This window comes from Methylobacterium sp. WL64, assembly GCF_008039945.1.
Lineage (GTDB): Bacteria > Pseudomonadota > Alphaproteobacteria > Rhizobiales > Beijerinckiaceae > Methylobacterium.
This window is the reverse complement of sequence record NZ_VRVA01000002.1, coordinates 112,197-169,361: the sequence shown is the minus strand read 5'-3', so window position 1 is coordinate 169,361 and position 57,165 is coordinate 112,197. Positions and strand designations below refer to the sequence as shown.

Annotated in this window: 47 protein-coding genes, 1 tRNA gene and 1 pseudogene (1 of these 49 cut by a window edge); 28 read left to right on the top strand and 21 right to left on the bottom strand. The window is 69.0% G+C overall.

The features are described from left to right. Positions 1-168: 168 nt before the first annotated feature. Entirely contained in the window at positions 169-1,161 is a 993-nt protein-coding gene (locus FV242_RS02055) for a DUF808 domain-containing protein (protein WP_147937748.1), read from the bottom strand. A 241-nt stretch (positions 1,162-1,402) separates the two neighbouring features. Continuing rightward, the gene (locus FV242_RS02050; RefSeq protein ID WP_147937747.1) at positions 1,403-4,555 is read right to left on the bottom strand and encodes an efflux RND transporter permease subunit; all 3,153 of its coding nucleotides are present in this window, start codon (positions 4,553-4,555) and stop codon (positions 1,403-1,405) included. A 135-nt stretch (positions 4,556-4,690) separates the two neighbouring features. On the opposite strand from FV242_RS02050, the gene FV242_RS02045 reads away from it, so the two are divergent. Both FV242_RS02045 and FV242_RS02040 read left to right on the top strand, forming a co-directional pair. After that, complete coding sequence (locus FV242_RS02045) at positions 4,691-5,902, top strand: efflux RND transporter periplasmic adaptor subunit (protein ID WP_147937746.1); 1,212 nt, start codon at positions 4,691-4,693, stop codon at positions 5,900-5,902. A 67-nt stretch (positions 5,903-5,969) separates the two neighbouring features. Beyond that, the gene (locus FV242_RS02040) at positions 5,970-6,272 is read left to right on the top strand and encodes a DUF3862 domain-containing protein (protein ID WP_147906150.1); all 303 of its coding nucleotides are present in this window, start codon (positions 5,970-5,972) and stop codon (positions 6,270-6,272) included. Positions 6,273-6,753: 481 nt separating this feature from the next. Here the strand turns inward: FV242_RS02040 and FV242_RS02035 are convergent, their stop codons facing one another. Then, on the bottom strand, positions 6,754-10,485 hold the full coding sequence (locus tag FV242_RS02035; RefSeq protein ID WP_147937745.1) for a vitamin B12-dependent ribonucleotide reductase: 3,732 nt from the start codon (positions 10,483-10,485) through the stop codon (positions 6,754-6,756). A 514-nt stretch (positions 10,486-10,999) separates the two neighbouring features. Here FV242_RS02035 and FV242_RS02030 point away from each other — a divergent pair. Beyond that, a complete protein-coding gene (locus FV242_RS02030; RefSeq protein WP_147937744.1) occupies positions 11,000-11,416 on the top strand; it encodes an NADH:ubiquinone oxidoreductase subunit NDUFA12 in 417 nt (138 codons plus the stop codon). Between the two features lie 231 nt (positions 11,417-11,647). Beyond that, positions 11,648-12,304: a DUF2155 domain-containing protein gene (locus tag FV242_RS02025; RefSeq protein WP_147906147.1), complete on the top strand. Its 657-nt coding sequence runs from the start codon at positions 11,648-11,650 to the stop codon at positions 12,302-12,304. A gap of 3 nt (positions 12,305-12,307) precedes the next feature. On the opposite strand, the gene aat is transcribed toward FV242_RS02025, so the two are convergent. The 4 genes from aat to FV242_RS02005 form a co-directional block, all read right to left on the bottom strand. After that, positions 12,308-12,991 (bottom strand): leucyl/phenylalanyl-tRNA--protein transferase, encoded by a 684-nt coding sequence (gene aat / locus FV242_RS02020; RefSeq protein ID WP_147906146.1) that lies wholly within the window; start codon positions 12,989-12,991, stop codon positions 12,308-12,310. Between the two features lie 88 nt (positions 12,992-13,079). Continuing rightward, entirely contained in the window at positions 13,080-14,432 is a 1,353-nt protein-coding gene (gene accC, locus FV242_RS02015) for an acetyl-CoA carboxylase biotin carboxylase subunit (protein ID WP_147906145.1), read from the bottom strand. A 195-nt stretch (positions 14,433-14,627) separates the two neighbouring features. After that, a complete protein-coding gene (accB, locus tag FV242_RS02010) occupies positions 14,628-15,095 on the bottom strand; it encodes an acetyl-CoA carboxylase biotin carboxyl carrier protein (protein ID WP_147906144.1) in 468 nt (155 codons plus the stop codon). A 261-nt stretch (positions 15,096-15,356) separates the two neighbouring features. After that, on the bottom strand, positions 15,357-16,163 hold the full coding sequence (locus FV242_RS02005) for a DsbA family protein (RefSeq protein ID WP_147937743.1): 807 nt from the start codon (positions 16,161-16,163) through the stop codon (positions 15,357-15,359). A gap of 135 nt (positions 16,164-16,298) precedes the next feature. Here FV242_RS02005 and FV242_RS02000 point away from each other — a divergent pair, with 135 nt between their 5' ends. Next, positions 16,299-16,958: a DUF1345 domain-containing protein gene (locus FV242_RS02000; protein ID WP_147937742.1), complete on the top strand. Its 660-nt coding sequence runs from the start codon at positions 16,299-16,301 to the stop codon at positions 16,956-16,958. 78 nt (positions 16,959-17,036) lie between these two features. Continuing rightward, positions 17,037-18,191 carry a pyridoxal phosphate-dependent aminotransferase gene (locus FV242_RS01995; protein ID WP_147906141.1) on the top strand — a complete coding sequence of 385 codons (1,155 nt, stop codon included), beginning with the start codon at positions 17,037-17,039 and terminating at the stop codon, positions 18,189-18,191. 4 nt (positions 18,192-18,195) lie between these two features. Here FV242_RS01995 and gph read toward each other — a convergent pair whose 3' ends face one another. Further along, positions 18,196-18,894 (bottom strand): phosphoglycolate phosphatase, encoded by a 699-nt coding sequence (gene gph / locus FV242_RS01990; RefSeq protein ID WP_147937741.1) that lies wholly within the window; start codon positions 18,892-18,894, stop codon positions 18,196-18,198. Positions 18,895-19,022: 128 nt separating this feature from the next. On the opposite strand from gph, the gene FV242_RS01985 reads away from it, so the two are divergent. From FV242_RS01985 to FV242_RS01955, 7 genes are all read left to right on the top strand, one after another. Beyond that, positions 19,023-19,487, top strand: coding sequence for a hypothetical protein (locus tag FV242_RS01985; RefSeq protein ID WP_147906139.1), 465 nt, complete (start codon positions 19,023-19,025; stop codon positions 19,485-19,487). A 130-nt stretch (positions 19,488-19,617) separates the two neighbouring features. Next, positions 19,618-20,331, top strand: a complete 714-nt coding sequence (gene rpiA, locus FV242_RS01980; protein WP_147937740.1) for a ribose-5-phosphate isomerase RpiA — start codon at positions 19,618-19,620, stop codon at positions 20,329-20,331. Between the two features lie 31 nt (positions 20,332-20,362). Continuing rightward, positions 20,363-20,926 carry a DUF2059 domain-containing protein gene (locus tag FV242_RS01975; protein ID WP_147937739.1) on the top strand — a complete coding sequence of 188 codons (564 nt, stop codon included), beginning with the start codon at positions 20,363-20,365 and terminating at the stop codon, positions 20,924-20,926. A 200-nt stretch (positions 20,927-21,126) separates the two neighbouring features. Then, positions 21,127-22,398, top strand: coding sequence for an O-antigen ligase (locus tag FV242_RS01970; RefSeq protein ID WP_147937738.1), 1,272 nt, complete (start codon positions 21,127-21,129; stop codon positions 22,396-22,398). After that, a complete protein-coding gene (gene gor, locus FV242_RS01965) occupies positions 22,395-23,777 on the top strand; it encodes a glutathione-disulfide reductase (protein ID WP_147937737.1) in 1,383 nt (460 codons plus the stop codon). The genes FV242_RS01970 and gor overlap by 4 nt, the downstream gene beginning before the upstream one ends. Before the next feature lie 54 nt (positions 23,778-23,831). After that, positions 23,832-24,152, top strand: coding sequence for an RNA polymerase sigma factor region1.1 domain-containing protein (locus tag FV242_RS01960; RefSeq protein WP_147906134.1), 321 nt, complete (start codon positions 23,832-23,834; stop codon positions 24,150-24,152). Positions 24,153-24,570: 418 nt separating this feature from the next. Further along, the gene (locus FV242_RS01955; protein WP_147937736.1) at positions 24,571-25,953 is read left to right on the top strand and encodes a class II 3-deoxy-7-phosphoheptulonate synthase; all 1,383 of its coding nucleotides are present in this window, start codon (positions 24,571-24,573) and stop codon (positions 25,951-25,953) included. 38 nt (positions 25,954-25,991) lie between these two features. Here the strand turns inward: FV242_RS01955 and FV242_RS01950 are convergent, their stop codons facing one another. Next, positions 25,992-28,814 carry an EAL domain-containing protein gene (locus tag FV242_RS01950; RefSeq protein WP_246692226.1) on the bottom strand — a complete coding sequence of 941 codons (2,823 nt, stop codon included), beginning with the start codon at positions 28,812-28,814 and terminating at the stop codon, positions 25,992-25,994. A 319-nt stretch (positions 28,815-29,133) separates the two neighbouring features. Here FV242_RS01950 and FV242_RS01945 point away from each other — a divergent pair, with 319 nt between their 5' ends. Next, positions 29,134-29,460 carry a plastocyanin/azurin family copper-binding protein gene (locus tag FV242_RS01945; RefSeq protein WP_246692567.1) on the top strand — a complete coding sequence of 109 codons (327 nt, stop codon included), beginning with the start codon at positions 29,134-29,136 and terminating at the stop codon, positions 29,458-29,460. Positions 29,461-29,749: 289 nt separating this feature from the next. On the opposite strand, the gene FV242_RS01940 is transcribed toward FV242_RS01945, so the two are convergent. Both FV242_RS01940 and FV242_RS01935 read right to left on the bottom strand, forming a co-directional pair. Next, positions 29,750-31,048 carry an efflux RND transporter periplasmic adaptor subunit gene (locus tag FV242_RS01940; protein WP_147937734.1) on the bottom strand — a complete coding sequence of 433 codons (1,299 nt, stop codon included), beginning with the start codon at positions 31,046-31,048 and terminating at the stop codon, positions 29,750-29,752. Positions 31,049-31,139: 91 nt separating this feature from the next. Beyond that, the gene (locus tag FV242_RS01935; protein WP_147937733.1) at positions 31,140-31,844 is read right to left on the bottom strand and encodes a sulfate transporter family protein; all 705 of its coding nucleotides are present in this window, start codon (positions 31,842-31,844) and stop codon (positions 31,140-31,142) included. 291 nt (positions 31,845-32,135) lie between these two features. Between FV242_RS01935 and FV242_RS01930 the strand changes: the two genes are divergently transcribed. Then, positions 32,136-33,371, top strand: coding sequence for an NAD(P)/FAD-dependent oxidoreductase (locus FV242_RS01930; RefSeq protein WP_246692572.1), 1,236 nt, complete (start codon positions 32,136-32,138; stop codon positions 33,369-33,371). Positions 33,372-33,461: 90 nt separating this feature from the next. Next, positions 33,462-34,088 carry a cyclic nucleotide-binding domain-containing protein gene (locus FV242_RS01925; RefSeq protein WP_147937732.1) on the top strand — a complete coding sequence of 209 codons (627 nt, stop codon included), beginning with the start codon at positions 33,462-33,464 and terminating at the stop codon, positions 34,086-34,088. A gap of 15 nt (positions 34,089-34,103) precedes the next feature. Here FV242_RS01925 and FV242_RS01920 read toward each other — a convergent pair whose 3' ends face one another. Beyond that, a complete protein-coding gene (locus FV242_RS01920) occupies positions 34,104-35,102 on the bottom strand; it encodes a D-glycerate dehydrogenase (protein ID WP_147906128.1) in 999 nt (332 codons plus the stop codon). 358 nt (positions 35,103-35,460) lie between these two features. Between FV242_RS01920 and FV242_RS01915 the strand changes: the two genes are divergently transcribed. Beyond that, positions 35,461-36,024 (top strand): SH3 domain-containing protein, encoded by a 564-nt coding sequence (locus tag FV242_RS01915; RefSeq protein WP_147937731.1) that lies wholly within the window; start codon positions 35,461-35,463, stop codon positions 36,022-36,024. Positions 36,025-36,539: 515 nt separating this feature from the next. Here the strand turns inward: FV242_RS01915 and irr are convergent. Then, positions 36,540-37,055 carry a Fur family transcriptional regulator Irr gene (gene irr / locus FV242_RS01905; RefSeq protein ID WP_147854769.1) on the bottom strand — a complete coding sequence of 172 codons (516 nt, stop codon included), beginning with the start codon at positions 37,053-37,055 and terminating at the stop codon, positions 36,540-36,542. A gap of 223 nt (positions 37,056-37,278) precedes the next feature. Between irr and fabA the strand changes: the two genes are divergently transcribed. From fabA to FV242_RS01875, 5 genes are all read left to right on the top strand, one after another. Next, positions 37,279-37,815 carry a 3-hydroxyacyl-[acyl-carrier-protein] dehydratase FabA gene (gene fabA, locus FV242_RS01900; RefSeq protein WP_147937730.1) on the top strand — a complete coding sequence of 179 codons (537 nt, stop codon included), beginning with the start codon at positions 37,279-37,281 and terminating at the stop codon, positions 37,813-37,815. Between the two features lie 142 nt (positions 37,816-37,957). Beyond that, the gene (gene fabB / locus FV242_RS01895) at positions 37,958-39,184 is read left to right on the top strand and encodes a beta-ketoacyl-ACP synthase I (RefSeq protein ID WP_147937729.1); all 1,227 of its coding nucleotides are present in this window, start codon (positions 37,958-37,960) and stop codon (positions 39,182-39,184) included. 371 nt (positions 39,185-39,555) lie between these two features. Beyond that, entirely contained in the window at positions 39,556-40,386 is an 831-nt protein-coding gene (gene fabI, locus FV242_RS01890; RefSeq protein WP_147906123.1) for an enoyl-ACP reductase FabI, read from the top strand. Between the two features lie 375 nt (positions 40,387-40,761). Continuing rightward, complete coding sequence (locus FV242_RS01880) at positions 40,762-41,001, top strand: DUF2188 domain-containing protein (RefSeq protein ID WP_007559814.1); 240 nt, start codon at positions 40,762-40,764, stop codon at positions 40,999-41,001. Positions 41,002-41,030: 29 nt separating this feature from the next. Beyond that, positions 41,031-42,560, top strand: a complete 1,530-nt coding sequence (locus FV242_RS01875; RefSeq protein ID WP_147937728.1) for a DUF6880 family protein — start codon at positions 41,031-41,033, stop codon at positions 42,558-42,560. A gap of 110 nt (positions 42,561-42,670) precedes the next feature. Here FV242_RS01875 and FV242_RS01870 read toward each other — a convergent pair whose 3' ends face one another. Beyond that, positions 42,671-43,039: a DUF427 domain-containing protein gene (locus FV242_RS01870; RefSeq protein ID WP_147937727.1), complete on the bottom strand. Its 369-nt coding sequence runs from the start codon at positions 43,037-43,039 to the stop codon at positions 42,671-42,673. Next, complete coding sequence (locus FV242_RS01865; RefSeq protein WP_147937726.1) at positions 43,036-43,929, bottom strand: methyltransferase domain-containing protein; 894 nt, start codon at positions 43,927-43,929, stop codon at positions 43,036-43,038. Before FV242_RS01865 ends, FV242_RS01870 begins: the two co-directional genes overlap by 4 nt. Positions 43,930-44,110: 181 nt before the next feature. On the opposite strand from FV242_RS01865, the pseudogene FV242_RS01860 reads away from it, so the two are divergent. After that, positions 44,111-44,355, top strand: a pseudogene (locus tag FV242_RS01860) (hypothetical protein). Between the two features lie 18 nt (positions 44,356-44,373). Then, on the top strand, positions 44,374-45,135 hold the full coding sequence (locus FV242_RS01855) for a ComF family protein (protein ID WP_147937725.1): 762 nt from the start codon (positions 44,374-44,376) through the stop codon (positions 45,133-45,135). A gap of 6 nt (positions 45,136-45,141) precedes the next feature. On the opposite strand, the gene FV242_RS01850 is transcribed toward FV242_RS01855, so the two are convergent. Then, positions 45,142-45,735 (bottom strand): GNAT family N-acetyltransferase, encoded by a 594-nt coding sequence (locus FV242_RS01850; protein ID WP_147937724.1) that lies wholly within the window; start codon positions 45,733-45,735, stop codon positions 45,142-45,144. 309 nt (positions 45,736-46,044) lie between these two features. Between FV242_RS01850 and zapE the strand changes: the two genes are divergently transcribed. Further along, on the top strand, positions 46,045-47,277 hold the full coding sequence (gene zapE / locus FV242_RS01845; RefSeq protein WP_187278307.1) for a cell division protein ZapE: 1,233 nt from the start codon (positions 46,045-46,047) through the stop codon (positions 47,275-47,277). Beyond that, the gene (locus FV242_RS01840) at positions 47,274-50,228 is read left to right on the top strand and encodes a response regulator (protein ID WP_147937723.1); all 2,955 of its coding nucleotides are present in this window, start codon (positions 47,274-47,276) and stop codon (positions 50,226-50,228) included. The genes zapE and FV242_RS01840 overlap by 4 nt, the downstream gene beginning before the upstream one ends. Positions 50,229-50,286: 58 nt before the next feature. Here FV242_RS01840 and ubiB read toward each other — a convergent pair whose 3' ends face one another. The 3 genes from ubiB to leuB all read right to left on the bottom strand — a co-directional run bounded on the left by ubiB (position 50,287) and on the right by leuB (position 53,895). Next, positions 50,287-51,849 carry a 2-polyprenylphenol 6-hydroxylase gene (gene ubiB, locus FV242_RS01835; RefSeq protein ID WP_147937722.1) on the bottom strand — a complete coding sequence of 521 codons (1,563 nt, stop codon included), beginning with the start codon at positions 51,847-51,849 and terminating at the stop codon, positions 50,287-50,289. Positions 51,850-51,916: 67 nt separating this feature from the next. Next, on the bottom strand, positions 51,917-52,699 hold the full coding sequence (gene ubiE / locus FV242_RS01830) for a bifunctional demethylmenaquinone methyltransferase/2-methoxy-6-polyprenyl-1,4-benzoquinol methylase UbiE (RefSeq protein ID WP_147937721.1): 783 nt from the start codon (positions 52,697-52,699) through the stop codon (positions 51,917-51,919). Positions 52,700-52,785: 86 nt separating this feature from the next. Continuing rightward, positions 52,786-53,895, bottom strand: coding sequence for a 3-isopropylmalate dehydrogenase (gene leuB / locus FV242_RS01825; protein ID WP_147937720.1), 1,110 nt, complete (start codon positions 53,893-53,895; stop codon positions 52,786-52,788). A gap of 411 nt (positions 53,896-54,306) precedes the next feature. On the opposite strand from leuB, the gene FV242_RS01820 reads away from it, so the two are divergent. Both FV242_RS01820 and FV242_RS01815 read left to right on the top strand, forming a co-directional pair. Then, the gene (locus FV242_RS01820) at positions 54,307-55,872 is read left to right on the top strand and encodes a 2-isopropylmalate synthase (RefSeq protein ID WP_147906112.1); all 1,566 of its coding nucleotides are present in this window, start codon (positions 54,307-54,309) and stop codon (positions 55,870-55,872) included. Between the two features lie 103 nt (positions 55,873-55,975). Then, positions 55,976-56,051, top strand: a tRNA-Lys gene (locus FV242_RS01815). A 113-nt stretch (positions 56,052-56,164) separates the two neighbouring features. On the opposite strand, the gene FV242_RS01810 is transcribed toward FV242_RS01815, so the two are convergent. Next, positions 56,165-56,941 carry a hypothetical protein gene (locus FV242_RS01810; protein ID WP_147937719.1) on the bottom strand — a complete coding sequence of 259 codons (777 nt, stop codon included), beginning with the start codon at positions 56,939-56,941 and terminating at the stop codon, positions 56,165-56,167. Then, a protein-coding gene (locus tag FV242_RS01805; RefSeq protein ID WP_147937718.1) for a DUF488 domain-containing protein crosses the window boundary here: on the bottom strand, positions 56,934-57,165 show its final stretch. The gene runs 272 nt beyond the window's last position; the window shows 232 of its 504 coding nt (coding positions 273-504); the start codon falls outside the window, past its right edge; its stop codon occupies positions 56,934-56,936. The genes FV242_RS01810 and FV242_RS01805 overlap by 8 nt, the downstream gene beginning before the upstream one ends.

The following is a 57,165-nucleotide window of genomic DNA, read 5'->3' as shown; positions in this document are numbered from 1 at the left end:
TCCGTCGACCGCTCAGCACACATTACAGCAAGCGAGGATGGATATAATAGAGTCGCAAATCCAGCCTCACGGAAGATCTTTGCGGCGCGCGGCGCCTCGCCGGTTCGAGGGCATGAGCTATAGTCGATTGTCCTCTGAGATCTTCGGCGACGGACTAAAACTTCAGCGTCAAACGCCCCGCCTCCACACGCCCGACAGTGTCCGCCACGCCGGTGCCAGCACGAAGCCCGTGAGCGGGATCAACAATCCGTCGACTGCCAACCCGATCAGGCCCGACGCCATCGCGGTGACGAGCCATTCGACGATGCCCGCGGCGAACGGGACGGATGAGGCTGCGCCGACCGCGGCCTGATGCGCGGTATGTGCCGGGGCCGACAGGCCGTAGGCCTCCATCCCGTGCATCAGGATCCCGCCACCGACCCAGATCATCGCCGCCGTGCCGACGACGGCCAGGATCTTGAGCAGGATCGGCATGCCATAAACCACCCCGCGTCCGAGACCACGGACGAGACTTCCGAACGGCGGTCCCGCCGTGCTGCCAGCGAGGGCAAGGCCTGCGTCGTCGGCCTTCACGATGAGCGCCACCACGCCGTAGACCCCCACGGTGATGCCGAGCGCGACGATGGCCAGGACGGCCGCCCGCATCCAGAAGGTGCCCTCCGGCAGCGCGGCCAGGGTGATGGCCATGATCTCGGCCGACAGGATGAAGTCGGTCTTGATCGCGCTCGCGACGCGGCTGTCTTCCCGGGCCTGATCGCTCCCTGGGTGGCCCAGGCCTTCCGCGTCGGGGCCGTGCGCGTGATGAGGATAGAGGGCCTCGTAGACCTTCTCGGTACCCTCGTAGCAGAGATACGCGCCGCCCAGCATCAGGAGCGGCGTGATCGCCCAAGGCGCGAAGGCACTGAGTGCGAGGGCACCGGGCAACAGGAACAGGAGCTTGTTCCGGAGCGATCCCAGGGCGATCTTGCCGACAATCGGCAGCTCGCGTTCTGCCGCGAAGCCGACGACGTAGCGCGGCGTGACCGCGGCATCGTCGATGACGACGCCGGCCGCCTTCGTTCCGGCCCTCGCGGCCTGCCCCGCCACGTCGTCGAGGGATGCCGCCGCCGCCCTGACCATGAACGCGACATCGTCCAGCAGGGCGATCAATCCAACGCTCACAGGTCTTCCCTCGTCAAAGATCGGTCCGCCAGACAGACGAACCGCGACCGGATTTGATCCGTCACACAGGGAGGTCGGTGCGACAAGGCCGCCGGAGGCGCCGACCCGGGACCTGACAGGCTCGGGATCCGATTCGCGCGCTATCGATCGGATGCGACGCGGCTCTCAAGGCGCCGGGGGCGCATCGATCCGCCGAACGGTCGAACCTGAGGCGGCCGCGTCGGTTGTCCGAACCGCCGGGTCACTCGGCGGGCTGAGGTGCGGAGCGGTCGTCGTGCTCCCGGGAAGCGGCAGGCTTACCCAGGAGGCGCTCGAAGGCGACGTAAAAGGTCGGCGTCACGAACAGGGTGATGAAGGTCGCCACCAGGAGGCCGCCGATCACCACGGTGCCCATCGAGACCCGGGCGTTGGCCCCGGCGCCGCTGGCGATGGCAAGCGGCACCGAGCCCATGATGAACGCGAATGAGGTCATCAGGATCGGGCGCATGCGCAGGCGCGCCGCATCCCGGGCGGCCTTGAGCACGTCCTCGCCCTGCTTGCGCAGATCCTCCGCGAACGCCACGAGCAGGATCGAGTTCTTGGCCGCCAGCCCGACCAGGAGCAGGAGACCGACCTGCCCGAAGATGTCGAGGGCGAGCCCCCGGATGGCCAGGAAGCCCACCGCGCCGAAGATCGCGATCGGCGTGCCGAGCAGGATCACGAAGGGCAGGCGCAGGGACTCGTACTGCCCGGCCAGCAGCAGGAAGATCATCAGCGTGCCGAGGCCGAAGATCAGAGGCGCGTAGCCGCCGGCGATCTTCTCCTGGTAGGCGACGTCGGTCCATTCCACCGCGTAGGTGGACGGCAGCTTGGAATCGGCCAGGGCCTCGATCGCCGCGATGGCGGTGCCCGAACTGGCGTTGGCCGCGGTGTCCACGGCGATCTCGATGGTGGGATAGGTGTTGTAGGACAGGACAGCGGTCGGGCCGGTGACGAAGTGCGTCTGGATCAGCGAACCGACGCGGACAGGCTCGCCGCGGTTGTTGAGCACGGTGAGCGCCTCGACATCCTCGATCGTCCTGCGTCCCGAGGCCTCGCTCTGCACGTAGACCTGATAGACGTAGCCGAACCGGTTGAAGAGGTTGACGAAGCTCGAGCCGACATAGGTCCCCAGCGCGTCGAACAGGTTCTGGAGCGGCACACCGAGCTGCTCGGCCTTGGCCCGGTCGATCTCCAGGCGCATCTGCGGGACGCCGTAGCTGGTCGTGGGGATCGCACGGCCGACCGAGGGCAGCTTCTCCATCTCAGCGATGAAGCGTTGTGCAGCCTCCGCGAGCTTGAGCCCACCGGAACCGCTGCGGTCCTGCAGTTCCAGCGTAAGGCCGCTGCGCGAGCCGAGCCCGGGGAGGGGTGAGGGGTTCACCACCCGGATCTGGCCATCGGGGTCGTGCTTGAAGCGCTTCTGCACCGTGGCGATGACATCGGTGACGCTCTGGTCGCGCTCGCCCCAGGGCTTCAGCGTCGGGATCTGGAACCCGTAGAACGGCGCGATCGCGTCCGCGAGGATGCTGCGGCCGGTCACCCCGATCGTGTGCTCCACGCTCGGGATCTCGCGCAGGGCCTCGCCGACACGGTCGACCATCTTATCGGTGCGGGCCACGGAGGCGCCCTTCGGCAGGACCACGTCGGCGAAGAAGTAGCCCTGGTCCTCGTCCGGCACGAAGCCGGAGGGCCGCTGCATCGTCATCCACACGGTCACGGCGGCGAAGAGCACGAACACGATGGCGACGAGGGCGATGTGGCCGGTCAGCCAGCCGATCGCAGCCACGAGGCGGCGGCTCGCGCCCTCCAGACCGGCGTTGAACCAGCGCAGGGGTGCCCGCCAGCGGCTCTCATCCTTGGCGTCCGCCTCACGGTGCTTGAGGATCAGCCCACACAGGGCCGGGGTCAGAGTCAGCGAAACCACCGCCGAGATCATCACCGAGATGGCGATGGTCAGCGCGAACTGGTTGTACAGCTTGCCGGTGAGGCCGGGGATGAAGGCCACCGGTACGAACAGGGCGGCCAGGACCAGGGTGGTGGCGATGACGGGGCCGGCAACCTCGGTCACGGCCTCCCGCGAAGCGGCTGGGGGGGCCATGCCCTCGTCCATCAGGCGCTCGGTGTTCTCGACCACGATGATCGCATCGTCGACCACGAGACCCACGGCCAGCACCATGCCGAGCAGGCTCAACGTGTTGAACGAGAAGCCGAGCAGGGCCATCGGCCCGAAGGTCCCGACCAGCGCCACCGGCACCGCGATGGCCGGGATCAGGGTCGCCCGCCAGTTCTGGAGGAACAGGTAGGTGACGATCACCACCAGGACGAGCGCCTCGAACAGGGTACGCACGACCTCGAAGATCGCCTCCTTGACGAATTCCGTACGGTCGAGTGCGATCTTGTATTTGAGGCCCGGCGGGAAGCGCTTGGCGAGGTCCACCATCGTGGCACGGGCGCCGTCCATCACCTGAACCGCGTTGGCGTCCGGATTCTGATAGAGCCCGAGCGTGGCCGAGGCTGCCCCGTCGAAGCTCGAGCGGACGCCGTATTGTTCGGAGCCGAGCTCGACCCGTGCCACGTCGCGGATGCGGACCACGGAGCCGTCCGGGTTCGCACGCAGAAGGATGTTGCCGAATTCCTCGGGCTTTCGCAGGCGCCCCTGGGTCACGAGTTGCAGCTCGAAGGCGGTCGCCTGATCGACCGGCGGTTTGCCGAGCGTGCCCGTGGTGATCTGCGCGTTCTGCTGCGTGATGGCGGTCGTGACCGTGCCCGGGCTGATGCCGAGGGCCTCCATCTTCAACGGATCGAGCCAGATCCGCATGGCGTAGCGCTTGTTGGAAAAGTTGACGATGCGGCCCATACCCTGGACCCGGCGCAGCGGCTTGATCACCTGCGTCTCGGCCCAGTTGGCCAGGAACAGCTCGTCGTAGGGCGCCCCGTCCTCAGCGTAGAGGACGATGTTGCCGAGCCGCTGGCGTGAGCTCTTCGTGATCTCCAAACCCTGGGCGTTGACCGAGGGCGGAAGCTTGGCCTCCGCCCGGTTGGCGCGGGTCAGCACTTCGGCGGCCGCGGCATCGAGGTCCGAGCCGACCTCGAAGGTCGCGTCCATGCTGACGCTGCCGTCGGTGTTGCTGGTCGAGTTGATGTAGAGCAGGTTCTGAGCGCCGTTGATCTCCTGCTCCAATGGGATCGCGATGGCCTCGTAGGCCTGCTGGGCGCTGGCCCCCGGATAGGTCGCCTGGATGTTGATAATCGGTGGGGCGATCTCGGGAAACTGAGCGATCGGCAAGGTCAGGCCGGCGACCGCGCCGATCAGCGTGATCAGTACGGAGATGACGCCGGCCAGGACCGGCCGATCGACGAAGCGGGCGAACATGCGGGATCGTGACTTCCGGTCGTGCGCCGCCGACGTGGAGGCCGCGTTGCAACGTCTGGCCGATGAGCGTGTTCCTCTGCCGCCGGGCGCTCGCTATCGCGGAGGGCCGAGCCTCGGGTCTTGGGAGCGTCAGTGGTGCGGACAGCAGTCAAGGTTGGTGTGGGGGCGGGGCTGATCGTCCTGGCGGGCGCAGGGGGCTGGTACGCGGCAGGGCGTCCCACGCCGGAGCGGATGGTCGCGGCGCTCCCGTTCACCGGCGGCGACACGGCGACCGAACCGGCCGAGCCGCCGCTGGACGTCCGGGTCATCACCGTGCGCAAGGTGAAGGTCCCGATCGCCTTCACGTATACCGGAACGATCATTTCCCAGCAGGATGCCACGTTGCAGGCGCGGGTGACCGGCAACGTGACGGAGCGCCCGTTCGAGCCGGGGGGCCACGTCAAGAAAGGGCAGGTGCTCTTCCATATTGATCCGAGGCCCTTCGAGGTGGCGCTGCAGACCGCCAAGTCGCAGCAGGCCCAGGCCCAGGCCCAGCTCACCTTCGCCCAGGCGGAGGTGGACCGCACTGAGACGCTCGCCGACAAGGGCTACGCCACCGAGCAGCGGTTTCAGCAGCTCCAGGCGAACCGGACCTCGGCGGTCGCACAGGTCCAGGGGGCGGAGGCCGCCATCGCCCGGCAGAACCTCAATCTGGATTACGCGGTCGTGAACGCCCCCTTCGACGGGCGCGCCAGCCTGTCCACCATCAACCCGGGCGATCTCGTCATCGAGAACCAGACCCAGTTGGTCTCCGTGGTCCAGCTCGATCCCATCGACATCCAGATGGCCCTGTCCTCGGAGGATTCAGAAGCGATCCGGGCGGCGATGCGGGATGGGGGCGTCACCGTGTCGGTCCTCGGCGAGGACGGGAAGCCAGTGCGTGAGGCCAAGATTTACCAGCTCGACAACCGGTTCGATCCCCGGACGGCGCGCCGCCTCGTCCGGGCTCTGATGCCGAACGACGACGAGCGCTTCCTGCCGGGCCAGTTCGTCCGCGCCAGTATCCGGACGGGCACGAAGGAAAGGCTGCTGGTGCCGACCGCCGCCCTCGACTCGCAGCTGGCCCAACAGATCGTCTACACGGTCGACGCGGGCGGTAAGATTCAGCAGAAGCCCGTGACGACGGGAGACACCTACGGCGAGAACACGGCGATCCTGGACGGGCTCGCGGATGGCGACCAGGTGGTCGTCGATCACCTGCAGGAGATGCGGCAAGACCTGAAAGTCGTCGCCCAGTCGGCGGGGGAGGTCGAACCCGACCGGAAGCCCGGACACGGGGACGCGGCCGCCTCAGGCAAGCCCGGGTAAGCCTAGCTGGCCACGCGGTCCATTTTCGCGCCACGTCGAGATTCTGTCGTCACGGGACGAGTTCTGCATGTCGAAGCTTCACTTGGCCCTCGCAAGCCTACTATTGATCGTTGGCAGCCTGCCCGCGACTGCGCGCACGGCCGAGTGCCGGGTCACCCGCGACGCCTACGCGTCGCTGAAGCAGGGGACGCACTACGATCAGGCGGTGAAAATCCTCGGCTGCCCGGGCCGTCGAGTGACCCACATGGAGATCGGCACCGTTCAGCGGGCGACGTATTCCTGGCGTGGAACCGGCCGCACCGGCGCCAACCTGAACCTGTCCTTCCGCAATGGTCGGCTCACGAGCAAGTCGCAGCTCGGCCTCAACTGAGAGCGACCGACCCGTTCCAGCGTCCGGCGCCAATCGATGGGATCGACGGGGGCGCGCATGCGCATGCGGGTCAGGCACGTCTTAAGGTCGGAAAGATCGCGCAGAACACGCTTGGTCGTTCACCTCTGAGGGTGAATCGGAGCGATTGGAATCGGTTGATCGCCTCCCCGCCAGTCCTGGTGGTGGCGCGCACAACGGCCGATCCGCGGCCCGCGCGCGTCAGAACCCGTATTTCCGCTTGCTACGACCGAAAGGCCACGGCGGGACAGGCTGAGGTTTGAGCCAGGGCGACGAAGCACTCCGCGCGACCGAACACGCACTTTTTCGCAAAAACGATCCGGGTGGCTAACAGTTCAGCCACCCGGATGGTTAGATCCGTCACGCTTTCGAACACCAGGCCAATCTAAGCTTCGCCGCCGCCTATCACGCGTCGGATATCAGCGATGGAAATCGCCAGCTCGCGGAAATCCAACCGCGGCGCTTACGAGCAACCGGTCGTGGACCCGCAGGTGTCGCACTTCAGGCAGGTGCCGTTGCGGACCAGCGTGAAGTTGGCGCATTCCGGGCATGCCTCGCCGACGTAGCCCTTCATCTTCGCCTCGGCCCGCCGGTCGGCGACGGTACGTTCCACTTTGGTGAAGGGGAGCGTGTCGGCGATCGTCTCGGTCTGCCGGGCCACCGCCGGCTCGGATTTGAGTGCCGAGGTGCCATGGATCGCATGGACGGTCCCGCCGGCCGGAGAGGTCTGGCCGGTACTTCCGGCACCGACGCCGACCGTGCCGCCGGCCGGGCCGCCTTGGATCAGGGTGAGGCGGTCGGCCGAGCCGCGCAGCAGGCCGCGCGATACGACCGAGGAGGCCGGTGCAGGCTTGGACCCGTCGCGCGTGGTGTCGCCGGCCTCGCCGCCGCCGAGCACCGTGCCGCCGATCTCGGCTGGGCTGACATGGGCAAGGTCGGCGCGACCGAGATAGGACACGGCCAGCTCGCGGAACACGTAGTCGAGGAGCGAGGTCGCGTTCTTGATCGCGTCGTTGCCCTGAACGAAGCCGGCCGGCTCAAACCGGGTGAAGGTGAACGCTTCGACATACTCCTCCAGCGGCACGCCGTACTGGAGCCCGAGCGAGATCGCGATGGCGAAGTTGTTCATCAGGCTCCGGAAGGTCGCGCCCTCCTTGTGCATGTCGATGAAGATCTCGCCGAGGCGGCCATCGTCGTACTCGCCGGTGCGCAAGTAGACCTTGTGCCCGCCGACAACCGCCTTCTGCGTATAGCCCTTGCGCCGGGCCGGCAGCTTCTCGCGGGACCGGATGTGCTCGACCCGCTCGATCACCCGCTCGACGATCTTCTCGGCGATCTGAGCGGCCTTGGAGGCGGCGGGGGCCTGGATCAGCGTCTCCAGGGCGTCATCCGCCTCGTCGTCCTCGTCGACGATGAGGGCGGCGTTGAGCGGCTGCGACAGCTTCGAGCCGTCGCGGTAGAGGGCGTTCGCCTTCAGCGCCAGGGTCCACGACAGGCGGTAGGCCGCCTTGCAATCCTCGACCGTGGCGTCGTTGGGCATGTTGATCGTCTTGGAGATCGCCCCCGAGATGAACGGCTGGGCCGCCGCCATCATGCGGATGTGGCTCTCCACGGACAGGTAGCGCTTGCCGATGCGGCCGCACGGGTTGGCGCAGTCGAACACCGGGTAGTGCTCACGCTTGAGGCCCGGCGCCCCTTCGAGCGTCATCGCCCCACAGATATGGGTGTTGGCGACTTCGATGTCCTTCTTGGTGAAGCCGAGGAATGGCAGCAGTTCGAAGGTCGGGTCCGAGAGCTTCTCGGCCGGGACCTTGAGGGTGTTGATCAAGAACTCGTCGCCAAGCGTCCAGCGGTTGAACACGAACTTGATGTCGAAGGCCGACTTCAGGCCCTTCTCGATCGCGGAGATCTTGTCGTCGGTGAAGCCCTTGGCCCGGAGGGTCGTCGGGTTGATCGCGGGGGCCTGGCCCATGGAGCCGTGGCCCACTGCGTAGGCCTCGATCTCGGCGATCTCGGATTCGCGGTAGCCCAGCGCCCGCAGCGCATCCGGCGCTGCCTGGTTGATGATCTTGAAGTAACCGCCGCCGGCGAGTTTCTTGAACTTAACCAGGGCGAAATCGGGCTCGATGCCGGTGGTGTCGCAATCCATCACGAGGCCGATCGTGCCCGTTGGCGCGATGACGGTCGTCTGGGCGTTGCGGTAGCCGTGGGTCTCGCCAAGCTGGAGCGCCCGGTCCCAAGCCGCGCGGGCATGGGCGCCGAGGTTGTCCTGTGGGATGTTGGCGTGGTCCAGCGGCACCGGCGCGATGCTCAGGAACTCGTAGCCCTCCGCCTCGCCGTGGGCGGCGCGGCGGTGGTTGCGGATCACCTTCAGCATCGCGTCGGCGTTGTCGTCGTAGGTCTGAAACGGGCCCAGCTCGGCCGCCATCTCGGCGGACGTGGCATAGGCCACGCCAGTCATGATCGCTGTCAGCGCACCGGCCAGGGCGCGGCCCTCATGGGAGTCGTAGGGGAGGCCCATGGTCATCAGCAGGCCGCCGATGTTGGCGTAGCCGAGGCCGAGCGTCCGGTACCGGAACGACAGCTCCGCAATCTCCTTCGACGGGAACTGCGCCATCATCACGGAGATCTCGAGCACCACCGTCCAGAGGCGGTTCAGGTGCTCGAACGCCTCGACATCGAAGCGCTTGGCCTGCCGGTCGTACATCGTCAGCAGGTTGGCCGAGGCCAGATTGCAGGCGGTGTCGTCCAGGAACATGTACTCCGAGCACGGGTTCGAGGCCCGGATCCGGCCGCCCTGCGGGCAGGTGTGCCATTCGTTCATCGTGGTGTTGAAGTGCAGGCCCGGATCCGCCGAGGCCCACGCCGCCTCGCCGATCTTTTCCCACAACTCGCGGGCCGGGATGGTCTTCGCGACCTTGCCGGTGGTGCGCTGGGTCAGGTGCCAGTCGGCGTCCGCATCGACCGCCCGCAGGAAATCGTCCGTCAGCGAGACGGAGTTGTTGGAGTTCTGGCCGGCGACCGTGAGGTAGGCCTCGGAATCCCAATCGGTGTCGTAGACGGGGAAATCGATCTTGGTGAAGCCCTGGCGAGCGAACTGGACCACGCGCTTGATATAGGCGTCCGGCACGGAAGCCTTGCGAGCGGCCTTGATCTCGCGCTTCAGGGCCGGGTTGCGCTCCGGATCGAAGCAGGCATCCCCTTCGGCCTCGCACTGGGTGCAGGCCTTCATCACCAGGCCGAGATGCTTGGAGACGACCTTCGAGCCGGTCACCAGGGCGGCGACCTTCTGCTCTTCCTTGACCTTCCAGTCGATGAAGGCCTCGATATCCGGGTGGTCGATGTCGACGATCACCATCTTGGCCGCGCGGCGCGTGGTGCCGCCCGACTTGATCGCGCCGGCGGCCCGGTCGCCGATCTTGAGGAAGCTCATCAGGCCGGAGGACTTGCCGCCGCCACCGAGCTTCTCGTTCTCGCCGCGGAGCGCGGAGAAATTCGAGCCGGTGCCGGAGCCGTACTTGAACAGGCGTGCCTCACGGACCCACAGGTCCATGATGCCACCGTCGTTGACGAGGTCGTCCTGCACGCCCTGGATGAAGCAGGCATGCGGTTGCGGGTGCTCGTAGCTCGACGCCGAGCGGGTCAGCTCACCGGTGCGGTAGTCGCAGTAGAAATGGCCCTGGCTCGGGCCGTCGATCCCATAGGCCCAGTGCAGGCCGGTGTTGAACCACTGCGGCGAGTTCGGCGCCACCATCTGCTTGGCCAGCATGAAACGCAGCTCGTCGAAGAACGCCGCGGCATCCTCCTCAGAGGAGAAATAGCGGCCCTTCCAGCCCCAGTAGGTCCAGCAGCCGGCGAGGCGGTCGAACACCTGCGTGGCCGAGGATTCGGAGCCGATCCGCTCCTCCTCGGGGAGCTCGGCCAGGGCGGCCTCGTCGGCGACCGAGCGCCACAGGAAGGAGGGGACGTCGTTTTCCTCGATCTTCCTGAGGCGCGCCGGAACGCCGGCCTTGCGGAAGTACTTCTGGGCCAGCACGTCGCTCGCGACCTGGCTCCAGCTCTCCGGAACGTCGATGCCGTCGAGGCGGAACACCACCGAGCCATCGGGGTTGCGAATTTCGCTCAAGGCCTTGCGGAACGGAATACCGGTATAGGGCGACTGTCCGGCCGTGGTGTAGCGACGCTCGAACCGCATAAGACACACCTCTCCCGTCGGGACACGGATGTCCCGGCCCCGCTGGGCGCGGGGTCGATTCCCAATAAGGGGGTCGCGTTCGCTCTCACCCGGAAACCGGAAGCGAGGCGACTCAGCGAAGATGATTTTAGGACGGTCGAACCTGCCGAAACGCACCACAGGGGGCGGCGCGACCGATGAAGGGACAATACCGCCGCCATCGCTCTCACGTCAACAAGTAGTGTGCGCCGGCGCGGTTCCCCGCTAGATGTTGTGCCGGTTCGTATAAACCTGTGGATATCCGCAGCGCGTTGGATAAGTGCCCTTCCGGCATTCGGGATTCGGAGCGAAAAAATTTTCGATCCACACCCTGTAGTAGAGGCACTTTATCGCGGGTCGTGAATAGCCGGCTGAGGTCCGGGGTGGGCGTTGCGGCGCAGCGACAGTTGGGCCCCATGGCTGGACTCGGGCGCGCGCGCTCACCATAACGGCGCCAGAAGCGCCTCTGCGGCGCGGCTTGCTACCGGGACCGGCGATGGCGCTGAAGGACACTTTGCTGCGCGTCTTCACGTGGTGGAACGGCCAGACCGTCTCGCTCGCGCTCCAGACCGCCCGCACCGGCATCTTCGTCGGCGAGGATGATTTCGGAAACAAGTACTACAAGGCCGAAGGCGCGCTGATCGACCGCTCGGTCGGCTCGGAGCGGCGCTGGGTGGTCTATAACGGCTACGCCGACGCGTCGAAGGTGCCGCCCGGCTGGCGCGGCTGGCTCTGCCACAACGTCGATCTCGCCCCGAGCGAGGAGGCCTACACGCCGCGCGCCTGGCAGCAGCCACATGTCGAGAACCAGACCGGCACGCCGAACGCCTACCGGCCGCAGGGCTCGCAGCTTTCTTGGGGCTCCCGTCCGGCCGCGACCGGCGATTACGTGTCCTGGACGCCCGACGAGTAGGCTTGCACGCCGGATCAGGAGGCTTGCGGCTGCGGCGCCCTTTTACCGCCACCGTTCCGGTGTTCATCGCGAGGCCACCCGATCCGACCGCCGCGCCCGTGACGGCGCGACCGGCCTTCCTCTAGAGCCTCGTCCCGGATCCGGGCTGCGGCCCTGGGGTCCTTGTTCCGCATCGTCGTCTTCCGAGAGTCGGCCACCCCGTTTCGGGACGATGCATTAGGGGTCCGAGCCTTGAGCCGCACCAAAGCCCTCGCACGCCCCGTCCTGGCCCTCGGTCTGGCATTGGCCCTCGGGGCCAGCCCTGCCGCGGCCGACAAGATCAAGAATCCGACCGCGGTCTTCTCCGGCCTCGACAAGATCACGGGCCGCATCGTGTCCTTCGAGGTCGCGGTGGACGAGACCGTGCAGTTCGGGTCGCTGCAGATGACCCCGCGGGTATGCTACACGCGTCCGCCCACCGAGAGCGCCAAGACCACCGCGTTCCTCGAAGTCGATGAGGTCACCCTCGACAACAAGTACCGGCGCATCTTCACCGGGTGGATGTTCGCGTCGAGCCCCGGCCTGCACGCCATCGAGCACCCGATCTACGATGTCTGGCTGGTCGACTGCAAAGGCGGCAGCGACGTGATCGCCGAGGCGAAGGAGCAGGAGGACGTGCCGGCGGTGGCGGCCAAGCCGGAGCGGACGAAGCGCGCGGGCCGGGATTCGACCAAGACTGCTCAGCAGCTGAACGCCGCCGGCCAGGTCGATGTCGAGGCGCCGCGCGGCGTGCCGGTGCAGCCGCGCCAGAAACCCTCGCGAAAGTTCTTCCCGTCGAACGAGGGACCGGCTCCGGCCCCGCCGCCCCCGCCGCAGCCGCAAAACCTGTTCGACGCGCTGTTCCGCTGAAGCTCAGTCGCCCGCGCCGACGCCGAGCGCATCCAGCACCCGCGCGCCAGGGACAGTCCCGTCGCAGGGCCATACGTTCCAGTCGGCGTCCGCGTCGAGGGCAATGGCGAGCCGCCGCTTGTAGATGTGCCGCGGCAACTCCTCGGCACCGAACTGCGTGAGGTGATCGGTCACGAACTGGGTGTCGGCGAGGCGGTAGCCTCCGGCGCGCAGTCGGGCCATCAGGTGGACGAGGGCGACCTTCGAGGCGTCGCGCACCTCGTGAAACATGCTCTCGCCGAAGAAGGCCGCCCCCAGCGAGACGCCGTAGAGGCCGCCCACCAGGCGCCCGTCCGCGCCGGCGTAGACCTCGACGGTATGGACATGCCCGAGGTCGAACAGCGCGCCGTAGAGCTCACGGATCCGCCCGTTGATCCAGGTCTTCTCGCTGTCTCGGCGGGGCGCGGCGCAGCCACTGATCACCCCGTCGAAATCCGTGTCGCACCGGACCTCGAACTGGTCGGACCGCACGGTCCGGGCCAGGCGCCGGGACACCCTGAACCCGTCGAGCGGCAGCACCCCGCGCGCCCGCGGCTCGACCCAGTAGAGGGTCGGGTCGGTCGCATCCTCCGCCATCGGAAAAATGCCCGCCGCGTAGGCCTTCAGCAGGATCTCGGGGGTGATGTCCACGCGGGTCGGATCGTGCATGGGACGAGTGTCGCGCGGCGCCGATCCAAATGCCAGAGCCGGCATCGGACCTGATCGCCGCAAGCCGGCGGTGCGATCCCGGCCGGGCTCAGACCTTCATCCCGCCGTCTTCGAGGAAATGCTCGAGCCAGTGGATGTCGTAGAGGCCGTTCTGGACGTCCGGGTTACGCACCAGGGTGCGGAACAGCGGCAGGGTGGTGTCGATACCGTCGATCACGAACTCGTCCAGCGCCCGGCGCAGGCGCATCAGGCACTCGTTGCGGGTGCGCCCGTGCACGATCAGCTTGCCGATCAGCGAGTCGTAATGCGGCGGGATCCGGTAGCCCTGGAACGCCGCGGAATCGACCCGGACCCCGAGGCCGCCGGGGGTGTGGTAATGGGTGATCTGGCCGGGGGAGGGCCGGAAGGTCTCCGGGTGCTCGGCGTTGATCCGGCACTCGATGGCGTGACCCTCGACCTTGATGTCGGATTGCGACACCGAGAGCGAGCCCCCCGAGGCGACCTGGATCTGTTCGATCACCAGGTCGATCCCGGTGATCATCTCGGTGACCGGATGCTCGACCTGGATGCGGGTGTTCATTTCGATGAAGTAGAACCGCCCGTCCTCGTAGAGGAACTCGACCGTGCCGGCACCGAGATAGCCCAGCTCCTTCATGGCGTTGGCGCAGATGCCGCCGATCTCGGCGCGCATCGATTCGTTGAGCGCGGGAGAGCCGCCTTCCTCCCAGACCTTCTGGTGCCGGCGCTGCAGCGAGCAATCGCGTTCGGCCAGATGGACCGCGCCGCCCCGGCCGTCGCCGAGCACCTGCACCTCGATGTGCCGGGGCTTTTCCAGATACTTCTCCAGGTAGACCGCGTCGTCGCCGAATGCGGCCTTGGCCTCGGAGCGGGCCATGCCGATCGCCTGCTCCAGCTCGGACTCGGTGCGGGCGACCTTCATGCCGCGACCGCCGCCGCCGGCCGCCGCCTTGACCAGGACGGGGTAGCCGATCTCGGCGGCGACCCGCTTGGCGTCGTCGATATCCTCGACGCCGCCCTCAGAGCCCGGCACGCACGGGATGCCGAGCTTCACGGCCGTACGCTTGGCCTCGATCTTGTCGCCCATGGTGCGGATGTGTTGCGCCTTGGGGCCGATGAAGCCGATCTGGTGATGCGCCAGAACCTCGGCGAACCGGGCGTTCTCAGACAGGAAACCATAGCCCGGGTGCACCGCGTCCGCCCCGGTTATCTCGCAGGCCGCGATGATCGACGGGATGTTGAGGTAGCTGTCCCGGGCGGCGGGCGGCCCGATGCAGACGCTCTCATCGGCCAGACGGACATGCATGGCGTCCGCGTCGGCGGTGGAATGGACCGCCACGGTGGCGATCCCGAGTTCCTTCGCCGCCCGCAGGATGCGCAGGGCGATCTCGCCGCGGTTCGCGATCAGGATCTTGTCGAACATCGAACCCTTAGAGCGTCCCGGCGATCCGACGGGACCGCGCAGGATGATCTATCCTCTTGTTGCGCGCCGTTTTCCAGGCCTGACGTGGCGGTCGATGCGGCGGAAGACGCTCGAACCGCCTACACGGAAGTCATCGCCGCCTGCTCGTAGCAGGCGGACGGACCGGCGAAGCGAACAGGCCGCCCCGCGCGTCGCTCAGGCGATGACCAGGAGGGCCTCGCCGAACTCGACCGGCTGGCCGTCCTCGACGAAAATCGCCGTCACCGTGCCGGCACGGGGCGCCACGATCTCGTTGAAGGTCTTCATCGCCTCGATGAGGAGCAGCTTGTCGCCGACCTCGACCTTGGAGCCGATATCGATGAACGCCTTGGCCTCCGGGGAGGGGCGCAGGTAGGCGGTCCCGACCATCGGCGACGGTACCGAACCGGGATGCGCCCGGGCCGGCTCCGCCGGAGCCAGGGCCCCCGTCGGCGGCGCCACGGGCGGTGCGGCGGCGGCGACCGGTGCGGGAGCCGCTACCTGGACGTTGACGGGCTCGAGCCGCCGCACGACGCGGATCCGCAGGTCTCCCTTCTCGACCTCGATCTCGGACAGGCCGGTCTCGGTGACGAGGTTGGCGAGTTCGCGGACGAGCTCGGAATCGATGGGATCGTTCTTGGGCATCCGGCCTTCTTCGTATCGCGCCGCGGCGGTCGGTTCATCCGGCATGCGCGCTGGCACTCGATCACAGCCTCATGGCTGGCGGCTCTTAGCGCATCGTTCCGGGGATCGGAACCGGCACGAAGCGCTAGAACTTTGGTTTTGCATCATCTTTTTCCGAAAGGCGGCAACCGCCCTTCGCGATGATGGTCTAGACGAAGGCGGCCGGGGGGGACAAGGCCGCGCCCTTCGCCATCCGCCGGTGGAAAGCTCCGGTGGGGCGCCTCAGCAAGAGGCGTGGCCACATTGGCGGACATCCGCGATCGTCTTCCGGATCGGATCGACGCCGACGGCGCCTGGAATCACCTCGTCGCCGATGATGAAAGCCGGCGTCCCGGACAGGCCGAGCCGGTCACCCAGGCCGCGGTTCTCGCTGAGCGCGGCCTTCACCTCGGGGGAGGCCATGTCCTTCTGCAGCTTGACCGTGTCGGCGCCGAGGTCCTTGGCGACCTGGATCGCCCGGGCACCGTTCACGCGGCCCTTGGTCTCCAACAGTTTCTGGTGGAATTCGAACAGCTTGTCGCCCTTCAGCTGCTGGCGCACCGCGACCGCGACCTGGCTCGCCTCGAGGGATTCCGGACCGAGCACCGGGAAGTCCTTGATCACCACCCGCAGCTTCGGGTCCGTCTTGATCAGGGTCTGCACGTCGATCAGCGCCTTGCGGCAATAACCGCAATTGTAGTCGAAGAACTCGACCAGCGTAACGTCGCCCGCGGGGTTGCCGGCGACGACATCGTGCGGGCCGTTGATCAGGGCCTCGCGGGCCTCCTTGAGGGCCGCCGTCTGAGCGAGGCGCTGCGTCTCCGCCTGCTGCTTCTCGGCCTCGGCCAGGGCCTCCTGCAGCACTTCGGGGTGCTTGATCAGGTAGTCCTTGACGATCGCTTCGATGCCGGCCCGCTGCGCGTCCGTGAACGGGGAGCCCACGGCAGCGGCGGCCGGAGCGGCGGACTGCGTAGCGTCCTGCGCCGAAGCCGGGACGGCGGCGAGGCCGAGCGCCAGGGCCAGCGCGGGCAGGGAGCGGTTGAAGAGCATGGATCCTCGCTTGCGCGGCAAGCCGGCCCGCGCGTGGCGCAAGCGGTAAAGGGTGGGTTAGGCGTTTTCGCGGCGCCGGGTCAAATCGCGATCCCGGCCGGGAGATCCCGCCCGCCGCGCGTCATCCGGTTCGTCATGCCCAAGCTGTTCCGCGCCTTCTGGCTACGCCCGCACCTGCTCTGCGCGATCCTGGTGGCGGTCGCCGCCGCCCTGCTGGTGCCCGGCCTCGACCCGGGGATGCGGCTGCTCGTCGGCTGGTGCGCCGGCGTGATCGTCCATGCCGGCCTCGTCATACGGCGAGCCACCGGCCAGACCCGGGACGCCATGCGGCGCGAGGCCGCCCGGCTCGACGACAGCGCCAGGGTGATCACGGTCTTCGCCCTGCTGGCGGCGGCCGCGAGCCTCGGCTCGGTGGCGGTGCTGGTCGTCGGCGGCCGCATCGCTGGGCCCGGCGCGCGCTACGCCCTGGCGCTCGCCGGAACGAGCCTGCTCTGCACCTGGGTGTTCGTGCAGATGATCTTCACGGTGCACTACGCCCACGTCTATTACGGCGCCGAGGACGAGGCGGGCGCCGAGCGCGGAGGCCTAGATTTCCACGGCGAGACCGAACCGGATTTCTGGGATTTTCTGTACTTCACCGTGACCATCGGGGCCGCGGCCGCCACCTCCGACACCAACCTCACCAGCAAGAGGATGCGCAGGATCGCGACGGTGCAGACGGTGGGCGCCTACCTGTTCAACACCGGCATCCTGGCTCTGGTGGTCAACATGGCTGCCGGCTTCGCGCCGCACTGACACCGGTTGAGGGCTGGGCCGCCAGGGGCTAACCCCGAGCACTGCACCGTCTCCGCCCTCGCGCCCCGTCAGGAAAGCATGATCCCGATCTCCCGGCGGGCCGCCGCCGTCCAGCCGTTCCTCGCCATGGACGTCATGGCCGCGGCCGCCGCCAAGGCCCGGCGCGGCGACGACGTGGTGCGCATGGAGGTCGGCCAGCCCTCTGCGCCGGCCCCGCGGGCGGTGATCGCGGCGGCGCAGGCGGCGCTCGCCACCGGCCGCGTCCCCTATACCGAGGCGCTCGGCCTGCCGGCTCTGCGCGAGCGGATCGCCCGGGATTATGCCGAGCGCCATCGCGTCGCGGTGAGCCCGGAGCGGGTGGTGATCACCACCGGCTCCTCGGCAGGCTTCGTGCTGGCCTTCATGAGCCTGTTCGATGCCGGCGCCCGGGTGGCGGTGCCGCAGCCCGGCTATCCGGCCTACCGCAGCATCCTGGCCTCCCTCGATCTCGTGCCGGCCCCGATGGTGCTGCGCGTCGAGGACCGTTTCGCTCCCACGGCCGCGCTCCTGCGCGAGGCCCATGCGCGCGCACCGGTGGCCGGCGCCCTGGTGATGAGCCCGGCCAACCCCTCCGGCACGGTGATCACGGAGGACGCGTTGCGGGACCTCTGCACGGCCACCCGCGACTTGAACCTGCCGCTGATCTCGGACGAGATCTATCACGGCCTCAGCTACGGCGTTCCGACCGTGACTGCCCTGCGGTTCGACCCCGACGCGGTGGTGATCAACTCGTTCTCGAAATACCACTGCATGACCGGCTGGCGGGTCGGCTGGATGGTGGTGCCGGAGGTTCTGGTCCGCCCGATCGAGCGGCTGGCGCAGAACCTCTACATCTCGGCGCCCTACCTTTCGCAGATCGGCGCGCTCGCCGCGCTGGACGCCACGGAAGAACTCGACGCCGTCCGCGACGGCTATGCCCGCAACCGGGCGATCCTCCTCGACGCGCTGCCCGGCCTCGGCCTCGGGCGCGTGCACCCGGCCGACGGCGCCTTCTACCTTTACGCGGACGTGGCGAACCTCACCAACGACGCCACCGATTTCTGCAGGCGCATGCTCGACGAGGCCAACGTCGCGGCGACCCCGGGGCTCGATTTCGATCCGGATCTCGGCCACCACCACGTCCGGTTCTCGTTCGCCGGCTCCGAGGCCGAGTGCCGGGAGGCGGTGGTGCGGCTGCGGACCTGGCTGCGCTGAACGATCAGGCCGCGCCCACCGGCACCAGGGCGCGGACCGCCTCGGCCAGATCCGAGAAATGCTCGATCACCCGGTCGGGCCCGAGCTCGGCCACCGGCACGTCGGTGTAGCCGAACGTCACCGCCACCACCGGGATGCCGGCGGCCTTGGCGGTGTCGATGTCGGTGCGCGAGTCGCCGACCATCACGGCCCGGGCCGGGTCGCCCCCAGCGCGTTCGATCGTGCCGGTGAGGTGGCTCGGATCGGGCTTGTAGGCCGGGAAGGTGTCGCGCCCGCAGATCGCCGCGAAGCGATGGCCGATCCCGAGCAGGCGCAGCAGCTCCACCGACTGGCCCTCGAACTTGTTGGTGCAGACCGCCAGCCGGAAGCCCGCCGCCTCCAGCGTGTCCAGCGCCTCCGCCACACCGGGATAGAGGTGCGACGTGTCGGCGAGGTGCTCGCCGTAATGGGCGATGAAAGCCTTGAACAGCCGCTCGTGGTCCTCCGGCGAGAGCGCGCGGCCCTCCGCCTCGAAGCCCCGCCGGATCAGCGCCTTGGCGCCGGCCCCGATCAGGCCGCGGGCCTGGGACAGGGGCAGCTCGGCCAGGCCTTCGCGCTTCATCAGCACGTTGAGCGTGCCGATGAGGTCGCCCGCGGTCTCGGCCAGGGTCCCGTCCAGGTCGAACACGGCAATCGGCGGACGGGCGGTCGATTCGGGCGGCATCGGGACGGGCTCCTGCTGGGCTACGGCCTCGCTAAAGCCGGCCGGAGGCGGGTGCAAGGCGGCGCGGCGCCCCACACTCGCCCGAAAGCCCAGCGAAAGGCGAGGGGCGTCAGTTCCCGGATCCCGTGATGAAACCGTCTCTGCTCTTGCTTGCCACCTGCCTTGCGCTCGCCAGCGCGCCGGCCGCCGCGACCTCGTTCGAGTTCGTGCCCGCGCCGCAGACCGACCTGAACCGGATGTACCGGGTCGACAAGGTTACCGGCGAGGTGACCTCGTGCCAGTACGGGCTTCAGGAATCGGCCGGCGGCATCGGCCAGACCGTGTGCTTCGGCCCCGGGGAGGGCGCCGGGGCTCAGGCGCCGTCGGAATACGGGCTGGTCGCAAGCCGCCACACACGCGAGGCCGGCGTGTTCCGGGTCAACTACCGGACCGGCGAAATGAGTATCTGCTTCGTGCTGGTGAAGAAGGAGCAGGTGGTCTGCACTCAGCAGGCCAAGCCCGGCGCCGAGGGCGCCTCCGATGCGCCGCTGACCGGACCCGCGCCCGGCAGGGCCGGGGCCAGCGCCACGCCGGCACAGGGCGGCCGCTTTTGAAGCCAGCGGCCCCGCGGAGCCGTTCCGGTCCGCCCTGCGGCATGCTAGGGGCCGCGCGACCGACTCAGGAAGCCCGGCTGCCCCGCATGCGCGACATCTCGATCCACCCCGCTCACCGGGCGTCCCTGCGGTGAGCGGACCGGACCTGCGCCGGGCGGCGGCGGCGCGCGCCCTCGACCTGGTCGAGCCTGGCATGCGGCTGGGCCTCGGCACCGGCTCGACCGCGGCGGCCTTCGTGGCCCTGCTGGGCGACCGCGTCCGCGACGGGCTCGACATCGTCGGCGTGCCGACCTCAGAGGCGACGCGGGTGCAGGCCGAAACCCTCGGCATCCGCCTCGCTACCCTGGACGAACAGCCCGAGCTCGACCTGACCATCGACGGCGCCGACGAGGTGGACGACCAGATGCGCCTGATCAAGGGCGGCGGCGCCGCGCTGTTGCGGGAGAAGATCGTCGCCTGCGCCAGCCGCCGCATGGTTGTGATCGCCGATGCGGCCAAGCATGTCGCCCGGCTCGGCGCCTTCCCGCTGCCGATCGAGGTGAACCTGTTCGGCCTCACCGCCACGCACCGCGCGGTCGAGGCGGCTGTCGCCAAGGTCGGCTGCTCCGGCCCGGTGCGGTTGCGCCGCGATCCGGCCGGCAAGCCGCTTCTCACCGATGGCGGCCACCACATCCTCGACGCCCATCTCGGCGCGATCCCCGATCCGGACGCGCTCGGAGCCGCCCTCTGGTCGGTGCCGGGCGTCGTCGAGCACGGCCTGTTCCTCGGCATCGCCGACGCCGCGATCCTGGCGGCGGACCGCGACGGGCGGGCCGAGGTCACCATTCTCGGCAGCCTGGTCTGAAGCGCCAAACCCTTTCGCAGGAACATTCACCATGTCCCGACGCCTCACCGCCGCGCTCGGCCTCGCGCTCGCCGCGGCCACAATTCTCCCGCATGCGGCTTGGGCCCAAGCCAACAAGCCGGCCCCGGGCAAGCCCGCGGCGCAGCCGAACACGCCGGCCGCCGCGACGCCGAATTTCACGGCGAGCCACCTCGCTCTTGCCCGCGAGGTAATGCTCAGCTCCGGCATCGCCCGCTCGTTCGATTCGGTCCTGCCGGCCTTCGCCGACCAAATCCGCAAGCAGACGGTGACCCGGCCGGAACTCGCCAAGGATCTCGACGAGGTGCTGACCGCCCTCCAGCCGGAGATGGAACTGCAGAAGCAGCGCATGATCGACATCGCCGCCCGCACCTACGCGGCGAAGTTCCCGGAGCCCGAGTTGAAGGAGATCGCGACCTTCTTCCGCTCGCCGGCCGGCAAGCACTACGTCGAGGCCCAGCCGCAGCTCCTCGACGAGATGGTGCAGGAGATGCAGGACTGGACGCAGGAAGTGTCCGAATACGTCATGGTCCGGGTTCGGGCCGAGATGGGCAAGCGCGGCCATCAGATGCAGTGAAGGGGGCGCGGGCGGTCGCGAGATCGGCTGCATCCCCGACTGTCCCACCCACGCGCTGATCCCAAGGCGACGGAGCGCAGCGGAGGCCCGTCTGAAGCCGTCCAAAGATCGCACGGCTGTCTGGAGGACTCCTTCGAAGCTCGCTGTGCTCCCACCTCGGGATGAGGGGGTCGTTTGGAGATCCGTTGCCCCTGAACGTCATGCGAGCGCCGTCTAACGCCCACAGGGCCTCCGAGAAGCTCGCCAGCCGCCTCTACACGGCGGGTGCGATCCTGCTCGCCGTCCTGCCGCTTGCCATGGTGCTCGCCAACCGGTCGAGCCCGGTGGTCATCGCCCTCGCCGCGCTCGCCTTCCTCGTCGGACGCTTCTTCGAGGATCGCCGTACCCTCGTGCCCCGGCTGCTGGCTCCGCTGGGCACGCCACTCGGCATCGCGGCGCTCGCCTTCCTGGCCTGGTGCCTCGTCTCCTTCGCCTGGGCGCCGTTCCCTGGCTCGTCGCTGCGGGTGCTCGGCGAATTCCTGCCGACCCTGGCCGCCGCCTACCTGCTCACCTGCCTCGCCCCCGGGCGGATCCCGGCATTCGCGCCCCGCCTCGCCGCAGCCGCGACCGCTCTGGCGGGCCTCGTCATCGCGGTCGACCTCGCCGCGGACCTCGCCCTCGAACGGGCGCTCGGACGCCGGGTCGCCGCCTTCGTGCACAATCGCCCGGCTTTGACGCTGGACCTCGTCGCCGGTCCCGTCGCGCTGGTGCTGTGGCGCGCCTGGTCCCGGGGCCTCGCGGCGGCCAGCCTGGTCTTCGCGGCTCTCGGCATTCTGCGCTCGATCAGCGGCGCCGCCCAGCTGGGGCTCCTGGCCGGGGCCGGGCTGTTCGGCCTGGCCCGGCTGCTCCCGACGCGGGTCGGGATCGCGCTTGCCGGCGTTGGCCTCGGCCTCGCCGTGGCACTCGCCCCTGTCGAGGGCGACCTGCTCGCCCGGATCATGCCGGACGCCGCGCATGAGCGTCTGGTGCAATCCTCCTCGCGGGCGCGGGTCGCCATCGCGCGCAGTTTCGGCGCGGCCGTGGCGGCCGATCCGTGGCGCGGGGCCGGATTCGGGACCAGCGCGCGCTTCGCCGAGGCTCCCGCGGCCGGGACGGTCGCGCCCGAGATGCGGGTCCTCCTCGGGGTCGGCCACCCGCATAACAGCTTCCTGCAGGTCTGGGCCGAACTGGGATTGCCCGGTGCGCTCCTCGGCGCGCTGGTCCTGATGCTGATGCTCGGCCGCGTCGCCGGGATGCGGCAGCCCGACCGCGCCGCGGCACTGGGTCTCGTCGCCAGCGCGGCCGCCATCGCGTTCGTCGAGCACAATGGCTGGGCGGCGTGGTGGACGGCTGGGCTCGGCGCTGCCATCACGTGGATGCGCGAAGCCATTTGGATGCGTGAGGCGGCGACGTCCCGCACGGATACGAGACGCGAGATGGACGGCCCCGCATGAGCGCTTTCGACGTCGACCTCTTCGTCATCGGCGGCGGCTCCGGAGGCGTCCGGGCCGCCCGGATCGCGGCCGGCTACGGCGCCAAGGTCATGCTGGCCGAGGAGTACCGGGTCGGCGGCACCTGCGTGATCCGCGGCTGCGTGCCGAAGAAGCTCATGGTCTATGCCGGCCGCTTCGCCGACGAATTCGAGGATGCCGCGGGCTTCGGGTGGACGGTCGATAAGCCGCGCTTCGACTGGAGCGTCCTCAAGCGGCGCCGCGACGCGGAGGTCACCCGGCTCGAAGGGATCTACGACACCAACCTGATGCGCGCCGGCGTCGAGATCCTGCCCGAGCGCGCGGTGATCGAGGATCCGCACACGATCAGCCTGCTCGGCTCGGACCGGACGGTGCGGGCGGCGCGGATCCTGGTCGCGGTCGGCGCGCATCCGGTGAAGGAGCCCGCGGTGCCGGGAATCGAGTTCGCGATCACCTCGAACGAGGTGTTCGAACTCGAGGGCCTGCCCGAGCGAATCCTGGTGATCGGCGGCGGCTACATCGCGGTGGAATTCGCCGGCGTGTTCGCGGCGCTCGGCAGCCGCACGACCCTGCTCCACCGGGGCGACCGGCTGCTGCGCGGCTTCGACGACGAGGTCCGCGATGCCCTCGCCGAGGCCTATCGCCAGCGCATGGATCTGCGGCTCGGCCGTACGCTGATCCGGATCGACCGGCGCGAAGCCGGTCTGTGCGCGCAGCTCGACGACGGCTCCGAGATCCTGGTCGATCAGGTCCTGGTGGCCACCGGGCGGCGCCCGAACGTCGCCGGGCTCGGTCTGGAGAAGGTCGGGATCGAGACCGACGCCGCCGGGGCGATCCCGGTGGACGCCTATTCCCAGACCACGGTCCCGTCGATCTACGCGGTCGGCGACGTCACCAACCGCGCCAACCTGACCCCGGTGGCGATCCGCGAGGGCCACGCATTCGCCGACACGGTCTACGGGGGCAGGCCGTCCTGCGTCGACCACCGGCTGATCCCGACCGCGGTGTTCTCGACGCCGGAGATCGGCATCGTCGGCCATACCGAGGCTGCCGCCCGGGAAATCTACGGCAAGATCGACGTTTACAAGGCGCGCTTCCGACCCATGAAAGCGACGCTCTCGGGCCGTGAGGAGCGGATCCTCATGAAGGTGCTGGTCGATTGCGCCAGTGACCGGGTGGTGGGCGTCCACATCTTCGGCCACGATGCCGGCGAGGTGATCCAAGCCGTTGGCATCGCTGTCACCATGGGCGCCACCAAGGCGGATTTCGACCGGACGATCGCGGTCCACCCCACCGCCGCCGAAGAACTCGTCACCATGCGGGTGCCGGAAGTGACCAAGCATCCGGTCGGCGTCGGGTAAGTTCCCCGCGTCGCGGGGTCTCGACGCGGTGCGCGGCCGAGCCATATCAGGGGGATGGGTAAGCAAGGCGCAGGCAAGGGCAATCGCGAGGACGACGCGTACGCGCGCCGTCAGGCGATCATAGACGGCCTCCTGGCCGATGCCCTCCGGCCGGCCTTCAGCTATCGGGTGCCGAGCCACGACGCGCTGCCCGCCGACATCCGCCGGGCGATCGACCGGCTGCTCGCGAAGGCCGAGACCCAGCGCAGCCGCTGCCTGACCTACGACGACCTCGAGGAGGCGCTTCCGCCGCGCGACGTCTCCGCGGAGGATCTGGAAGCGATCTTCTGGATTCTGGCCGAGCACGGGATCGAGGTCGAGGACGGCGAAGCCTGAGCGAGCGGGGACTCCACACAGGCGCCTTGAGGCATCCGTGAACGCGGCTTGCTCACGCCGCGGGAGAATTCCCGCCGCCATTCCGGGGAGCCTGAGGCGTGCCTGGGATCCAGAGACGCCGAGGACGCAAGTGCTTGACGCGGCGGTAATTATGGATCCCAGGTTCCGCTTCGCGACCGCGGGATGACGGGAATAATGTTCGCGCCTCGGTGAACCTTCAAACCTGCAGGGGGCATGTTCCTCACGCGCTCGGTTTGGCGTCCAAACCATCCCCCGCAGGCAAACCCGGCCCCAACTCTGCTTCAGGCTCCTGCCAGCCCGCAGGAATCCGCCCCTCGCATGCGCTGGGGAACCTCTCTATAAGCCGCGCTTCGCGCGTCATGCGCGATCGCACGACGAACGTGCGCGGAGAGAGGTCATGGCCGAGCGTTGGACACCGAAGAACTGGCGGAACCTACCGATCCAGCAGGTCCCCGCCTATCCGGATTCGGCGGCGCTGCAGGCGGTCGAGACCCAGATCGCGAGCTTTCCCCCGCTGGTTTTTGCCGGTGAGGCGCGCAAACTGAAGACGGCGCTCGGGCGCGTCGCGGCGGGCGAGGCCTTCCTGCTCCAGGGCGGCGACTGCGCCGAGAGCTTCGACGAGCATTCGGCCGACAACATCCGCGACTTCTTCCGGGTGTTCCTGCAGATGGCGATGGTGCTCACCTTTGCGGGCGGCTCGCCCGTGGTGAAGGTCGGGCGTATCGCCGGCCAGTTCGCCAAGCCGCGCTCGTCCCCCACCGAGACCCTCGATGGCGTGAGCCTGCCGAGCTACCGCGGCGACATCGTCAACGGCATCGGCTTCACGGAGGAGGCCCGCACGCCGGATCCGCGCCGTCAGGTCGAGGCTTACCGGCAATCGGCCGCGACCCTGAACCTGCTGCGCGCCTTCGCCACCGGCGGCTACGCCAACCTGGAGAACGCGCACCGCTGGATGCTGGGCTTCGTGAAGGATTCGCCGCAATCCTCGCGCTACCAGGATGTCGCCGGCCGCATGACCGACGCGCTCGACTTCATGCGGGCGATCGGCATCAACCCGGAAACCCACCCTGAGGTGCGGACCACCGATTTCTACACCAGCCACGAGGCCCTGCTGCTCGGCTACGAGGAGGCGCTGACCCGCGTCGACTCGACCACGGGCGATTGGTACGCGACCTCCGGGCACATGCTGTGGATCGGCGACCGCACGCGGCAGCCGGATCATGCGCATGTCGAATACGCCCGCGGGATCAAGAACCCGATCGGCCTGAAATGCGGTCCGTCCATGCAGGCGGACGGCCTGATCCGGCTGGTCGATCAGTTGAACCCGGAGAACGAGCCCGGCCGGCTCAGCCTGATCTGCCGGTTCGGCGCCGATAAGGTCGGCGACCACCTGCCGGGCCTGATCCGGGCGGTCGAGCGGGAAGGGCGATCGGTGGTCTGGATCTGCGACCCGATGCACGGCAACACCGTCGCGGCGGGCCGCTACAAGACCCGGCCGTTCGACCGGGTGATGCAGGAGATCGAGGGCTTCTTCGGCGTCCACCGGGCCGAGGGCACGTTCGCGGGCGGCATCCACCTCGAGATGACCGGCAAGGACGTGACCGAGTGCACCGGCGGCGCCCGGGCGCTCACGGCCGACGACCTGCAGGACCGCTACCACACCTACTGTGACCCGCGCCTCAACGCCGAGCAGGCGCTGGAGGTGGCGTTCCGCACGGCCGAGCTGGTCAAGACCGAGCGGAGCCACATCGAGCGCCCGCGCCTCGACGCGGCCGAGTAAGGCGCCAATCCCTCCCCCGCGCCGGGGGAGGGATGCTTTCAGGCGATCGCCCGGGCGGCGCCGTTCCAGCGCTGGATGACCTCGCTGACTTGGGAGACCGGAACCGGCCGGCTGATCAGGTAGCCCTGGACCTCGTCGCAGCCTTCGGCGCGCAGATGCGCGAGCTGCGCTTCCGTCTCCACACCCTCGGCGGTGGTGGTCATGCCGAGGCTGGAGCCCAGCCCGATCACCGCCCGGACGATGAAGTCGGTCCCGTCCTTCACGCACAGGTCGCGCACGAAGGACTGGTCGATCTTGATCTTGTCGAACGGGAAGCTGCGCAGGTAGCTCAGCGACGAGTAGCCGGTGCCGAAATCGTCCATCGAGACCCGCACGCCGAGCGCCTTCAGGCTGTGCAGGATCGCGGTGGTCGCGCCGGGATTGGCCACCAGCACCGATTCGGTGATCTCCAGCTCCAGGCGGCGGCCGGGCAGGCCGGTCCGGCGGAGGGCCTCGCGCACCGCGGTGACGAGGCTCGCCGAGGTGAACTGCACCGCAGAGACGTTCACCGCTACCTTGAGCCCGTCCGGCCAGCGGGCGGCCTCCTCGCAGGCCCGGCGGAGAACCCATTCGCCGAGCGGGACGATCAGGCCCAGCTCCTCGGCGATCGGGATGAACTCGGCGGGCGAGACGAAGCCGCGGGTCGGATGGTCCCAGCGCAGCAACGCCTCGAAGCCGCAGATTCGGTCCGTGTCGAGGCTGTAAATCGGTTGGTAATAGACCTCGAACGCCTCGCGGATCAGCGCGTCGCGCAAATCGCGCTCCAAGAGCCGCCGCGCCTGAAGGCGGGCATCCATCTCGGGCTCGAAGAACCGGAACGAGCCCCGGGCCTCGGTCTTGCCGCGGTCGAGGGCGACCTCGGCGTTCTTCAGGAGCTTCTCGCAGCTGGCCCCGTCGCTCGGTGCCAGGGTGATGCCGATGGTCAGCCCGACGCTGATCTCGTGGTTGCTCAGGCTGTAGGGCGCGCTCAACACCGCGATGATCCGGCGGGCCAGGATCGCGGCCTCCTCCGGGCGGTCGACGCCGCGCTGGACGACGATGAACTCGTCCGCGCCGAGCCGGGCGACGCAGTCGATCTCGCGCACGCAGGCGGTGAGCCGCTCGCCGACAGCCGCAAGCAGCTCGTCGCCGACCCCGTGCCCGAGCGTCTCGTTGACCGGGCGGAAGTCGTCGAGGTCGATCGCGAAGACGGCGAAGCCCGAATCGCGTCCGGCCTGCGCCACCGCCATCTCGATCTGCTGGCCCAGGGCTTCGCGGTTCGGCAGGCCGGTCACCGTGTCGTGGTGCGCCAGGAAGGCGATGCGGGCCTCGGCGCGGCGGCGCTCGGTGACGTCTTCGTAGGTCGCCACGAAGCCGCCATCGGCGGTCTCGCGGCGGTCGATCGAGACGGTGCGGCCGTTGGCGAGTTCCTGGAACTGCGTGTGCCAGATGCCACCGCGATGCGCCTCGTGCTCCTGGTGGAGGAGGGCGGCGAGGTCGCTGCCGGGATGGTTGCCGGCCACGAGGCTCGCCCGCATCACGTCCTGCGCCGACATCCCCGGAACGATCGTCCCGGGGGCCAGGCCGTAGATCTCGCTGTAGCGCCGGTTCACCACCATCAGGCGATGCTGCGCGTCGTAGAGGCAGAGGCCCTGGGACATGTTGTCCAGCGCTGCGTCGAGCCGCAGGTTGGTCTCGGTCAGCCGGTCCTCCTGCTCCTTGAGCAGGCTGATGTCGCTGCACACGGCCACGAAGCCCCCTGACTGGGTGGCGCTTCGGCTCACCCGCAGCCAGCGGCCGTCCGCAAGCCGGATGTCGCCGTCGCGGGCGAGCGCCAGGAAGCACTCGTCGAGGGATTGCGAGCCGGTGCCGGAACCGTCCTCGGTATCCGACGGGCAAATGCCCGCCAGGATCGCGGCCTCGAGGCCGTCGAAGAAGCGCAGCGCCTGGGCGTTGGCGAGCGCGATGCACCCCACGGCGTCGACCACCACCACACCTTCGCGGGAGGTCTGCAGCGCGTCCGTCACCAGGGCCTCGGCGACCCGGCGCTGGCTGACCTCGCGCTGCATCATCGCCTGGATGTTGTCGCGCATCACCGCCATCGCGCGGAGCAGGCTGCCGAGCTCGTCCCGGCCGCCGGCCGGGATCCGGTCGTCGAGGCGTCCGCTGGCGATCCGCTCCGCTGCCGCCGAGGCATCGGCCAGGGGGCCGGTGATCCGGCGGTTGAGCAGCCAGGCGATCAGCGCGCAGGCGAACACCGCCAGCCCCGCCGCGATGGCGTTGACGTGGATCTCCCGGGCCACCAGCATCCGGGCCGCCTGCCGGAAGGTGAAGCCGTCGCCCGCCGTGTAGTTGACCAGCAGGTCGATCTGGTTGTCGACCACGCTGGCATACTGGTCCAGCGCGTCCCAGCGCTCGGGACGGGCGGTGGCCGGGTCGAGGCCGCGGCGCATCTCCTCCCAAGCAGCCACCGCGGCCTGGACGGCGCCCGCGGTGCGCACCGACCGGTCCGATTGCGAGCGCTCCACGGCGATGGTCAGGTCTTCGGCGAGCGTCGTCGAGAGATCGGCGATCTCGGCATCCAGCTTGGCCGCCTGGGCGGCGTCGCGGACATGAGTCCGGCGCGCGAAGACGCTGCGCATCTTCGCGAAATCCGCCGCGGTCGCCCGGGCATAATTGATCGACATCAGCGACTCGTCATAGGTGCGATTGACGAGCGCCCCGACATGCGAGATCGCCACCACGGCATAGAGTCCGAGCGCGCCCGACAGCAGGCTCATGCCCAGGAACGCGACGAAGATCCGACCGCGGATCGTCGCCGAAACGCCCGTGATGCCGCGCATAAAGCGCATCAGACCCGAAGGCGGTCGCTCAGCCGTCGCTCTCTCGGGGTCTCGCATCGCACCGCGCCGTGTGACAGGTTCCATGAACCGTAATTGCCACATGTTAAGAGCCGATTAGCCGGAGCGATTATCGGTTCGTCTTATGGATAAACGTTTTGGGCCGTTTCTGGTCTCGCAAACAGCCCATTTCCGTGGAACGTGCGGGTTTTCGAAAATGATTTCGCAATAAAGCCTCAGGTAGATTGCCTCGATCAGCCCGAGGAATGCCATGGCCCCCGCTGCGCCGAGTATGCCCGTCCCGCTCCGCTGGAAATCGGCTATGCCGGCGACCCTCGCGCTGGCCCTCGGCCTGATCTGCGGCCTGATCCTGGTCGGCGACCTGGAAGCCTCCGGATTGCTGGTGTCTCAGAAAGGCCGCGCGTTCCAACCGGGAAACATCGCACTCAGCCGCGGCGAGACGGTGACGTTCGTCAACGACGACAGCGACCTGCTGCACCACGTGTTCGTGGAATCGGATACGTTCAGCTTCGATTCCGGCGATCAGGAGCCGGGCAGCCGCACGCCGGTCACCTTCACCGAGCGTGGTACCTTTCAGGTGCTCTGCGGCATCCACCCGAAGATGAAGCTCGTGGTGCGGGTGAACTGAGGCCGGTTCGACGGTCCGGGGGAGCTCCTTTGCTTCTGATCCCAGGCCGTTTTGCTCGCGCAACGCAGCCATCCAGTGCGGCTCGCGATCTCAGACCGTGACGCCTCCGTGGTTTGCGCGGCTACGTTCGCAAGGTGGCTGGACGTGCGGCGAAGGTTCCGCCAAATCGCGACGCCGAGCGCCGGAGGATCAGTTCCCACGCCTCTCGGGGTGCCGAGAAGCAGCCCGGGATGAAAGAGAGCTCGTAGAGGCGAGGGCGCCTAGAGAACCCTCCTCCAGCCTCAGCCGATCACCGCTCCGCGGCCCGGATCGGCTTGGTCTGCTGTGCCGGCTTCACGCGCTCGATCGTCTGGCCGTCGCGCAGCTCCGGAGGCGGGCTGAAGATGATGTGGCTATCGGCTGCCAAGCCCGATTCGAGTTCGAGACTCCGCCCGAGATCGCGCCGGACCTTGATCGTGCGCCAGGTCACCCGGTCGTCCTCGCCGACTTCCGCGACCTGAAAACCGTTGCGGTTGAAGACGGTCGCCTCGGCTGGAACCGAGACGCTCTCCTCGGTGCGCGGGATCTTCAGCGTCACGGTGGCGTAGAGCCCGGCCCGAAGCGCCCGGTCGGGGTTGGGCACGTCCACCTGCGTGGTCAGGGTCCGCGAGGCGGCATTCAACGCCACCGAGCTGCGCTCGACGAAGCCGCCGAAACGGCGGCCCGGGATCTGCGGGACGCTGATCTCGGCCTGGACGCCCGGCTTGACGCCCACGGCATCGTTCTGCGGCACGTTCACGGTGATGCGCAGGACGCTGTCCTGGTCCATGCTGAGGAGCGGCGTGCCGCCGTTATCGGCTCTCACCAGATCGCCGACATCGACGTTGCGGGTCGTCACCACGCCGTCGAAGGGTGCGACCACCCGCTCGAACGCCGTGAGCGCCTTTAGGCGGTCGACCACGGCCTCCTGCGACGTGATGTTGGCGGTGGCGACCTTCACGCCCGCCTCGGCGGCCGCGAGGGTTGCGGCCTGCGAGAGCACGCTCGCCTGCGACGTGTCGGCGTTCTGGCGCGAGGCCCAGCCCTGGACGGCCAGGGTCGAGGTGCGGTTGTTGGTCAGGTTGGCGAGGTTGACGTTGGCCCGGGCCTGCTCGACCTGCGCCTGAGCCTGCAGCAGCTGCGCCTTCAGCTGGCCGACCTGAGCCTCGGCCTGCGCGCGTTGCTGGTCGAGGTCCGGGGCCGCGATGCGCAGGAGCAGGTCGCCGGCCTTGACCCGGGAGCCGATATCGACCCGTCGTTCGGCGATGTAACCAGTGGCGCGGGCCGCGATCGCCGCGGTCGTGAAAGCCTGTGTCTCGCCCGGCAGCATCAGGTCGAGGGGCCCGTTGGCCCGCTCCGCCACGACGGTGCGCACCTGGGGGACCAGGGTCTTGATCCGTTCCAGGGTCGCGGTGGCCTCGACGTCCCGCTGCCAGTGGTTGTAGGCGCCGTAACCCAGCAATCCGAGCGCGGTGAGGCCCACGAGGACGAAGGGGCGCTTGCCGGGCGGCGGGGGGATATCCTTAGGGCCACCCTCAGCCGCGTCTCGAGCTGCGTCTTGCGCCTTCATCGTTCGGCTCTCCGCCGCGAATACCGCCTCTTCTCGTCACGGTAGCGGCCGAAGACCGCGACGAACAGAGCGAGGCTTCGCCGCATCGCGACTATCGCGCCGCCGGCCCTTCCAAGCGCAGGCGTCGGCTGAGCCGCTTGTGCAGGTGGACCATCAGGGCGATCCCGAACAGCGGCGTCAGCAGGTTGAGGATCGGCACAACCATCAGGGCCGACATCAGGCAGCCGGCGCCGAGCGTCCGGAATGCGAAGGTCTTGCGCATGTCGGCGGCCTCCGGGAGTGGCCGGAACCGGGCCGCCGCCATCTCGAAATATTCCCGCGCCAGCAGGTAGGCGTTGGCACCGAAGAACGCCGCGATCCCGATGACCGGCACGAAGAAGATCACCAGGGCCGCCAGGTTGACGAGCAGCGTCACACCCGCGAAGCGCACCGCGTAGAAGAGCGCGGTGCCGAGCGGCATCGGCCGGCCCGGGGGATCGTTCGGGAAGTCCGTGCGCTCGACGATTGCGGCGGCATCGTCGAGAAAGAACCCGGCCACCAGGATCGAGATCGCAGGCATGAGGTAGGCCAGCACCACGAACAAGCCGAAGCCCGCAAGGTAGTAGGCGAGGTTGTCGAGGATCGGGTACTGGGCGGAGATGTGGTGGCTCGCCTGGAACGCCTCGACGAGGTGGGTCAGGCCGAACCAGAGCAGGACCAGGAGCCCGAGCGTGAGGCTCAGGGATTTCCACAGGATCGCCCGCAGGGGCGGGGAGAAGGTCTGGCGCAAAGCCGCCGCGGCGGACTCGACGATCATCGGGCGGGGTTTCCGGCTTGAGCGCTTGCCGCCGATGAGACACCGGTTCGGCGCGAAGGAGCGCGAGATCTCGGGGACGCGGCGCCGGAAGCGGCGCGGCAGCGTTGTGAAGCGGTGTGGCGACCGGCGCAAGGCCGGGCACGGCCGCACCGGAGCGAGCGGACAGGAGCGCGCGTGCAGGATACCAGGGTGAAGGCCTCGACTTCATCGCATGCTGAGGTCCGCTCCGCGGATCCGCCGCGCGCGCCGGATTACCGGCCGCGCCTGGCGCCGCTGCCCACGGATCCGGAGGTGCTGGTGATCGGCGCCGGTGCCGCCGGGATCGGCGCGGCACGGACCCTGGTGGAGCAGGGCGTGCGTGTCACCGTGCTGGAGGCCCGCGAGCGGATCGGCGGCCGGGCCTTCACGGTGTCGATTCGCGGCCACGCCCTCGACCTCGGGGCCCATTGGCTCCATGCCGGGCCGATCAACCCGCTGGTCGCGTTGGGCCGGACGCGCGGAGAGCGCCTGAAGCTGGCTCCCCAGGAGAGCCACGTCTGGGTCGACCGCCGCCGGGGCCGCCCCGAGGAGATCCGGTCCAACGCCCGGGCCTTCGACCGGGCCGACCAGGCCATGACCCGCGGCGCGGCGCAGCCGGGGCCGGACCGCCCGGCCAAGACCGCGCTTCCCCAGGGGCTCGGCCCCTGGGGCAACCGCGTTGCGCAGGTCCACGGCCTGGTCTCGGGCCGAGCGCTCGACGAGGTCTCCCTCCACGATTTCCCGAGCCTCGAATACAGCGAGAACTTTTTTCTGGCCGGGGGCTACGGCAGCTACCTCGCCCGGCTCGCCAACGACCTGCCGATCGCGCTCGCGAGCCCGGTGACCCGCATCGACTGGTCGGACAGGACGGTGCGCGTGGAGACGGCCGACGGCACCGCCTATCGGGCCCGGGCGGTGATCGTGACGGTGCCGGTCATGGTGCTGCGCGACGGCCCGGCCTTCTCGCCGCCGCTGCCGAACGCGGTCCGGGCGGCGATCGACGGCTTCTCCACCGGGATCTACGAGCACGCGGTGCTGCACTGGCCGTCCAGCCCGTTCCGGGGCCGCGACCGGCTGGCGGCGATCCACGGCACGCGACCGGCGCCGGCCGGCCTGCTCACCCGGATCGACGATACGCCGTTCCACTATTACGAGCTCGACGTGCACGAGGCCGAGGCGCTCGACGCGGCTGGCTCGGGCCCGGACGGGGTGCGCCGCCATGTCCGAGCGGTCCTGGCCGAGCAGTTCGGCCGGGGGCGGCTGCGCGACCTGACGATCCCGGCGGTGAGCGCGTGGCGGCACGATCCCTGGTCCCGCGGCTCCTGGGCGGTGGTGCCCCCCGGCCACGCGCCGGCCCGCGCTTTCCTGCGCGCGCCGCTCGCCGACACCGTCTGGTTCGCCGGCGAGGCGCTGTCGCGGCTGCAATGGGGCACCGTGGGCGGCGCCTACGAGGAGGGCACCCGCGCCGCCGCGGCCGCCGCCGAGCGTATCCGCGCGGGCACAGGCTGAGGCGCACGCGCACCGCCCACGGCCGCGCGCCTTGCCGGAGCCCGGCGGGACGGGCATCCCGCTCAAGCTCGGGACGTGGTGGAGGCGCGCGTGGATTGGATTGAGGCGATCGGCTACCTCGGTACCGCGCTGACCATCTCGGCCTCGGCGATGAGCACCATGATCCCGCTGCGGATCATCTCGCTCTGTGCCAGCTGCGCCGTGATCACCTACGGCATCCTGATCGGCAGTATGCCGGTGGTGCTCACCGAGGCGATCCAGATCCCGTTCAACGCCTATCGTCTCTGGCAGATGATGCGGCTGGTGCGCGATGTCGAGACCGCGGCCGACGGCAACCTCTCCCTCGAATGGCTGCGTCCGTTCGGGTCGCAGCGCCCGTTCGGGGTCGGCGAGGTGGTGTTCCGCAAGGGCGAGGCGGCCGGCGAGATGTACTACGTCGAGAGCGGCGCGTTCCGGATCCCCGAGGTCGGAATCGAGGTGCGCAGGGGCGGGATCGTCGGCGAGCTCGGCCTGCTCGCGCCCGGCAACACCCGCACCGCCTCGCTGGTCTGTATCGAGGCCGGCAACGCGCTGTGCGTGTCGTATTCCGACGTGAAGCAGCTCTACTACCATAACCCGGAATTCGGATTCTACTTCCTCAAGCTCACCAGCGAACGGCTTTTCCAGAGCGTGCAGAACGACCCGCAGCCCGTGGCAGCCCACGGCGACGCGCTGTAGCGTCGCCGCCTGCGCTCAGAGCATGCTCGGCAGGATGCGGTCCGGCGGGCGGTGGCCGTCCATGAAGGTCTTGATGTTGATGATGACCTTCTCGCCCATGTCGGTGCGGCTCTCGTAGGTCGCCGAACCCATATGGGGCAGCAGCACGACCTTGCCCTGGCGGGCGAGCTTCACCAGCCGCGGGCTCACCGCCGGCTCCTGCTCGAACACGTCGAGTCCGGCCGCCGAGACGTCGCCGGCCTCGATCAGCCGCGCGAGCGCGCTCTCGTCGATGACCTCGCCGCGGGCGGTGTTCACGACGATCGCCTCGGGCTTGAGCAGCTTCAGGCGCCGGGCCGAGAGCAGGTGATAGGTCGCGGGGGTGTGCGGGCAGTTCACCGACACGATGTCGACCCGGGCCAGCATCTGGTCGAGGGATTCCCAGTAGGTCGCGTCGAGCGCGCTCTCGATCGCGGCCGGGACCCGACGGCGGTTGTGATAGTGGACCTGGAGGCCGAAGGCGCGTGCGCGCTTGGCGAGCGCCTGGCCGATCCGGCCCATGCCGACGATGCCGAGCCGCTTGCCGGTGATGCGGCGCCCGAGCATCCAGGTCGGAGACCAGCCCGTGGTCCAGTCGTCGTCCGGGATGATCCGCGCACCCTCGGTGACCCGGCGGGCCACCGCGAGGATCAGCGCCATGGTCATGTCGGCGGTGTCCTCGGTCAGGACGCCGGGCGTGTTGGTGACCGTGATGCCGCGCTCCAGGGCGGCGGCCACGTCGATGTGATCGACGCCGTTGCCAAAATTGGCGATCAACCGCAGGTTGGGGCCGGCCTGGGCCAGCAACCCGGCATCGATCTCGTCGGTGACGGTCGGGACCAGGACGTCGGCCTCGCGCAGCGCCGCCGCGAGGGCGTCGGCCGGCATCGCGGCATCGTCGTGACTGAGGCGAACGTCGAAGAGTTCGCGCATCCGCGTCTCGACGGCATCCGGCAGGCGCCGCGTCACGACCACCAGCGGCTTGCGCTTCGACACGTCTCTCTCCCCGTCAGCCTCGCGGCCGTGTTTGCGATCCCCGCCCGGGGGCCCCGTTCCGGACCATCCGCGGCAAGCGTCCGTTAACCGAACTCGGCCAGACAGGTCAGGTGCGAGGCACCGGTCCCGGAGCCTGTTCCGACCCATCGGCCTCTCTACCAGAGGTGGGCCGGAACACAATCGGATGCCGGCGGGATCCGCGCATCGACGGGGCGTCCTGTCGACATCCCGTGCCCGTTCAGGAGACCTGGCCCGTACGGGGGATCTTGCCGGTTCGCGGGATGCAAAATCAACCGACCGTGCGGATCGGCCCGAGGCGGCTCCGTACGGCACCTGGACCCGGGAAAGGGAGAAGACCATGCGCGCGTCACGCCTGAGCTTCGCCGTCGCAGCACTGCTGCTGGCCGGCCTCGCCCCGGCGGCCGCGGCCCCGCCGGTCGCCACGCCCGAGACCGGCGTCGGCCCCGTGACCAAGCTGCCGCTGCCGCGCTACGCCAGCCTCAAGACCGATCGCGTCAACCTGCGCGAGGGTCCCTCCAAGGATCACCGCACCCTGTGGGTGTTCCAGCGGGCCGGCCTGCCGGTGGAGATCGTCGGCGAGTTCGAGACCTGGCGGCGGATCCGTGATTCGGAGGGCACGGAGGGCTGGGTGCTGCACTCGCTGCTCTCGGGGCGCCGGACCGCGATCGTCAATGCCGGCCCGGACAAGGGCGCCGAGAAGGCTGCGATCTCACTGCGCGCGAAGGCGGACGAGGGCGCGGCGGACGAGGCACGGCTCCAGACCGGCGTGATCGGCAACGTGAAGAATTGCAGCAGCGGCTGGTGCCGGCTGATCGTGACCCTGCAGAACCGCCGGGAGGTGGACGGCTACATCCGCCAGAACCGCCTCTGGGGCGTGTATCCGAACGAAGTCGTCGAGTAGGTTTTCGTGGTTGAGGCGACCCGGCTTCTGCAAATCCCTCGCTCATCCCGAGGGGGCGTCGTGTCGACTCGCCCGCGACGGACCCCTCCAGCACCCGCGCGATCGCTGGAGCGCGCCTTCGAGGCCTCCATTGCGTTCCGTGGCCCCAGGATGAGGGGCAGAGGTGGAGGGTCGGCGCTTAGAATGGCCGACAGCCGTTCGGTTGAGGACCGGCAGGCGCTCGCCTTCGCGAAGCGGGGTGCAGGCCTCGTCCCACGTACGCGCCGCGGGTTCTCAGACCCTGTTCATGCAGTCCGTCACGTGCCCCCTCTCCCGTGCGGAAGAGGGTTGGGGTGAGGGGACAGGTCTCTCCGGAACGGGCGCATCCCTCACTTGGCTCTCTGCGAGAGCAGACCTCTCCCGCACGGGAGAGGGGACCCGCCACTCATTCGGCCAGAACCGGCGCGCAATAAAAAAGCCGCCCGATATCGGGCGGCTCAAAGTCGGTGCAGGTGGCCGAAGCCGACCCGGAAAACTTAGCTCTGGCGGCGGGAAGCCGGGCGGCTGCGGCGCAGGCGGACGATCACCTCGACGCCGGCGATCTCCATGCCCTCGGGGGCCTCAGGGAGGGAATCGACCGTGATGCCGCAATCCGGCATGTCGATCACCTGGTTCTCGTCCTCGAGATAAAAGTGGTGATGCTCACTCGGGTTCGTGTCGAAATAGGCCTTCGACCCGTCGAGCGCGAGTTGGCGCAGAAGCCCCGCCTCGGTGAACTGATGCAGTGTGTTGTAGACGGTGGCCAGCGAGACCGGCACCTTGGCGCGCATGGCCTCGTCGTACAGCATCTCGGCGGTCAGGTGCCGGTCGCCGCGGCCGAACAGGAGCCAGCCCAGGGACAGACGCTGACGGGTCGGCCGCAAGCCGGCCCGGCGCAGACGGTCGCGCAGATCGGACAGCGGGCAGCCGCGACGCGGCATGCCGTTCGCTTCCAGCTGGGGGGCGGGGACCCGGCCGTTGAGGATCGCCTGAAGGGGCAGCAGTTCGGACATTTCGGGACTGAACGCTCGACGAGGACCCTGAAGGAATGGGATTCGTCATACTATACGGAACTGGACATGCGGTCGCAACCCGAGCCGGCTCACACGCCCACCGGAGGCGTTGACGGCTTTGACGGTGCTGCGCCCCGTGCTAACCCGCGCGCCGAACGACCGGGCGCCTGTCGCGTATCGCGTGCCTGCCCGCCAAGACAATCCAGAGGAAACAGCGACCTTCATGCCGCAAGACGCCGAGACGCCAGCCCAGGCCGCGAGCCGCAAGTCGCACTATTCCTACGAGGATCTACTGGCCTGCGGGCGCGGCGAACTCTTCGGCGCCGGGAATGCGCAGCTGCCGCTGCCGCCGATGCTGATGTTCGACCGGATCACCAGTATCGGCCATGAAGGCGGCGCCCACGGCAAGGGCCACGTCACCGCCGAACTCGACATCCGCCCCGACCTCTGGTTCTTCCCCTGCCACTTCCAGGGCGATCCGGTCATGCCGGGCTGCCTCGGGCTCGACGCCTTGTGGCAGATGCTGGGCTTCCATCTCGGCTGGCTCGGCTCTCCGGGCCGCGGCCGCGCGCTCGGGGTCGGCGAGGTGAAGCTCGCCGGCCAAGTGCTGCCGTCGATGAAGAAGGTCGTCTACAACGTGGACGTCAAGCGCGTTCGCCAGGGCAAGCTGGTGCTGGGCATCGGCGACGGCTGGCTTGAGGCCGACGGGGCGCGGGTCTACCAGGTCCAGGACATGCGGGTCGGCCTGTTCCAGAGCTGATCGAGTCGCGTTCCGGGGGCGTCTTTCGCATCGCGGCGGCAACGCCCGGCGCCCTCGGCAGTTGAGATTATGTCCGCGTCACCTTAGCTGACCGGGACGCGGCCCGGGCGACCGGCGCCGCGACGGAGGAATCGTCACGACCATGCGCCGCGTCGTCATCACCGGGATGGGCATCGTCTCATCCATCGGCAACACCACGCAGGAGGTGCTCGCCTCCTTACGCGAGGCGCGCTCTGGTATTGCGCGCGACGCGAGCTACGCCGAGCACAACTTCCGCAGCCAGGTCTCCGGCAAGCCCAGCCTCGATCCCGAGGGCGTGGTCGACCGGCGCGCCATGCGGTTCCACGGCGGCGGCTCCGCCTGGAACCACGTCGCGATGGATCAGGCGATCCGTGATTCCGGCCTGGAGCAGGCCGAGATCTCGCATGAGCGCACCGGCATCATCATGGGGTCCGGCGGTCCCTCGACCCGGATCATCGTGGATGCCGCCGCGATCACCCGTGACAAGGGCCCGAAGCGGATCGGTCCGTTCGCGGTCCCGAAGGCGATGTCCTCGACCGCCTCGGCGACGCTGGCGACCTGGTTCAAGATTCGCGGCGTCAACTACTCGATCTCGTCGGCCTGCGCGACGTCCAACCACTGCATCGGCAACGCCGCCGAGATCATCCAGGGTGGCCGGCAGGACATCATTTTCGCCGGCGGCTGCGAGGATCTCGACTGGACGCTGTCGTCCCTCTTCGACGCCATGGGTGCCATGTCGTCGAAGTACAACGACACGCCGGCCCGGGCCTCGCGCGCCTACGACGCCAACCGGGACGGCTTCGTCATCGCCGGCGGCGCGGGCGTGCTGGTCCTCGAGGAACTCGAGCACGCCAAGGCCCGCGGCGCGCGGATCTACGGCGAGGTCGCCGGCTACGGCGCCACGTCGGACGGGCACGACATGGTCGCCCCCTCGGGGGAGGGCGCGGTGCGCTGCATGCGCCAGGCGATGGAAGGTCTGAAGGGCGCCCGGATCGACTACATCAACCCGCACGCGACCTCGACCCCGGTCGGCGACGACAAGGAGATCGAGGCGATCCGAGAGGTGTTCGGCCGCGGCGAGGATTGCCCGCCGATCTCGGCGACCAAGTCGCTGACCGGTCATTCGCTGGGCGCCACCGGCGTGCAGGAGGCGATCTACAGCTTGCTGATGATGCAGAACGGCTTCATCTGCGAGAGTGCCCACATCGATACGATCGATCCGGCTTTCGCCGACATGCCGATCCTGCGCCAGCGCCGGGACGACGCCAAGCTCGGCCACGTCCTGACCAACTCGTTCGGCTTCGGCGGCACCAACGCCACCCTGGTCCTGAAGCAACTGGACGCTTGACTGTCTCTTCTCGGAACCACCGCGACGGGGGCGGCGTTTACGGTTTGGTGAATGAGGTGGTGACGATGGGTACGTTCCTGATCGGTGCACTGGGCGGTCTGATGCTCGCAAGCTGCGCCGCAATCTACGCCAAACAAGCGCTGATTGAGGAGGCCCGTTCGCATACGGACGGGTATTTCTAGACCGCTCATCCACCCAGCGTTGAACGCCCCGCCCGCCGGCGGGGCTTTTTTTTGCCCGATGCAGAGACCGGTCCGGTTTGGATCGCGCGGCAAGCCGCGTTAAGGCACCCTCGTCGCGGCCCGAACAACGGCATCGCGACCCGTCGCCGGTCCTCGGTGGCGGCGTGCTCGTACGGAATGTGAGTCGGCATGACAGGTTTGATGGCGGGCAAGCGCGGCCTGATCATGGGCGTCGCCAACGATCACTCGATCGCCTGGGGCATCGCCCGGACCCTCCACGCCCACGGCGCCCGCCTGGCCTTCACGTATCAGGGCGACGCCCTGGGCCGGCGCGTCGCACCGCTGGCGGCACGGCTCGATTCCGATATCGTCATGCCCTGCGACGTGGAAGACATCGCCTCGGTGGACGCGACCTTCGCGGCCCTCGACGAGCGCTTCGACGGCGGGCTCGACTTCGTCGTCCACGCCATCGGCTTTTCCGACAAGGCGCAGCTCAAGGGCCGCTACGTCGACGTCACCACCCGCGAGAACTTCGCCCGGACCCTGACGATCTCGTGCTTCTCGTTCACCGAGATCGCCCAGCGCGCGGCCAAGCGCATGACGAACGGCGGCTCGCTGCTGACCCTCACCTACGGTGGCTCGACCCGGGTGATGCCGAACTACAACGTGATGGGCGTGGCCAAGGCGGCGCTGGAGGCCTCGGTGCGCTACCTGGCGAGCGATCTCGGCCCGGACGGAATCCGGGTCAACGCTCTTTCGGCCGGCCCGATGCGGACGCTGGCCGGCGCCGGCATCGCCGACGCCCGCCTGATGTTCAACCACCAAGCGGCCCACGCTCCGCTACGCCGCACCGTCAGCCTCGACGATGTCGGCGGCTCCGCCCTCTACCTGCTGTCGCCGCTCTCCGGCGGCGTCACCGGCGAGGTCCATTTCGTCGATGCCGGCTACAACATCATCTCGATGCCGCGCCCCGACGTGCTCCAGGCCCAGGACGCGGCCGGCGTCGTCGGCGACGCCTGAACCGCGAGCCGGCTACTCCTCCGGGACCCGCCCTGGCGGCACCGGTCCGCGGCTGCGCGAACGCTCACCCCGGACCAATGGACGCTGGCGCTCGATCCGGACCTCGTCCGGGCTCGGGGGTGCCGACGGGTAGTTCGAAGCGAACGGATTCGGCGGCGCAGACCGCGAAGAGCCGCCGAAGAGGGAATCGAAAAAGCTCTCCTCGGCGTGGACATTTGTCGAAGCAATGAGGAGGCCGAGGGCCAGGATCGGTCGAAGCGTCGTCGTCATCGGTCGCCCGTAGCTCGACTTTCCGGCGGATCGGAGGCCGGTCGGGAACCCGGCGGCGCGCGACGTGTTCGCGCTCAACGAATCCCAGCGCGTACAGGAGTCGAGATGTCCGAGGTTACCTATCGCATCGTCGAGCACGATGGCGGCTTCGCCTACAAGGTCGGCGACGTGTTCTCCGAGACCTTCCCGAGCCGCGAGGAGGCACTGCAGGCCGCCCAGGCTGCCGCCGCCGAGCAGCAGGTCCCCGGTTCGACCGAGGGTATCCGTTACCAGGATCAGGCCGGCAGCTGGCACGACGAGACGGCGCAGGGGAGCGACCGCCCCCGCGCCAAGGTGGTCGATTAGGCCGATCCGGCGGATCGGCGGGTGGTGCCATGGCACGCGCGAAGGCCATGACCCGAGGGGCGGGGCGTCAGGCCCTGTCGAAGCCGGAGGCCTCTTCGAAGGCGGCGCGCCCCAAGGGCGCCCGCCGCACGACCCCGTCGCCCGAGACGCTGGCGGCCCTTGGGCCCGACCGTCTGATCGGCCTGATCCTGGGCGAGACCGCGCGCAACTCCACCTTCAAGAAGCTGGTCACCGCAGCGCTCGCCGCCCTGCAGGGGCCGGACGCCGTGGCGGCGATGATCGACCGGCGCCTGGCTGCGCTGGAATCTGCGCAGGGCTACATCGACTGGCAGAAGCGCAGGGCCTTCGCGGCCGATCTCAACGCCACCGTGACGGTCATCGTCGACGAGTTGCGCCCCCTCGATGCCAGCGCCGCCCTGGAGCGGCTCCGGCGGTTCCTGGACGGCGCCGACGCGGTGCTGAACCGGGTCGACGACAGCACCGGTGCGGTGCAGGGCGTCTACGAGCGCGCCAGCGAAGCTTTCGTCGAGACAGCAGCCAATCTGCCGCCCGCTGCGGCCGCGCAACTGGCGACCAGCCTCGTCGGCCCATTCACGGCCGACCCGTTCGGTCCCCTCGGCACGCTGCTCGGCGAGATCATGCCGACACTCGACAGGGACACCCTTTCGGAGATCGATGCCGCCCTCGCGGAGGCAGCTCTCGGGATGGCGGAGGGTGGAGAAGCCAGAAACGAGGCTGCATACCGCCGCGTCGCCGCCCGCGGCCAGATCCTGCGCCTGCGCCAGGTCATCGCCGACCGGCGCAACGATACCGACGCCTTCATCGCGATTGAGACGGAGATCGCTTCTGGTCGAGAGGACCGCGTGTCGATCGCGCAGCGGCTGCTCGCTGCCGGCCGCGCCGAGGAGGCCCTGGACTGGATCCGGCGCACGCCGGAGAAGGGTTTGCGGATCGTTACGCGGGCCGACCTGATCGCGGGCTACGACCCGCGCGGTCCCGAGCGCGAGCGCCAGGCGCTGGAGATCGACATCCTCGACGCACTGTGCCGGAGCGATGAAGCGCAGGCGCTGCGCTGGGCGCTCTTCGCGCGCGACCTCGATGCCCCGATGCTGCGCGCCTACCTCGCCAAGCTCCCGGATTTCGAGGACGAGGAAGCGCTTCTCAAGGCGCTGGATCACGTGGAATCCTTCGCCAATCCGCACCGGGCACTCGCCTTCCTGGTGACCTGGCCGGACCTCATGCGGGCCGCCAGACTGGTCGAGGGGAACCGGGAGGTCTGGCAGGGCGAGCACTATCCCGTTCTGGCCCCGGCCGCCGACGCGTTGGTCCAGGATCATCCGCTGGCGGCCACGATTCTGTATCGGCGGCTGCTCGACGGCATCCTCGATGCCGGCCGGAGCGCCGCGTACACGCACGGCGCCCGCTACCTTCTGGAACTCGACACCCTCGCCGAGCGTCTGGAGACGGGCGCGATCAGCCCGGCACCGGCTGCCTATCGGGAGGCTGTGCGACGCGATCACGGCCGCAAGCACGCCTTCTGGGGTTTGCTCAGGGATTGAACGGCTCCGGTTGCCGTTCGCGTCAGCGTTGCGTGTTCGCCGCGAGAGAGCCCGATAGAGCAGGACCTTCGGTCGTGTCGCCCTGATACCGCCAGCGGGATGGCCGCCCGCTATGGCGCGTCCGAGACCTCGATGACATCGACCAGATCGGGATAGAACGCCACGTGGCCCGTGAGCGCGGCCACCGCCGGGAAGGGCGTTTCATAGCTCCACACCGCATCGGATCGCCGCGTGCCGTCGACCAGAAGGTCGAAGTAGCGGGCATCGCCCTTGTACGGGCAGTGGCTGGTCCGTGCCGTGGGTACGAAATGATCGGCTCGGATATCGGCCCGCGGGATGTAGAACACGGCTTCGTAGCGGGATTCCTGAAGGCGCAGGGCATGACGCGTCTCGGCGACGGGTACGCCCGCCACGAGAACGCGCACCCGGCGCGCCTCAGGCGTGATTGTGATCGGATGGTCGGCGCTTGGGCTTTTCACGGCGTTCTCCCGGGTTCGGGCTTCAGTTCGACAGTACCGAGGGCGTCGGCCAAGCGTGATTTGGCGGTGCCGGGCCGAAGTGGCTTCTGCTGGCTCTCGTGCGGCACCCAGCCCGACAGCCACAACACCTCGAAGGTCGCCCGCACCCGTCCGTCCGGATCGGAGAAGCGCTTGGCGTAGACCTCCGCTGTACGCACCAAGGTCGCCCGGCGCAGGGGCGTACGCCGTCGCTCGGTGAGCACGTTGGTCATGCCCATCGCCCGCAGGTCCCGCATCAGCCCGAACGGGTCGGCGTAGCGCACCGTCAGGGTGTCGGTGTCGGCCACCGGCAGGGCGAAGCCCGCCCGCTGCAGCAGGGCGCCGGCCTCGCGAACCGCCGCGAACGGCGCCACCCGCGGACTGATCCCACCCTCGATCTCGCTTTCGGCCTGGGCGAAGCTCTGGCGCAGCTCGGTCAGGGTGGCACCGCCCAGCAGGCAACCAAGGAACAGGCCGTCCGGCCGCAGCGCCCGGCGCAGCTGGATCAGCGTGCCGGGCAGGTCATTGACGGCCTGGAGTGCCAGCAGCGAGACCGCGAGGTCGAGGCTTCCGGCCGCCAGGGGCAGCAATTCCGGATCGCCGACGATCAGGTTCGGCCCGCGGGGTTTGGGCAGGGCAGCCAGGCGAAGATGCATGGCGTCAGGGTAGCGCGCGGCCAATACCGGCCCCGCGCCTGCACCCGGCGTCGCGAGGTCGAGCACCGTCGCGAAATTGCGCAGCACCGCCCCAAGGCGGTCGTCCATGTCTTCGACGACGCGGTCGAGCAGGAAGGCGGCATAGCCGTTCCGTTCGGCACGGGCGAGGCGTGCGCGGGCGAGGACGGTGTCGAACAGGGCGGCCGGGGAATCCATGACGGTGCAGATGGCGCTTTCGAACGCATCCTGCCAGCACCCTCGAAGTCACCTGTGAAACCGATTGATCGCCGTCACACACAGAGCCGTGAGGCAGGATAACGTGGCGGAACGACTCGGCGGGGTCGCCGTTCCTGCTGCGACTGGCCGCAAGGCCGAGATTGGTTATGGAGTGCAGGTCATGAAGCGCATGCTCGTCGGAGCCGCAATGGCGCTGGCCACCCTCACCGCCGCGGGCGGCGCCGAGGCGAAGGGCTGCATCAAGGGTGCGATCGTGGGCGGCATCGCCGGCACTATGCCGGCCATCACGGCCTGATGGGTGCCGCCGCCGGCTGCGCCATCGGCCGCCACCGGGCGAACGCCAAGGCCCGGGAGATGGATCAGCAGGTCGATCAGCGAGGCGCGCGTCCCGTCTCGGCCCGCTAGCGCCCGTCTGCGACCCGGATGACGGCCCTGCGGGTCGTCGCATCGGCCCTGCGTGGCTTGCCGCGCGGGGCGTTGTCGTTGATCTACCCGCCGACGTGCGCCGGCTGCGGCGGCGCCACCGCCGATCCCGGAGGCCTGTGTTCAGACTGCTGGACCGGCCTACGTTTCATAGAGGAGCCCCTGTGCCCGCGCTTCGGCACGCCGTTCGCGGTCGATCTCGGGGTCGGGCCTCTGCTCTCCCCCCGCGCCATCGCGGAACCACCGGTCTTCGGACGCGCGCGTGCGGTCGCCCTTTATGATGATGTCGCCCGCCGCCTCGTCCACCGGCTGAAATACGAGGATCGGCTCGACCTGTCCGCCGTGATGGGCCGGATGATGTCTGCGAGCGGCCGGGTCCTCATCGCCGAGGCGGATTGTGTCGTCCCTGTGCCGCTGCACCGTTGGCGGCTCTGGCGCCGCCGCTTCAATCAGGCCGCCCTTCTGGGTCGGGTGATCGCCCGGGGCGCCGAGCTTCCGTTCGAGCCATCCACACTGGTCCGGGTGCGGGCAACCCGCTCGCAAGTCGGCCTGAGCCGACCGGCCCGCGCCGAGAACCTGAGCGGTGCCTTCCGGGTGGACGCCGCCCGGGCGCACCTCATCCGCGGCCGGAGGATCCTGTTGATCGACGACGTCATGACGACCGGGGCGACCGGCAACGCCGCGTCCCGGGCCCTGCTGCGCGGCGGGGCGGCGTCCGTAGACGTGCTCACCTTCGCGCTGGTCGGTGACGCAGCCGGATGAGGCGGTTCAGACGGTCGCCCGCTCGCGATGCGGAAAGCTCACCGCCAAAGTGAAGTCGAACGCCTCCGCGATGCTCTCGTGCCAGAGCGAGAACGGTGTCGGCCGGGCGAGATGAAGCGCGCCCTCTGTCTCGGTGCCGGCACGCTGCAGCGCCGCGCCCTGCTTGGCCGCCAGCCGCAGCATCGGTCCGTTCCCGGACAGGCAGCGCACGTGCAGGTCGGCCACGCCGCGATGGCGGGCGGCGCGGGCGATCCGGGCGAACAGGGACGCGCCGATACCCTGACGGCGGTAGGCGCGCTCCACCGCGAAGGCCGCCTCCGCCCGTGGGCCAAGACCGTAGGGCGACGCTCCGAGGGCCATCGGCCGTAGCTCGGCCAGGCCGCGCAGTTCTCCACTCACGAAGGCGCCGTACATCACGCCGTCGGCGGTGAGCGCCTGCGCGGCATAGGCCCGCACGCCGGCTTCACTGACATTGCCCATGAAGCGATTCGCGCGTGCCTCGGGATCGAGCCGCAGGAAGTAGTCGAGGACCGCGACGCGGTCGGCCGGCCAAAGGCGCCGGACCGTGTGGGCCGACACGGTGAGGTGTCGAACGGGCATGGTGGGTCTCCGGTCTCTGCGCGTTGTTGCGCAAGTTGGTCCGGACGTTCCTCCCGAAGGACGAGGCCGATCTCGCATCCCGGAGCTTGTTGTGCAATGCAGCAATATGACTGAGCCCGGTCACGGGAGGCCTGCCATGCGCCGGCTTTCTGGAACGGTTCGCTGCGCCGTGTTCCAGGTTGCCTCGGCGCGCGGGCTTGATTCGCGTCGAGCTTGCGCGGCACAGGGATGCGGCCCCGGCGGGAACGGTCGACCGGGGGCGGGGGGTGCCGGGTCCGGCGCCGTATCGTGTTTCAGGGGACCGGTGGCGTGAGCGAGCAATCCGGGAAGCAACACGCGCCATCCGCGGAGGCGCGGGCCAGCGCCGTGTCGCCCGGCCCGGTCCATGACCGCTACGAGGCCCTGGTCGCCACCGGCGCCATCGAGCGGGATCCCGCCCAGGCGCAACTGGTGCGCGCCCTCGACCGGCTGATCCAGGATCTCGGACGCCGCAAGCGCGCCAACAAGACCAGCGCGCTGGGATGGCTGTTCCGGCGCAAAGACGAGGCGCCGGCTCCCAAGGGTCTCTACATCTGGGGCTCGGTAGGCCGCGGCAAGACCATGCTGATGGACCTGTTCCACGAGGCAGCGCCGGGACCCAAGCGGCGGGTCCACTTCCACGGGTTCCTGGCCGACGCGCACGCGCGCATCCACGCTTACCGACAGGCGCTGAAAGCCGGCACCGTGAAGGGCGACGACCCGATCGGACCCGTCGCCGACCAGCTCGCCGACGAGGCGACCCTGTTGTGCTTCGACGAGTTCACGGTGACCGACATCGCCGACGCGATGATCCTGGGGCGCCTGTTCGGCCACCTGTTCCGGCGCGGCGTGATCGTGGTGGCGACCTCCAACGTCGAGCCCGACCGGCTCTACGAGGGCGGCCTCAACCGGGCTCTGTTCCTGCCATTCATAGCGACGCTGAAAGAGCAGGTGGACGTGGTGCGGCTCGATTCCCGAACCGATTTCCGGCTGGAGAAGCTCGGCGGCGCCGCCGTCTATCACGTGCCGGCGGATGCGGCCGCCCGGGCAGCCCTGGACGCCGCGTTCAAGGGGCTCACCGGCAAGGCGCGAGGCCGCACCGCGACGATCCAGGTCCAGGGTCGAGACGTCGCGATCCCCGAGGAGGCCAACGGCGTCGCGCGCTTCGGCTTCGACGATCTCTGCCGGCAGCCGCTCGGCGCCTCCGACTACATGGCCCTGGCGCGGGCCTTCCACACGGTGATCCTCGACGGGATCCCGGTGCTCGGGGAGGCCGAGCGCAACGAGGCGAAGCGCTTCATCACCCTTGTGGACACCCTCTACGACCGGCACGTGAAGCTCGTGGCCTCGGCGGCGGCCGAGGCGCAGGACCTCTACACGGCGGAGACCGGGCGCGAGGCGTTCGAGTTCGACCGAACCGTCTCCCGGCTGATCGAGATGCGCTCGCGGGAATACCTTGCCCTGCCGCACGGACGGGCCGATTCCGAGGCCTCGGGTGCCAGCACCGGGCTGGTGGAGACATGAGCCGACCGGGAGTCGGCTCGATCTTCCGCCTGCGTCGGCCGAACTGGCGTGGAGCCGGTCCGCTCGGGCCGCTCCTCGGCTCGCCGGCCGCCTTCGTCCTGCTGGTCGTCGCGCTCGCGGCGGGCACGGCCAACTACATCGCCGGTGAGGCCGACCGGGGCGCCACCGCGCAGGCCAACGCCACGATCACGGGGGTCGAGCGCCTGCTCTCCGAGGTCAAGGACCTGGAGACCGGTGAGCGCGGCTTCGTGCTGGTCGGCAGCGAGGATTACCTGACGCCCTACACCCTCGCGCTCGGCAAGCTCGAGACCGAGCTCGCCGCCCTTGGGGCGACCGCGCAGGAGCCGGTCCGACGCGGCGGCCCGTCGCTTGCCGGGCTCGTGGCTCAGAAGCGCGATTTCGCCACCCGGGTGGTCGCGGCGCGCCGGGACCGGGGCTTCGACGCGGCCACCGACCTCGTGCGCACCGGCGAGGGCAAGCAGCTGATGGACGCGATCCGCGCGGAGGCGACGTCCCGCCAGGCGATCACGGCCCAGCACCTCGACGAGGTGCAGACCCGGGAGCGCTGGCGCGGACTGATCCTGTTCCTGCTTTCGGGGGCGGCCGCGCTCGGCGCGATCGTGTTGCTCGCCCGCCTCGCCCTGGTGCGGCGGCAGGAATCGTTGCGCATGTCGCGGCTGCTCGATGGGGTGCTGGCCAACGCCCCCGTGGGCCTCGGATTCCTCGACCGCGACCTGAAGATCCGTCACATGAACCGGGCGCTCGCCACCATGAGCGAGCGCGGCTTCGGGGCCGATCTCGGGGCGCCGATCTGGGCGATGCTGCCGACGCTGCAGGAGGCGCTGGCGCCCAAGCTCGCGGCGGCGCTCAAAGAGGGCCTGGTCTCGCCCAACGTGCCGGTGGCGATCCCGACACCCTCGGCGCCCGGGGGCGTCCGTCAGTTCTCGATGAGCTTCTACCCCCTGCGCGGCGAGGCGACCGGGCCCGATAGCGGGCAGGACGTCGAGGGCGTGGGCTTGGTCGTGGTCGACGACACGATCCGCCACCTCGCGGAGGTGCGGACGAAGCGCAGCGAAGAGCGCTTCCGCTCGCTGATCGAGGCCAGCGCGGCGATCGTGTGGACCGCGAACCCGGAGGGCAGCCTGCACCGGCGCCAGATCGCCTGGAGCCGCTTCACCGGCCAGGACGAGACCGCCTATGCCGGCCTCGGCTTCCTCGACGTGATTCATCCCGACGACCGCGCCCACACCCAGGCCGACTGGTCCCGCGCGGTGACCACCCTGCAGCCCTACGCCACCGAGCACCGGATGCGCGCACGCTCGGGCGCATACCGGCACATGAGCGTGCGCGCCGTGCCGATCCTCGAAGCGGACGGCACGCTGCGGGAATGGGTCGGCACCCACACCGACATCACCGAGCGCAAGGAAGCGGAGGCCGCCATCGAGGCGGCGCGGGCTGCGGCCGAAGCCGCCAACGAAGCCAAGAGCCAGTTCCTGGCCAACATGAGCCACGAGCTGCGCACGCCGCTCTCGGCGGTGATCGGCTATTCCGAGATGGTCCAGGAGGAGCTCGAAGATCTGGGCGAGGCCGCCCTGATCGCCGACATGAAGAAGATCGAATCCAACGCCCGGCACCTGCTCGGCCTGATCAACGACGTGCTCGACATCTCCAAGATCGAGGCCGACCGGGTGGAGATCTACGCGGAGGATTTCGACGTCGCCGAGGTGGTCCACGACGTCGCCGCCACCGTCGAGGGGCTGATCGCCAAGAAGGGCAACACGCTCACGCTTGACCTGGCGGCGGATGTCGGCACGGCGCACACCGACGTGACCAAGCTGCGCCAGTGCCTGATCAACCTCCTCAGCAACGCCGCGAAGTTCACCGAGAACGGCCGGATCACGCTCGGGGTCGCCCGCACCACGGAGGCCCTCCGCTTCACGATCGCGGATACCGGCATCGGCATGAGCGCGGAGCAGGTCGGGCGCCTGTTCGAGCGCTTCACCCAGGCCGACGCCTCGACCACCCGCCGCTTCGGCGGTACCGGCCTCGGATTGTCGATCACCCGGGCTTTCTCGGAAATGCTCGGCGGCGCCATCGTGGTGGAGAGCCGGGAAGGGGAGGGCACCGTCTTCACGCTGACCCTGCCGGCGCAGTTCCAGGGCCCGGAGGCCGAACATGCGAACGCGGCCGGCGCAGGCGTCGGCGACCGCCGGACCATTCTGGTGGTGGACGACGATGCCGCGACCCGCGACCTGCTCGCCCGCTTCCTGGAGCGCGAGGGGTTTTCCGTGGCTGTGGCGGAGGACGGGCGCCGGGGCCTCGAACGCGCCCGCGCCCTGCGCCCCCGGGCGGTGCTACTCGACGTGACCATGCCGCAGATGGACGGCTGGGCGGTGCTACGGGCCCTACGGGCGGATCCCGAGATCGGCGCGACGCCGATCGTGATGGTCACGGTACTGGACGAGCAGAACCTCGCCTTCTCGCTCGGCGCCACCGACTATCTTCAGAAGCCGATCGACTGGGGCAGCCTGCGGCAGGTCATCGACCGCTTCCGGCCGGTGACCGTGGACGGCCCGATCCTGGTGGTCGAGGACGAGGCGGACGTGCGTGCCCATCTCTGCGCCTATCTCGGCCGCGAGGGCTTTCCCGTGGTCGAGGCCGAGAACGGCCTGCGCGCTCTAGACACCTTAGAGGCGGAGCGCCCCTGCCTGGTGCTGCTCGACCTGATGATGCCGGAGATGGACGGCTTCGGTTTCCTGCGGGCCATGCGCGCCCGGGCCGACTGGCGCGACATCCCCGTGGTCGTCCTCACCGCCAAGGACATCACCGCCGAAGACCGCCGCCGCCTCGCCGGCCAGGCCGACCGCGTGCTCGCGAAGGGAACGACCGGACTGAGCGAGCTCGCCCGCGAGTTGCGGGCACTGATGCCGGGGCACACCGAGGTCGCCTGACCCGCACATCGTCCCGAGCAGGACGATGTGCGGTTGGGATTGTCGGTCTCCCTTCTGATCAGAAGCCCCGGAACGCCATCACCAGCGCCCCTACCGCGATGCCCCACAGGGCGAGCGTCGACCAGATCGCACGTCGGCGCTCGTTGCGGGCGAAGCGCTCCAGGCGCTGGGCGTCGCCCGTCCCGCTCTCGTCGAGGCGGATCAGCACGCGCTTGAGCCGCGTCGCGAGGTCAGGGATGTCGCCGACCACGTCGGAGAGCACACGCAGGGCTTCGAAGCCGCTCTGAGCACGCCCGAGCGGGCCTGCATTCTTGGCGATCCAGCTGCGCACCACCGGCTCGGCCGTGGTCCACATGTCGAGGCGCGGATCCAGGGAGCGGGCCACGCCCTCGACAACCACCATGGTCTTCTGGAGCATCACCAGTTCGGTGCGGGTGCTCATGTCGAACAGGGCGGTGATGTCGAACAGCAGGGTCAGCACCTTGGCCATCGAGATCTCGTCGGCCCGGCGCTGGTGGATCGGCTCGCCGATCGCCCGGATCGCCTGCGCGAAATCCTCGACGGAATGATGCGCCGGCACGTAGCCGGCCTCGAAATGTACCTTCGCCACCCGGCGGTAATCACGCAGGATGAATCCCAGCAGGATCTCGGCCAGGAACCGCCGCTCGTTCAGGCCGAGCCGGCCCATGATGCCGAAATCCACCGCCACCAGCCGGCCCTCGGCGTCGACCAGCAAATTTCCCTGGTGCATGTCGGCGTGGAAGAAGCCGTCGCGAATCGCCTGGCGCAGAAAACTCTGGATCACCGTGCGCCCGATCGCCTGCGGATCGTGGCCGGCCGCGACGAGATCGGCCGCGCTGTGCAGGCGCACGCCCTCGATCCACTCGGCCGACAGCACCTCCCGGGCGGTCAGCTCCCATTCGGGCTTGGGCACCCGAAAATCGAGGTCGTCCCGGGTATTCTCCGCGATCTCCGAGGCGGCGGCCGCCTCCAGGCGGAAATCCATCTCCATCAGCACCGAGCGGGCGAGGATCTCGACCACCTCGCGCGGGCGCAGCCGCTCGGCCTGCGGGGAGAGGGCGTGCACCACCCGGGCCATGAACCGCATGACTTCGAGGTCGCGCATGAAGCGCTCGCGCACGCCCGGGCGCATCACCTTCACGGCTAGCGCCCGCTGCGTGCCGTCGGCATCCTGCACGACGGCCTTGTGGACCTGCGCGATCGAGGCGGCGGCGATCGGCTCGCTGAACGACACGAACAGCGCGTGAACCGGCTTGCCCAACGCCATCTCGACCACCTTCAGGGCGGTCGCCTGGGGGAACGGCGGTACCCGGTCCTGCAAGCGTTCCAAGTCCGAGGCCGCCCGCATGCCGACGATATCGGGGCGGGTCGCCAGGAACTGGCCGAACTTCACGTAGGACGGACCGAGCCGTGTCAGGGCCGACGACAGGCCGGCGGCGCCGTCGTCCAGACCCCGGCGCTCCAGGGACCGTCCGAGCTTCAGGGCGAAGCGCAGGTGGGCCGGCAGCTCGGACGGGTCGGCGAGGGCGAGCGCCCCCTCCCGGGCCAGGACGAAACCGACCCGGGCACCGCGGAACAGGTTGATCGCGGCGCCGATCATGGACGCACCGAGACCTTCCCGCCGCCTAATGCAGGGGTGGGAATCAGATCGCGCTCGACGGCCAAGATCAGGAGACCTTCCAGCCGGAATGGATCGCCACGATCCCGCCCGAGAGCGGCCGGTCCGTGACGTGGCGGAAGCCGGCGCGCTCGATCATGCCGCTGAACGCACCGCGGCTCGGGAACTTCCGGATCGATTCGACCAGGTACCGGTAGGATTCGGCATCGCCTGCGACCCGGGCACCGATCCGCGGGATCACGTGGAAGGAATAGGCGTCGTAGATCCTGTCGAGCAGCGGGATGTCGACGGCGGAGAATTCGAGGCACAGGAACCGGCCGCCGGGCTTCAACACGCGGCGCGCCTCGGCGAGGGCAGTCTCGATCCGCGGCACGTTCCGGATGCCGAACGCGATCGTGTAAGCGTCGAAGGCGGCGTCCGGCAGCGGCAGCGTCTCGGCGTTGCCGGTGACGAAGGCGATCCGGTCGCCCGCGCCCTCGACCTTCTCCCGGGCCCGCTCGGCGCCGACGCGCAGCATCGATTCGTTGATGTCGAGCACCGTGACCCGCGTCTTCGGCCCGCCCGCGGCCAGGACCCGGAACGCGACGTCACCGGTGCCGCCGGCGACGTCGAGATGCGCGAACGGCCGGCCCTGCGGCGGCCGCAGCATCGACACGAGCTGCGTCTTCCAGGCCCGGTGCAGGCCCGCCGACATCAGGTCGTTCATGACGTCGTAGCGGCGGGCGACCGAGTGAAAGACGCTGTCGACGCGACCCTGCTTCTCGTCGAGCGACACGCGCTCGAAACCGAAATCTGCGCCTTCGCGCTCCGTCGCCCCGTCCCCGGCCTTCATGACGCTCCCGTTCCTCACGTCCGCGCGTCTTAGCGAAGGCCGCGCCCATCCGCCATGCGTCCTATGACGCGGACGGAGCCAGATCCTCAGCCGACGCGGGCACGCAGGGCGTCCGCCACGGCGTTCGCCATGGCGCGTGTGCCTATCGCGTTGGTGGCCTCGCCGGCGATATCGGCGGTACGGGCCCCCCCGGCCAACGCGTCCATGACGGCGCCGTCCAACGCGTCCGCGGCCTCGCCGAGGCCGAACGAGTAGCGCAGGCACATGGTCAGCGAGCCGATCATGGCGATCGGGTTCGCCTTGTCCTGGCCGGCGATGTCCGGGGCCGAACCGTGGCACGGCTCGTAGAGCGCCCGGCGCACGCCGCTTTCATCCACCGCGCCCAGCGACGCCGAGGGCAACATGCCCAGCGAGCCGGTGAGCATCGCGGCGAGGTCGGACAACACGTCGCCGAACAGGTTGTCGGTCACGAGCACGTCGAACTGCTTCGGCCTGCGTACCAGCTGCATGGCGCAGTTGTCGGCCAGGATGTGCTCCAGCTCGATGTCGGCGTAGTGCTCGGCATGAACCTTGGTGACGACCTCCTTCCAGAGGACGCCGGACTTCATGACGTTGTGCTTCTCGGCCGAGGCCACCCGGCCGGAACGCTTGCCCGCCAGATCGAAGGCGACCTTGGCGATCCGCTCGATCTCGCCCGTCGTGTAGACCTGGGTGTCGACCGCCCGCTTCGAGCCGTCCTCCAGGATGGTGATCTCCTTGGGCTCCCCGAAATAGACGCCGCCGGTCAGCTCGCGGACGATCATGATGTCGAGGCCCTCGACCAGCTCGCGCTTGAGCGCGGAGGCATCGGCGAGCGCCGGGTAGCAGATCGCCGGCCGCAGGTTGGCGAACAGCTCCAGATCCTTGCGCAGCCGCAGCAGGCCGGCCTCGGGACGATTCTCGTAGGACACGCCCGCCCATTTCGGACCGCCGACCGCACCGAGCAGGATCGCGTCCGCCGCCCTGGCGCGCGCCAGGGTCTCGTCCGAGAGCGGGCTGCCGTGGGCATCGAGGGCGCAACCGCCGACGAGATCGGTCTCGGTCTCGAACGTGGCGAGGCCGGTCTCCTTCAGGGCGCCGAGCACGACCTGCATGCCGGCCGCGACCTCCGGGCCGATCCCGTCGCCGGGCAGGAGCAGGAGCTTGTAGCTGGCCATGGCGGTCTCGCGGGTTCTCTCTCGACGTGCCGGCGGGCTTTATCCAGGGCGGACCGCGCTTGGCAAGGCGGCGGGCGAGGGCGGCCCTTGTGTTTCCGGCACGCGGGGGCTACCTCTGCGGCCCTTCGCGCGGATGCCGCTTCACGCCGTCCGCGACTCACCCGGGAGAGACGAGCCTTGGCCAGAGCCGGCTCAGCGTCCGAGACCGCCCACGCCGCTTCGTCGGCGTTGCGGTTGCGCGCGCCTCGTGCCCGGCTTCGTCTTCCGCTTCTGCTTACCCGCCCCTGAGGGCCGTCCGGGCGCGCGCGCCTGGGCCTTCAGGGGATTGTCGGAACTCGCGAACCTCAGCCCCTCCCGGGGCACCACGCCGCTCCGCGCAATATGCCGGGCGGCCCGCGACAGGGTAAAGCCATGACCACCACCAGCACCACCGCCGCCCGCGAACGCATCGTCATCTTCGACACCACCTTGCGCGACGGCGAGCAGTGCCCCGGCGCCACCATGACCCATGACGAGAAGCTGGCGGTCGCCGAGCTCCTCGACACGATGGGCGTCGACATCATTGAGGCGGGCTTCCCGATCGCCTCGATCGGCGACTTCGAGGCTGTGTCGGAGATCGCCCGGCGCACCAAGCGCGCGACCATCGCGGGCTTAGCCCGCGCGATTCCCGCCGACATCGCCCGGGCCGGCGAGGCGGTGCGGCACGCCAAGCGCGGACGGATCCACACCTTCGTGTCGACCTCGCCGATCCATCTCGCGCACCAGATGCGCAAGACCCAGGACGAGGTGCTGGAGATCATCCTCAAGACCGTCGCCCAGGCCCGCGACCTCGTCGAGGACGTGGAATGGTCGGCCATGGACGCGACCCGCACGCCGATCGACTACCTGTGCCGGTGCGTCGAGGCCGCGATCAAGGCCGGCGCCACCACGATCAACCTGCCCGACACGGTGGGCTACGCCACGCCGTCCGAGTACCGCGACATGTTCGCGGCGGTGCGCGAGCGGGTGCCGAACGCCGACCAGGCGGTGTTCTCGGTCCATTGCCACAACGACCTCGGCCTCGCGATCGCCAACTCGCTCGCCGGCATCGAGGGCGGCGCCCGGCAAGTGGAGTGCACGATCAATGGGATCGGCGAGCGGGCCGGCAACGCCGCGCTCGAGGAGATCGTCATGGCGCTGCGTACCCGCGCCGACGTGCTGCCCTACGAGACCGGCATCGAATCGACCATGCTGACCCGGGCCTCCAAGCTGGTGAGCCACGCCACCAACTTCCCGGTGCAGTTCAACAAGGCGATCGTCGGCCGCAACGCCTTCGCGCACGAGAGCGGCATCCACCAGGACGGCATGCTCAAGAACGCCGAGACCTACGAGATCATGACGCCGGCCTCGGTCGGCCTGACCAAGACCTCCCTGGTGATGGGAAAGCACTCGGGGCGGGCGGCGTTCCGCTCCAAGCTCGACGACCTCGGCCTGCACCTGTCCGACAACCAGTTCCAGGACGCGTTCGAGCGGTTCAAGGCGTTGGCCGACCGCAAGAAGCACGTCTACGACGAGGATATCGAGGCCCTGGTCGACGAGAACCTCGCCACCGCCCATGACCGGATCCGCCTGGTCTCGCTCTCGGTCATCGCCGGCACGCGGGGCCCCCAGCGCGCCACCCTGCGCATCGCCGACGAGGACGGCACCCGGATCGAGGAAGCCGACGGCAACGGACCGGTGGACGCGGTGTTCAACGCGATCACCGCCCTGGTGCCGCACAAGGCCGAACTGGAGCTGTACCAGGTGCAGGCGGTCTCCGGCGGCACGGACGCCCAGGCCGAGGTCTCGGTACGCCTGCGCGACGGCGACCGCAGCGTCACCGCCCGGGGTGCCGACCCGGACACGCTGGTGGCGTCCGCGAAGGCTTATCTCTCGGCCCTGAACAAGCTCGCGGCCCACGCCGTGCGGGTTCATGCACAGCACGCGGCAGCAGAATAGCAAAAAACCCGCATCCGGGGGTGGACAGCCCCCGGATGCGTTGGTATCAGCCCGCCACCCCGGACGGACTTGGTGGCCACCGGGGCGGGTCGCAGACGCGATCGGGCGCATAGCTCAGTTGGTAGAGCAGCTGACTCTTAATCAGCGGGTCCTAGGTTCGAACCCTAGTGCGCCCACCATTAGTATCATGGACTTAAATGACGGGCGGGGTCCGGGGATCGCAACCTGTCCGCTATGTGTCCGCATCTAGGCGGTCTGTCGGCAGTCGCTTTTTCCATGCCCCGGTGCAAACTCAATAGGGCGTTGAGCTGTTCGGGCAGAACTGGCTGCCGATGTATTTGATCGCAGCAACCCGCCGCTCAAGCTCCTCGACGTACTGGCTTCGAACTATAAAACTGTTATCCTCGCCAAAGCAGTCGCTTGCGATTAGTGGATTTAAGGGCGAAGCAGGGCGGGCGTTTCCCGTGCCACCATAGGTGCAGTAAAAGCCCTTATTCCCCTCCACGTCTAGAACGAGGAGCGAACCGTAACGATAAGAATGGAACGGGCTGTTATTTTTGATCGAGTAGCGTGTGACCCTGCGGAAATCGATCTGCGCGAAATCCCGTGCCTTTGCAGGCTCAGCTAAATCAGTGCTTCCGATCCATGTCTGGAACACGCAATCCTTCGATGTCGCCGCAACGACCCGATCGCCATTTGTGGTCTGACCGTTTTTCGGTTCCGACCACTTGCTGCCCGGCCCCTGGATTACGAATGCGGCGGCCTGTAGCAACTTCGGCTCCACCGAGATGACGTCGACTTCGTTCGAGGCTGGAAGCGGAAGAGTAGGCAGGAGATCAGACAGCGGGCGATTGGACCCCGAGGCGTCGCGCTGCTGGATTGCCAAGGCGACCCGTTGGTATTCAGTCATGTGTTCGGCCGTTGACTGAACCGAAATGGGTTTCTCAGTTTTGCGGTTCAGTGCGGAAACCGTCAGATCCCACAAAACAGGAGGCACGAGGCCACCGACAAGCGCGGCGGCAATGTAGTGCTTGTGGAGGAAGCCAAGAACGGGGTGCAGGTCACTCATAATCCGGCCTGTCGTTCTGGGGGTTACCCAGTGGTATCCCGCGTCGGGTGCAGACTACCGTGGCGGCCGGGGAAGGGCTACCGAGCGGGACGCGGTACTCCGCAGGTAATAGCGGATGACTAGCTGCAAAGCCCTGGCCTTCAAGCCCGTACTCTTCGACGACCAGACCGAGATGGAGACAGAGCCAGCAACTTAAAAAGCTCCGATGGCACCACTGCCCGGCG

Excerpts from the sequence above, each read along its gene's own strand:
- FV242_RS02050 (WP_147937747.1), bottom strand. The coding sequence starts at position 4,555 with ATGTTCGCCCGCTTCGTCGATCGGCCGGTCCTGGCCGGCGTCATCTCC.
- FV242_RS02040 (WP_147906150.1), top strand. The coding sequence starts at position 5,970 with ATGTCGAAGCTTCACTTGGCCCTCGCAAGCCTACTATTGATCGTTGGC.
- FV242_RS02035 (WP_147937745.1), bottom strand. The coding sequence starts at position 10,485 with ATGCGGTTCGAGCGTCGCTACACCACGGCCGGACAGTCGCCCTATACC.
- FV242_RS02030 (WP_147937744.1), top strand. The coding sequence starts at position 11,000 with ATGGCGCTGAAGGACACTTTGCTGCGCGTCTTCACGTGGTGGAACGGC.
- aat (WP_147906146.1), bottom strand. The coding sequence starts at position 12,991 with ATGCACGATCCGACCCGCGTGGACATCACCCCCGAGATCCTGCTGAAG.
- accC (WP_147906145.1), bottom strand. The coding sequence starts at position 14,432 with ATGTTCGACAAGATCCTGATCGCGAACCGCGGCGAGATCGCCCTGCGC.
- accB (WP_147906144.1), bottom strand. The coding sequence starts at position 15,095 with ATGCCCAAGAACGATCCCATCGATTCCGAGCTCGTCCGCGAACTCGCC.
- FV242_RS02005 (WP_147937743.1), bottom strand. The coding sequence starts at position 16,163 with ATGCTCTTCAACCGCTCCCTGCCCGCGCTGGCCCTGGCGCTCGGCCTC.
- FV242_RS02000 (WP_147937742.1), top strand. The coding sequence starts at position 16,299 with ATGCCCAAGCTGTTCCGCGCCTTCTGGCTACGCCCGCACCTGCTCTGC.
- FV242_RS01995 (WP_147906141.1), top strand. The coding sequence starts at position 17,037 with ATGATCCCGATCTCCCGGCGGGCCGCCGCCGTCCAGCCGTTCCTCGCC.
- gph (WP_147937741.1), bottom strand. The coding sequence starts at position 18,894 with ATGCCGCCCGAATCGACCGCCCGTCCGCCGATTGCCGTGTTCGACCTG.
- FV242_RS01985 (WP_147906139.1), top strand. The coding sequence starts at position 19,023 with ATGAAACCGTCTCTGCTCTTGCTTGCCACCTGCCTTGCGCTCGCCAGC.
- FV242_RS01975 (WP_147937739.1), top strand. The coding sequence starts at position 20,363 with ATGTCCCGACGCCTCACCGCCGCGCTCGGCCTCGCGCTCGCCGCGGCC.
- FV242_RS01970 (WP_147937738.1), top strand. The coding sequence starts at position 21,127 with ATGCGAGCGCCGTCTAACGCCCACAGGGCCTCCGAGAAGCTCGCCAGC.
- gor (WP_147937737.1), top strand. The coding sequence starts at position 22,395 with ATGAGCGCTTTCGACGTCGACCTCTTCGTCATCGGCGGCGGCTCCGGA.
- FV242_RS01960 (WP_147906134.1), top strand. The coding sequence starts at position 23,832 with ATGGGTAAGCAAGGCGCAGGCAAGGGCAATCGCGAGGACGACGCGTAC.
- FV242_RS01955 (WP_147937736.1), top strand. The coding sequence starts at position 24,571 with ATGGCCGAGCGTTGGACACCGAAGAACTGGCGGAACCTACCGATCCAG.
- FV242_RS01950 (WP_246692226.1), bottom strand. The coding sequence starts at position 28,814 with ATGCGCGGCATCACGGGCGTTTCGGCGACGATCCGCGGTCGGATCTTC.
- FV242_RS01945 (WP_246692567.1), top strand. The coding sequence starts at position 29,134 with ATGCCGGCGACCCTCGCGCTGGCCCTCGGCCTGATCTGCGGCCTGATC.
- FV242_RS01940 (WP_147937734.1), bottom strand. The coding sequence starts at position 31,048 with ATGAAGGCGCAAGACGCAGCTCGAGACGCGGCTGAGGGTGGCCCTAAG.
- FV242_RS01935 (WP_147937733.1), bottom strand. The coding sequence starts at position 31,844 with ATGATCGTCGAGTCCGCCGCGGCGGCTTTGCGCCAGACCTTCTCCCCG.
- FV242_RS01915 (WP_147937731.1), top strand. The coding sequence starts at position 35,461 with ATGCGCGCGTCACGCCTGAGCTTCGCCGTCGCAGCACTGCTGCTGGCC.
- irr (WP_147854769.1), bottom strand. The coding sequence starts at position 37,055 with ATGTCCGAACTGCTGCCCCTTCAGGCGATCCTCAACGGCCGGGTCCCC.
- fabA (WP_147937730.1), top strand. The coding sequence starts at position 37,279 with ATGCCGCAAGACGCCGAGACGCCAGCCCAGGCCGCGAGCCGCAAGTCG.
- fabB (WP_147937729.1), top strand. The coding sequence starts at position 37,958 with ATGCGCCGCGTCGTCATCACCGGGATGGGCATCGTCTCATCCATCGGC.
- fabI (WP_147906123.1), top strand. The coding sequence starts at position 39,556 with ATGACAGGTTTGATGGCGGGCAAGCGCGGCCTGATCATGGGCGTCGCC.
- FV242_RS01880 (WP_007559814.1), top strand. The coding sequence starts at position 40,762 with ATGTCCGAGGTTACCTATCGCATCGTCGAGCACGATGGCGGCTTCGCC.
- FV242_RS01875 (WP_147937728.1), top strand. The coding sequence starts at position 41,031 with ATGGCACGCGCGAAGGCCATGACCCGAGGGGCGGGGCGTCAGGCCCTG.
- FV242_RS01865 (WP_147937726.1), bottom strand. The coding sequence starts at position 43,929 with ATGGATTCCCCGGCCGCCCTGTTCGACACCGTCCTCGCCCGCGCACGC.
- FV242_RS01855 (WP_147937725.1), top strand. The coding sequence starts at position 44,374 with ATGACGGCCCTGCGGGTCGTCGCATCGGCCCTGCGTGGCTTGCCGCGC.
- FV242_RS01850 (WP_147937724.1), bottom strand. The coding sequence starts at position 45,735 with ATGCCCGTTCGACACCTCACCGTGTCGGCCCACACGGTCCGGCGCCTT.
- FV242_RS01840 (WP_147937723.1), top strand. The coding sequence starts at position 47,274 with ATGAGCCGACCGGGAGTCGGCTCGATCTTCCGCCTGCGTCGGCCGAAC.
- ubiB (WP_147937722.1), bottom strand. The coding sequence starts at position 51,849 with ATGATCGGCGCCGCGATCAACCTGTTCCGCGGTGCCCGGGTCGGTTTC.
- ubiE (WP_147937721.1), bottom strand. The coding sequence starts at position 52,699 with ATGAAGGCCGGGGACGGGGCGACGGAGCGCGAAGGCGCAGATTTCGGT.
- leuB (WP_147937720.1), bottom strand. The coding sequence starts at position 53,895 with ATGGCCAGCTACAAGCTCCTGCTCCTGCCCGGCGACGGGATCGGCCCG.
- FV242_RS01820 (WP_147906112.1), top strand. The coding sequence starts at position 54,307 with ATGACCACCACCAGCACCACCGCCGCCCGCGAACGCATCGTCATCTTC.
- FV242_RS01810 (WP_147937719.1), bottom strand. The coding sequence starts at position 56,941 with ATGAGTGACCTGCACCCCGTTCTTGGCTTCCTCCACAAGCACTACATT.